General features: G+C 46.7%; 50 protein-coding genes (2 of these 50 running past the window's edge). 39 read left to right on the top strand and 11 right to left on the bottom strand.

Annotation, left to right across the window (positions count from 1 at the left end; all coding sequences use genetic code 11):
• The 3 genes from VSQ32_14470 to VSQ32_14460 form a co-directional block, all read left to right on the top strand.
• Nucleotides 1–715, top strand: the 3' portion of a protein-coding gene (locus tag VSQ32_14470) for a transketolase family protein (GenBank protein MEH2944032.1). Its footprint begins 224 nt before the window's first position; the window shows 715 of its 939 coding nt (coding positions 225–939); the start codon falls outside the window, past its left edge; its stop codon occupies nt 713–715.
• A 70-nt stretch (nt 716–785) separates the two neighbouring features.
• Nucleotides 786–1958 (top strand): phosphoribosyltransferase domain-containing protein, encoded by a 1173-nt coding sequence (locus tag VSQ32_14465; GenBank protein ID MEH2944031.1) that lies wholly within the window; start codon nt 786–788, stop codon nt 1956–1958.
• 1 nt (nt 1959) lies between these two features.
• A complete protein-coding gene (locus VSQ32_14460) occupies nt 1960–3093 on the top strand; it encodes a cysteine protease StiP family protein (protein MEH2944030.1) in 1134 nt (377 codons plus the stop codon).
• A gap of 2 nt (nt 3094–3095) precedes the next feature.
• Here VSQ32_14460 and VSQ32_14455 read toward each other — a convergent pair whose 3' ends face one another.
• Nucleotides 3096–4055, bottom strand: coding sequence for an HpcH/HpaI aldolase/citrate lyase family protein (locus tag VSQ32_14455; GenBank protein ID MEH2944029.1), 960 nt, complete (start codon nt 4053–4055; stop codon nt 3096–3098).
• Nucleotides 4056–4523: 468 nt separating this feature from the next.
• Here VSQ32_14455 and VSQ32_14450 point away from each other — a divergent pair, with 468 nt between their 5' ends.
• Both VSQ32_14450 and VSQ32_14445 read left to right on the top strand, forming a co-directional pair.
• Nucleotides 4524–5006 carry a GNAT family N-acetyltransferase gene (locus VSQ32_14450; protein MEH2944028.1) on the top strand — a complete coding sequence of 161 codons (483 nt, stop codon included), beginning with the start codon at nt 4524–4526 and terminating at the stop codon, nt 5004–5006.
• A gap of 39 nt (nt 5007–5045) precedes the next feature.
• Nucleotides 5046–6518, top strand: coding sequence for a trypsin-like peptidase domain-containing protein (locus VSQ32_14445; protein MEH2944027.1), 1473 nt, complete (start codon nt 5046–5048; stop codon nt 6516–6518).
• 272 nt (nt 6519–6790) lie between these two features.
• Here VSQ32_14445 and VSQ32_14440 read toward each other — a convergent pair whose 3' ends face one another.
• Nucleotides 6791–6880, bottom strand: a complete 90-nt coding sequence (locus VSQ32_14440) for a putative holin-like toxin (protein MEH2944026.1) — start codon at nt 6878–6880, stop codon at nt 6791–6793.
• A 167-nt stretch (nt 6881–7047) separates the two neighbouring features.
• Here VSQ32_14440 and VSQ32_14435 point away from each other — a divergent pair, with 167 nt between their 5' ends.
• The 9 genes from VSQ32_14435 to VSQ32_14395 all read left to right on the top strand — a co-directional run bounded on the left by VSQ32_14435 (nt 7048) and on the right by VSQ32_14395 (nt 17206).
• Nucleotides 7048–7653 carry a rhomboid family intramembrane serine protease gene (locus VSQ32_14435; protein MEH2944025.1) on the top strand — a complete coding sequence of 202 codons (606 nt, stop codon included), beginning with the start codon at nt 7048–7050 and terminating at the stop codon, nt 7651–7653.
• A gap of 28 nt (nt 7654–7681) precedes the next feature.
• Nucleotides 7682–10018, top strand: coding sequence for a YceG family protein (locus VSQ32_14430; protein MEH2944024.1), 2337 nt, complete (start codon nt 7682–7684; stop codon nt 10016–10018).
• 2 nt (nt 10019–10020) lie between these two features.
• Nucleotides 10021–11166 carry a toxic anion resistance protein gene (locus VSQ32_14425; GenBank protein ID MEH2944023.1) on the top strand — a complete coding sequence of 382 codons (1146 nt, stop codon included), beginning with the start codon at nt 10021–10023 and terminating at the stop codon, nt 11164–11166.
• A gap of 24 nt (nt 11167–11190) precedes the next feature.
• Nucleotides 11191–11772, top strand: coding sequence for a TerD family protein (locus tag VSQ32_14420; GenBank protein ID MEH2944022.1), 582 nt, complete (start codon nt 11191–11193; stop codon nt 11770–11772).
• Between the two features lie 35 nt (nt 11773–11807).
• Nucleotides 11808–12398, top strand: a complete 591-nt coding sequence (locus VSQ32_14415) for a TerD family protein (protein MEH2944021.1) — start codon at nt 11808–11810, stop codon at nt 12396–12398.
• A gap of 113 nt (nt 12399–12511) precedes the next feature.
• Nucleotides 12512–12643 (top strand): hypothetical protein, encoded by a 132-nt coding sequence (locus VSQ32_14410; protein ID MEH2944020.1) that lies wholly within the window; start codon nt 12512–12514, stop codon nt 12641–12643.
• Complete coding sequence (locus tag VSQ32_14405) at nt 12640–15294, top strand: calcium-translocating P-type ATPase, PMCA-type (GenBank protein MEH2944019.1); 2655 nt, start codon at nt 12640–12642, stop codon at nt 15292–15294. Before VSQ32_14410 ends, VSQ32_14405 begins: the two co-directional genes overlap by 4 nt.
• A gap of 4 nt (nt 15295–15298) precedes the next feature.
• On the top strand, nt 15299–16093 hold the full coding sequence (locus VSQ32_14400; GenBank protein ID MEH2944018.1) for an HAD hydrolase family protein: 795 nt from the start codon (nt 15299–15301) through the stop codon (nt 16091–16093).
• A 321-nt stretch (nt 16094–16414) separates the two neighbouring features.
• On the top strand, nt 16415–17206 hold the full coding sequence (locus VSQ32_14395) for a GNAT family N-acetyltransferase (protein MEH2944017.1): 792 nt from the start codon (nt 16415–16417) through the stop codon (nt 17204–17206).
• Between the two features lie 73 nt (nt 17207–17279).
• Here VSQ32_14395 and VSQ32_14390 read toward each other — a convergent pair whose 3' ends face one another.
• Nucleotides 17280–18650 carry an NCS2 family permease gene (locus VSQ32_14390; GenBank protein MEH2944016.1) on the bottom strand — a complete coding sequence of 457 codons (1371 nt, stop codon included), beginning with the start codon at nt 18648–18650 and terminating at the stop codon, nt 17280–17282.
• A 181-nt stretch (nt 18651–18831) separates the two neighbouring features.
• On the opposite strand from VSQ32_14390, the gene VSQ32_14385 reads away from it, so the two are divergent.
• From VSQ32_14385 to VSQ32_14360, 6 genes are all read left to right on the top strand, one after another.
• Nucleotides 18832–20010 (top strand): cation diffusion facilitator family transporter, encoded by a 1179-nt coding sequence (locus VSQ32_14385; GenBank protein MEH2944015.1) that lies wholly within the window; start codon nt 18832–18834, stop codon nt 20008–20010.
• Nucleotides 20011–20223: 213 nt separating this feature from the next.
• Nucleotides 20224–20478 (top strand): HPr family phosphocarrier protein, encoded by a 255-nt coding sequence (locus VSQ32_14380; GenBank protein MEH2944014.1) that lies wholly within the window; start codon nt 20224–20226, stop codon nt 20476–20478.
• 22 nt (nt 20479–20500) lie between these two features.
• On the top strand, nt 20501–20935 hold the full coding sequence (locus VSQ32_14375; GenBank protein ID MEH2944013.1) for a DUF6465 family protein: 435 nt from the start codon (nt 20501–20503) through the stop codon (nt 20933–20935).
• A 193-nt stretch (nt 20936–21128) separates the two neighbouring features.
• Nucleotides 21129–22199 carry a response regulator gene (locus VSQ32_14370; GenBank protein ID MEH2944012.1) on the top strand — a complete coding sequence of 357 codons (1071 nt, stop codon included), beginning with the start codon at nt 21129–21131 and terminating at the stop codon, nt 22197–22199.
• A 25-nt stretch (nt 22200–22224) separates the two neighbouring features.
• Nucleotides 22225–22896, top strand: a complete 672-nt coding sequence (locus VSQ32_14365; GenBank protein MEH2944011.1) for a response regulator transcription factor — start codon at nt 22225–22227, stop codon at nt 22894–22896.
• Between the two features lie 56 nt (nt 22897–22952).
• Nucleotides 22953–23933, top strand: a complete 981-nt coding sequence (locus VSQ32_14360) for a sensor histidine kinase (GenBank protein MEH2944010.1) — start codon at nt 22953–22955, stop codon at nt 23931–23933.
• Between the two features lie 11 nt (nt 23934–23944).
• Here VSQ32_14360 and VSQ32_14355 read toward each other — a convergent pair whose 3' ends face one another.
• Complete coding sequence (locus VSQ32_14355; GenBank protein ID MEH2944009.1) at nt 23945–24478, bottom strand: hypothetical protein; 534 nt, start codon at nt 24476–24478, stop codon at nt 23945–23947.
• A 271-nt stretch (nt 24479–24749) separates the two neighbouring features.
• On the opposite strand from VSQ32_14355, the gene VSQ32_14350 reads away from it, so the two are divergent.
• Nucleotides 24750–25517, top strand: coding sequence for an ABC transporter ATP-binding protein (locus VSQ32_14350; protein ID MEH2944008.1), 768 nt, complete (start codon nt 24750–24752; stop codon nt 25515–25517).
• A complete protein-coding gene (locus tag VSQ32_14345; protein ID MEH2944007.1) occupies nt 25510–27534 on the top strand; it encodes an ABC transporter permease in 2025 nt (674 codons plus the stop codon). Before VSQ32_14350 ends, VSQ32_14345 begins: the two co-directional genes overlap by 8 nt.
• Nucleotides 27535–27638: 104 nt before the next feature.
• On the opposite strand, the gene VSQ32_14340 is transcribed toward VSQ32_14345, so the two are convergent.
• From VSQ32_14340 to murC, 4 genes are all read right to left on the bottom strand, one after another.
• Nucleotides 27639–28823: a ribose-phosphate pyrophosphokinase gene (locus VSQ32_14340; protein MEH2944006.1), complete on the bottom strand. Its 1185-nt coding sequence runs from the start codon at nt 28821–28823 to the stop codon at nt 27639–27641.
• Between the two features lie 65 nt (nt 28824–28888).
• On the bottom strand, nt 28889–29890 hold the full coding sequence (locus VSQ32_14335; protein MEH2944005.1) for an ATP-binding protein: 1002 nt from the start codon (nt 29888–29890) through the stop codon (nt 28889–28891).
• Between the two features lie 39 nt (nt 29891–29929).
• A complete protein-coding gene (locus VSQ32_14330; protein ID MEH2944004.1) occupies nt 29930–31042 on the bottom strand; it encodes a DnaD domain protein in 1113 nt (370 codons plus the stop codon).
• 350 nt (nt 31043–31392) lie between these two features.
• Entirely contained in the window at nt 31393–32772 is a 1380-nt protein-coding gene (gene murC / locus VSQ32_14325) for a UDP-N-acetylmuramate--L-alanine ligase (GenBank protein ID MEH2944003.1), read from the bottom strand.
• Between the two features lie 256 nt (nt 32773–33028).
• On the opposite strand from murC, the gene VSQ32_14320 reads away from it, so the two are divergent.
• From VSQ32_14320 to spoVG, 3 genes are read left to right on the top strand one after another with little or no spacing between them, the layout of a single operon-like run.
• Nucleotides 33029–34303 (top strand): glucose-1-phosphate adenylyltransferase, encoded by a 1275-nt coding sequence (locus VSQ32_14320; protein ID MEH2944002.1) that lies wholly within the window; start codon nt 33029–33031, stop codon nt 34301–34303.
• Entirely contained in the window at nt 34300–35415 is a 1116-nt protein-coding gene (glgD, locus tag VSQ32_14315; GenBank protein ID MEH2944001.1) for a glucose-1-phosphate adenylyltransferase subunit GlgD, read from the top strand. The genes VSQ32_14320 and glgD overlap by 4 nt, the downstream gene beginning before the upstream one ends.
• A 39-nt stretch (nt 35416–35454) precedes the next feature.
• Complete coding sequence (gene spoVG / locus VSQ32_14310) at nt 35455–35724, top strand: septation regulator SpoVG (GenBank protein MEH2944000.1); 270 nt, start codon at nt 35455–35457, stop codon at nt 35722–35724.
• 93 nt (nt 35725–35817) lie between these two features.
• On the opposite strand, the gene VSQ32_14305 is transcribed toward spoVG, so the two are convergent.
• The gene (locus tag VSQ32_14305) at nt 35818–36438 is read right to left on the bottom strand and encodes a DUF2284 domain-containing protein (protein ID MEH2943999.1); all 621 of its coding nucleotides are present in this window, start codon (nt 36436–36438) and stop codon (nt 35818–35820) included.
• Between the two features lie 252 nt (nt 36439–36690).
• Between VSQ32_14305 and VSQ32_14300 the strand changes: the two genes are divergently transcribed.
• The 12 genes from VSQ32_14300 to VSQ32_14245 all read left to right on the top strand — a co-directional run bounded on the left by VSQ32_14300 (nt 36691) and on the right by VSQ32_14245 (nt 52742).
• The gene (locus VSQ32_14300; GenBank protein ID MEH2943998.1) at nt 36691–37521 is read left to right on the top strand and encodes an undecaprenyl-diphosphate phosphatase; all 831 of its coding nucleotides are present in this window, start codon (nt 36691–36693) and stop codon (nt 37519–37521) included.
• Between the two features lie 53 nt (nt 37522–37574).
• Complete coding sequence (gene pth / locus VSQ32_14295; GenBank protein ID MEH2943997.1) at nt 37575–38135, top strand: aminoacyl-tRNA hydrolase; 561 nt, start codon at nt 37575–37577, stop codon at nt 38133–38135.
• A 74-nt stretch (nt 38136–38209) separates the two neighbouring features.
• Nucleotides 38210–41761 carry a transcription-repair coupling factor gene (mfd, locus tag VSQ32_14290; protein MEH2943996.1) on the top strand — a complete coding sequence of 1184 codons (3552 nt, stop codon included), beginning with the start codon at nt 38210–38212 and terminating at the stop codon, nt 41759–41761.
• A 684-nt stretch (nt 41762–42445) separates the two neighbouring features.
• Nucleotides 42446–43624 (top strand): peptidyl-prolyl cis-trans isomerase, encoded by a 1179-nt coding sequence (locus tag VSQ32_14285; GenBank protein ID MEH2943995.1) that lies wholly within the window; start codon nt 42446–42448, stop codon nt 43622–43624.
• A gap of 74 nt (nt 43625–43698) precedes the next feature.
• Nucleotides 43699–44754: an FAD:protein FMN transferase gene (locus tag VSQ32_14280; GenBank protein MEH2943994.1), complete on the top strand. Its 1056-nt coding sequence runs from the start codon at nt 43699–43701 to the stop codon at nt 44752–44754.
• Nucleotides 44741–45115: a NusG domain II-containing protein gene (locus VSQ32_14275; GenBank protein ID MEH2943993.1), complete on the top strand. Its 375-nt coding sequence runs from the start codon at nt 44741–44743 to the stop codon at nt 45113–45115. The genes VSQ32_14280 and VSQ32_14275 overlap by 14 nt, the downstream gene beginning before the upstream one ends.
• A 44-nt stretch (nt 45116–45159) precedes the next feature.
• Nucleotides 45160–45654: a Gx transporter family protein gene (locus VSQ32_14270; protein ID MEH2943992.1), complete on the top strand. Its 495-nt coding sequence runs from the start codon at nt 45160–45162 to the stop codon at nt 45652–45654.
• A 77-nt stretch (nt 45655–45731) separates the two neighbouring features.
• Nucleotides 45732–46922: an ATP-binding protein gene (locus VSQ32_14265; protein MEH2943991.1), complete on the top strand. Its 1191-nt coding sequence runs from the start codon at nt 45732–45734 to the stop codon at nt 46920–46922.
• A gap of 1 nt (nt 46923) precedes the next feature.
• A complete protein-coding gene (locus tag VSQ32_14260) occupies nt 46924–47604 on the top strand; it encodes an RloB family protein (protein ID MEH2943990.1) in 681 nt (226 codons plus the stop codon).
• A 172-nt stretch (nt 47605–47776) separates the two neighbouring features.
• Nucleotides 47777–47956, top strand: a complete 180-nt coding sequence (locus VSQ32_14255; GenBank protein ID MEH2943989.1) for a hypothetical protein — start codon at nt 47777–47779, stop codon at nt 47954–47956.
• Nucleotides 47957–48000: 44 nt separating this feature from the next.
• Complete coding sequence (locus VSQ32_14250; protein MEH2943988.1) at nt 48001–48852, top strand: helix-turn-helix transcriptional regulator; 852 nt, start codon at nt 48001–48003, stop codon at nt 48850–48852.
• Between the two features lie 314 nt (nt 48853–49166).
• Nucleotides 49167–52742: a hypothetical protein gene (locus VSQ32_14245; GenBank protein MEH2943987.1), complete on the top strand. Its 3576-nt coding sequence runs from the start codon at nt 49167–49169 to the stop codon at nt 52740–52742.
• Nucleotides 52743–53064: 322 nt separating this feature from the next.
• Here the strand turns inward: VSQ32_14245 and VSQ32_14240 are convergent, their stop codons facing one another.
• Complete coding sequence (locus VSQ32_14240) at nt 53065–53760, bottom strand: hypothetical protein (GenBank protein ID MEH2943986.1); 696 nt, start codon at nt 53758–53760, stop codon at nt 53065–53067.
• A 198-nt stretch (nt 53761–53958) separates the two neighbouring features.
• Here VSQ32_14240 and VSQ32_14235 point away from each other — a divergent pair, with 198 nt between their 5' ends.
• Both VSQ32_14235 and VSQ32_14230 read left to right on the top strand, forming a co-directional pair.
• Nucleotides 53959–55755: an ABC transporter ATP-binding protein gene (locus VSQ32_14235; GenBank protein MEH2943985.1), complete on the top strand. Its 1797-nt coding sequence runs from the start codon at nt 53959–53961 to the stop codon at nt 55753–55755.
• A 38-nt stretch (nt 55756–55793) separates the two neighbouring features.
• Nucleotides 55794–57548 carry an ABC transporter ATP-binding protein gene (locus tag VSQ32_14230; GenBank protein ID MEH2943984.1) on the top strand — a complete coding sequence of 585 codons (1755 nt, stop codon included), beginning with the start codon at nt 55794–55796 and terminating at the stop codon, nt 57546–57548.
• Nucleotides 57549–57572: 24 nt separating this feature from the next.
• Here the strand turns inward: VSQ32_14230 and VSQ32_14225 are convergent, their stop codons facing one another.
• Nucleotides 57573–57671: the final stretch of a DNA polymerase IV gene (locus tag VSQ32_14225; GenBank protein MEH2943983.1), read on the bottom strand. The gene runs 1080 nt beyond the window's last position; the window shows 99 of its 1179 coding nt (coding positions 1081–1179); its start codon lies beyond the right edge, outside the window — the gene reads right to left on this strand; its stop codon occupies nt 57573–57575.

Below are 57671 nucleotides of genomic sequence, written 5' to 3'. Positions count from 1 at the left end.
TTTTGTAAGCTCTTTTGCCATGTTTGCAGCAGGGAGAGCCTTTGAGCAGGTGCGCAATTCCATCGGCTATCCCCATCTGAATGTGAAAATAGGAGCCACCCACGCGGGAATTTCCGTGGGGGAAGACGGTGCAACCCATCAGTGCAACGAGGATATTGCCTTAATGCGTACCATTCCCGGTATGACCATTATCAATCCGGCCGATGATGTGGAAGCCAGAGCAGCTGTAAAGGCAGCCTATGAGATGGAGGGCCCGGTATATCTGAGGTTCGGGCGTCTGGCAGTGCCTGTGATTAACGACCGGGAAGATTATAAATTTGAAATTGGAAAAGGGGTAGTGCTGCGGGAAGGAACAGATGTGACCATTGCGGCAACAGGCCTGTGCGTGGCAGCCTCTCTGGAAGCGGCGGAGAAACTTGCTTCTGAAGGCATTCAGGCGGAAGTCATCAATATTCATACCATCAAGCCTCTGGACGAGGAACTGATTGTCCGTTCTGCGAAAAAAACCGGAAAAGTGATTACCGTAGAGGAACATTCCGTGATTGGCGGCCTGGGAAGCGCAGTCTGCGACTGTCTGTGTGAAAAGGCCCCCACACCTGTATGCAAAATCGGTATCAACGACGTATTCGGAGAGTCCGGACCTGCAGCAAAACTGCTGGAAAAATACGGACTGGACGGTCAGGGAATCTACGAAAAAGTAAAAAAATTTGTGTGACAGATTCAATTGAAATCAGGGCGTCCGGGGAGCTGGCAGATTGTGGTGAGCAGCCGGACGGGAGGAAGTTATGTATACAGCAGAAATTGCTTCTCTGGCAAAACGGGAAAATAATACAAAACGGAATTATCTGGTGATAAATAAATATCAGGGAAAGCATATTCCCGTATCTCCGGGAAAAGCGCTGGACATGTTTTCCGCACTGGCGGAGCTGGTGCGCCGGCGTTACCCGAACGAACGCCTGCTGGTGGTGGGATTTGCGGAGACAGCCACAGCCATCGGGGAAACGCTGGCGGCAGAACTGGATACGTATGGGATACATACCACCAGAGAAAAGGTTCCCCATGGGGAATATCTGTATTTTTCCGAGTCCCACAGCCATGCCACAGAGCAGAAGCTGGTAAAAAATGAACTGGATAAAATTCTGGAGCACACAGACCGGGTGATATTCGCAGAGGACGAGGTGACCACCGGAAATACCATAAGGAAAATTATCAGGCTGCTGCGGGAAACTTATGGGGAACACCTCAGGTTTTCCGCGGCGTCCCTGTTAAACGGTATGGATGAAAATTCCCGAAGTGTTTATCAGGCAGAGGGAATAGATTTGGTTTATCTTGTGAAAGCAGATTACAGCGGCTACCCGGAGCGGGCAGAGTCCTGCAGAGGCGACGGTACTTATTATGACTGCCGCTCCAAAACGGAAGCCGCCGGTTCTGATTCTGTTGATTCTGTCTGTATGACTTCAGGCTCCCAGGGACTTTCTGAGGAGAGCCATGCCGGGAACCTCTGTCATATTACGGAGATTTCCGGTTATATGAATACCAGAAAACTCCATCACGGAAAAACTTACCGGGCAGCCTGTGAAGAGATGTGTGAGCAGATTTTCCGGGAAATTCCCACCGGGGCCGAGGAACATATTCTTGTACTGGGCACCGAGGAATTTATGTATCCAGGTCTTTACCTTGGCCGGAAACTCCAGGAACAGGGGCGTCAGGTAAGATTTCATGCTACTACCCGCAGCCCCATTGCAGTCAGCAGCGCTCCGGAATATCCCCTCCATGAGCGGTATCAGCTTGCCAGTTTCTACGATTCGGAGCGGGTGACATATATTTATGATTTATCTCCCTGCCACCGGGTACTGGTACTCACGGACGCGGCGGTAACGGAAGAAGGGCTGCGCTCTCTGCGGCAGGCGTTGCACCTTGCAGGCAACGACAATATACAGGTAATCAGGTGGTGCTGAAATGAGAAGTTCCTACAGAGAAGACGACGTGATATTTCTGCTGAAAGATATTACCGGAATGGTGAAGCCCCAGCCGGCCCAGGAGCGGGAACGGGAAATCCAGGCGGGGCGCCATTACTGTGAAATGCTGCCCCTGGAATACGTTCCCACTCCGGCTTATATGGAGGCGTACCGGGAAGGCCTTGCGCACTATGCCGGGGCCACCGCCCAGGCAGTGGGAGTTCTGGCGGATAAAATCATGGAGAAAAAAGGCAGCCAGGCGGTGCTGGTTTCCCTGGCGCGGGCAGGCACGCCGGTTGGAATCCTGCTGAAACGTTATATCTTAAGAAAATATCAGGCTGAGGTAAAACATTATTCCATTTCCATTATCCGGGGCAGAGGTATTGACCATAATGCCATGAAGTTTCTGCTGGAAATATATGAGGCAAAGCGTCTCCTGTTTGTGGACGGATGGATTGGAAAAGGGGCCATACTGGGAGAGCTTAAGAAGGAGCTGGCAGCATATCCCGGTGTCTCCGATGAGATTGCGGTGCTGGCAGACCCGGCCGGCGTCACAGACCTGTGCGGCACCCACGAAGATATTCTGATTCCCAGTTCCTGTCTGAACGGTACCGTTTCCGGACTGGTAAGCCGAACTTTTCTGCGGGATGATATTATTGGAGCGCATGATTTTCACGGAGCGGTTTATTATGAAGAAATGGAGCGGGAAGACCTGTCCTATGACTTTATCGAAGCCATAGAGAGGGAATTTGACTGTTATCCTTCGGCCGCAAAAGGGAAGACAGAGAATTTTCCTGAGGACTGGAAGTATTCTGCACCTGTAAGCCGGAAACTGTGCCCCAATGGCAGCACAGAAGGAAAAAGGGCGGAAAATGCCGGACTTCAGGAAGTCAGGGCCATCGGCCGAAAATTTGGCATTTCAGATATAAACCTGATAAAACCGGGAATCGGGGAAACCACCAGAGTACTTCTCCGGCGGATTCCCTGGAAAATATTAATCAGCAGCTGCTGCAGAGAAGACCGTTCCCTGGCCCATATTCTGAAACTTGCCCAGGAAAAGCAGGTTCCGGTGGAATATTATCCCCTGGAACATTATAAAGCCTGCGGAATCATAAAGAAGCTGGCAGATACCTGATGTTATTTCAGGCCGTAGGCTTCTGCCAGCAGAAGGGTCCGCAGAGCCCAGTTGCTGTGGGTTTTGTATTCATTCATACGTTCTTTCACAATGCTGCCGGAAACCAGAGAAGGGGAGTCCGTATCCCAGTCCAGAATGGCTTTCGCGTCATTGTAGTCTTTGAGCCGTACTTTGTAAGCCTCATTTACCAGCGGAATCTGCCGGGGATGAATGACGGTTTTACCGATAAATCCGCACAGCCTGTCGTCATTCAGTTCCTGGATGAGTCCCGTTTCCCAGTTTTTCCCATTGTAATATTCCCAGACAGGGCCGGAAATCACATAGTCCATACCAAACACCGTAACAATATCAGAGAAAATACTGCCAATGGGGCGGATTTTGTGAATGGATTCCGTGCTGTGCCTGCGGAATCCGAACCGATGGCATAAATCATTTCCTCCCACCCGGATATTCAGCACATACTGAGAAACAGAATCCAGTTTGTCCTTTAATTCATACAGAATCCGGTATCTGTTTTGCAAATCAATGAGGTCAGGGCTTTCCAGAATGGGCATCATGTAAAAAGTCTGATTTGTATTTTCATTGATATCGCAGACAGCCCGGATATATGCGTCTGCATTTTCCGGAGAAAATTTCGGTATATTAAATCCTGTGATAAGCGTTCTTAAGTCTCCCAGCCGCTGCAGCAGGCTTTTGATTTGTCCATAATTCCGAACACGGATAAAAAGTTTTGGCATAAAAAACGACTGGCGGGACTGGGCCTGTGCCAGAACTTTTACGGAAGCAATCAGAGTTTCCTCGGCTTCGGCCACCCGGTCGTCCCGTATGGTGTCTTCCAGGCAGAGAGCCAGGGAAAACTGTCTGCCGAATTTCTCATGGGTCAGTGAATGAACAATGGTTTCGTTGTTGGCGGGACAATAGAGCAGCGGGCCAACCTGATAAGGGTTTATGGATTGATTCATATGAAGTTCCTCCTTCAGGAAGATTATAACATACAAAACAATTTTATTCACATACCGATTGAGAAACGGAGGATAATCATGGTATAATATCGACAGATATTATACCGCCCGAATGGGCAAAGGTGCCATACCATATCACGAAGTGATTATGGTATAATATCGACAGATATTATACCGCCCGAATGGGCAAAGGTGCCATACCATATCACGAAGTGATTATGGTATAATATCGACAGATATTATACCGCCCGAATGGGCAAAGGTGCCATACCATATCACGAAGTGATTATGGTATAATATCGACAGATATTATACCGCCCGAATGGGCAAAGGTGCCATACCATATCACGAAGTGATTATGGTATAATATCGACAGATATTATACCGCCCGAATGGGCAAAGGTGCCATACCATATCACGAAGTGATTATGGTATAATTTAGCTATATCAGGGAGGAGGATAACCGATGTGGAGATAAATTCTTTATCAAAAAAGTATTATGTACGCAAACTGGATAAAAATGATGTGGATATGATATATGACATGAGCTGCAAAAACCATATATTTTATCAGTATCACCCGCCTTTTGTTACCAGAGAGAGTATACTGGAAGACATGGCTGCCTTACCGCCGGGAAAGAGCGAGGATGATAAATGTTATGTTGGATATTTTGATAAGGAATCCCTGACGGGAATTATGGATTTGATTCTCGGTTATCCGGAAAAGGAAACTGCTTTTATCGGCCTGTTTATGGTGAATACCCAATATCAGAATAAAGGTGTCGGCTCGGAAATAATCGGTGAAGTTACTGTATACCTGAAATCCCTGGGCTATAAAGAAATCCGGCTGGGCGTTGACAGGGGAAATCCGCAAAGTTATGCTTTCTGGACGAAAAATCATTTTGTTACGATTAACGAAGCGGAATATATTCTTATGGGGTTAAAAATGTAACTGCAAATTTCTGATGGAATTTACAAAAGGTGAACGAAAATGCATACGGAGAATTTCAAAACCAGAAGAAACATGATAAGATTGTCCTCCGTGGAGGAATTTCAGAATGCGAAAGGAAGCTGCAGCCAGAACTGCAGAGATGTTTGTTTTTTACGGATTGTGGGGCTGAATCAGCAGGTACTTCAGGAAATAGCCGCCATGGACAGAATTCTGACAGAACATATGCAGGCGGGAAACGGGTATTATTACAGACGGAGCAGTCTGCCTGGGCTGGCAGCCCCGGAAGATGCGGATTATTATGGAGGCTGTTATGAAGAGTGGAAAAGGAACGAGTGGCAGAAAATTTCCATAAAATCCACGGAACATCATCCGGAGCTGTCTTCTGTTCTGAGTCATGCATGTGAAGAAGCACTGAATTTGCTGCGAAAACACAAATCCGGCCTGAGCATTTCCATGGAGAAAAATTTTGTGGTAAAACTTCTGTACTGGCTGGACCATACCGTGCCGGCAGCTTTGGAGAACTGGAGACCGGGAGATACCAGGAAGGCTGTATTTGAAAATATCTGCAGGCAGCAGGAATATCTGTTTTGCTATCTGCTGACGTTGCTGGGCTTTGATGTGCTGCTCATCCAGAGTTCTCAGGATATTGACGGGGAACTGGAGAAAGAAGGCCTGTCTGTTTCGTGCAGGACAGAGCCCAGGGCAGACCTGTCCCTTCCCGAATATGTACCGGAAACATACAGAATGGTTCGTGTCACGGTAAATACCAGAGTGCCCGAACGAGACAGAAGAACCAGGGAAATGCTGAACTTTGGACAGGAACAGACAGTGACAGGAACCCGGAGAGAACAGACGATGGCAGGAGCCCGGAGAGAACAGGCAGTTTCCCGGCAGCCCGCAGGCGTTTTGCAAAAAGCTCATACAGAACATACACAGCCTGCAGAACTGTCCTATGAAGAACTGGCCATGCTGGCTTCTTCGGTGGTGCAGATTATGATACACAATGACAGAGGCGATGTGATGGGCGGCGGCTCCGGCATTATGATTGGCCGGGACGGGTACATTCTCACCAATAACCATGTGGCCTGCCGGGGAAAGTATTATTCTGTACGCATTGAGGATGACGAACAGGTATACCGGACAGACGAACTGGTGAAATATCATTCCGTACTGGATCTGGCAGTCCTGCGGATTCAGCGGAGGCTGGAGCCCATTCCCCTGTACAATGGAGAGAAAAAACTGGCCAGAGGCCAGAAGGTGGTGGCCATTGGAAGCCCCCTGGGACTGTTTAATTCCGTGTCAGACGGGATTATTTCCGGATTCCGGGTAATCGACGGGGTGGATATGATTCAGTTTACAGCGCCCATTTCTCACGGGAGTTCCGGGGGAGCGGTGCTTAACATGTACGGTGAGGTAATCGGAATCAGTACGGCAGGATTTGATGACGGTCAGAATATCAATCTGGCGGTGGGATATGAATACATACGGAATTTTGTGCAGGGGTTTCTGTAATATTGAGTTCAGCCATAACCTACATTCTGAGCTCATTCATGCGAGCATGATTCGCTCATAATACAGGCTATGGCTGAACTGTTCTGTAATATTTGCAAAATTCATTGAAAAAACGGTAGAAAAAATATATAATAAAAAGCAGACCTGAAATGATACAGATAATATGCTATATTGGGAAGAGAAGGAAAGCCAGAACAGCGGCCTGCCCTGAACAGCTAGAACAGCATGAAACCTTTTATAAGGTTAGCCGTCACTATTCCCAGTAGTGGCGGCTATTTTTTCCCTTGTGGGACTGTGTGGCACAGTCCCACAAGGGCAACAATGAAAATACCGAACTGAATGAGCTCCGTGTATGTAATCATAAGTTCACCCTCCTTTCTTCTTATCCCGATAACAGGATGGAATCTGGAAGGGGTATCCCTCCATTTTGGAAGAGGGTAAGCCGCCGGACGCTTTCTGACTTTCCGTGCATGTATCATAGCATAAAAGTACTTATACTTCAATTGTAATCTGAAAAGGAGACAAATCCATGTCAGAACATAAAAAACTGAGATTGTCTTTTAATTCCCCGGTGATTCTGAGCTTTACCATCATCTGTTTTCTGGCCATGCTCCTGAATGATGTGACCGGGGGAATTACCAACCGCATGTTATTCAGCGTGTACCGCTCCTCTCTGCTGAGTCCCCTGACGTACCTGCGTTTCTTCGGACATGTGCTGGGCCATGCAGGATGGGAGCATTTCTTTGGGAATATCACGCTGATTCTGGTGGTAGGGCCGCTGCTGGAAGAAAAATACGGTTCGGCCAATCTGCTGTTTGTGATGCTGGCCACTGCCCTGACTACCGGACTGGTACATTTCATCTTCTTTCCCCGCGTGGGGCTTCTGGGAGCCAGCGGCGTGGTGTTTGCCCTGATTCTGCTGTCCTCCATCACCTGTGTGGAAGACGGAGCCATTCCCATTACCTTTCTGCTGGTGGCGGTTATCTATATCGGTCAGCAGGTATATCAGGGAATTTTTATACAGGATAATGTGTCAAATCTGACCCATATTCTGGGCGGTATTGTGGGAGCGTCCCTGGGATATGTGATGAATAAAAATAAAATGACAAATTACAGTAAAAGGCAGAGCAGATAAGAGAAGCGGAAAGCGATTGTGAAAATATATGTTTGAACAAAAAGAACTTCAGGATTTACAGGATTATTTTCTGAATCTGGACAGCCGGGGAGCACAGGCAGTATTTTTCTGCCGTATCAGCGGATACAGCAGTGAGATACAGGCGTTTATTCAGAAATACTACGAGGCGGCAAGAATTGCAGGTGTGGTAATTGAGGGGAGAATTCCGAATCCGGCTGAGCGGAATCTGGATTACTATGAGGAAATCATGGGAATGGAATTTCAGATGAGCACGGGGTTTATTTCCGCAAGCCTGAAGAAGTGGCTTCCCAGGATGAGAGATTATCAGAGGAATCAGATGGCTCTGTCCATTTATGATACCCTGGAGGACATGCGCAGGGAAGGCAAGAATGAAAATATGCTGAAAAATGCATATATCAAATTCATGTGCTGGCTTTACTATAAGTTTGAACGCATTGTCAACAGTCTGGGAGAAAACAGCCTTCCCAAAATACTCTATGAGGGAGAAGTCAGCAATTACGAGTTAAAACTGCTGAATATACTGTCCCATGCAGGCTGCGATATTGTGCTCCTGCAGTACCGGGGCGATGAGAACTATCTGAAACTGGATCCGGCTTCCAGATTCTCCCGTGCCTGGCAGGCACAGAACCTGGGGCCCTTTCCGGAGGATTTTTCCCTTCGTTATCTTCGCCGGCAGATGGAACAGGAAAGGAACATGCAGAGGCTTTACGGGCCGCCTCCGCAGGTTCTGCCCTGTACCAATGCCTGGATGGAAGGAGAGATACCGGAGAATATCCGAAAGGATACCGGGAGCCGGGGGAAGGATTCCGGGCTGTTTTACAACTGTTTCTGCCGGATTACCGGAGTTGAGGACAAACTGACGTATCTGAATGAGTGGTATCAGTTCGGACAGGAAGCAAAGAACAGAGGCAGAAACCTTCTGATTCTGGAACATGGGATTCCCGCCCCCACCCCGGAGGAAATCAGCGGGATACGCAGAAACACTTACAGAGATGAGGAGCAGATGCTGCTGGATTTGTCTTTGCATAATATAAAATACGGCAAAGAGCCGGAACTTCAGAAGCTGATGCACCGGGCATTTCTTAATGTGATGCTGGGAAACTCCCGTCAGATGAACGGGGCCGGGAATCAGACCGGACAGGAGGAGAAGAACCGGAACAGTCAGACCGGGCAGGCGGGCCGGAATCTGAATAAACTGACCGGGCAGGCGGTTTATCTTCTGTGCTGGCTTCAGAGATACCAGTCTCAGTTATTTTCCCGCTGGCACATGCCGGAGGTTGGCTGTGTGATTTATCTGGGCGGCTGCAAAACGGAACAGGAAGCCATGTTTCTGAGGTTTCTGGCAGAACTTCCCCTGGATGTATTAATTTTACAACCTGATTTAAGCACAACATGCTACCTGGAGGATTCCTGGCTCTGTGAGGTGCACTATACGGAATCCCTCAAAGTGGAACGGTTTCCTCAGGACAGTTCTCAGGTTCAGATGGGAACTGCCGCCTATCATGCGGAGCGGGAACTGGATACCGTCATGTATCAGGATTCAGGACTTTACCGGAATCAGCAGTATGGCAAGGCAAATGCGGTGACGCTGCAGACCATGTATGAGGAAATTGAGCTGCTGTGGGACCAGGAACTGAAATACAGGCCTAATTTCGGCGTCACAGAAGGGGTGGTCAGTCTCCCGGTCATTTATGCAAAAGTATCCGGAGTGAAAAACGGAACTTCCGCATACTGGAGCAGCATCCGCAGGCTGGCCACAGACAACGCCTTTGTGGTGAAGAAAGCGCCTTATATCAGCCCCACAGATCTGAATCCCATGAAACCTTATGTGACGGAGTTCTTTAAGAACGGGAAACTCCGGAGAGAGAAAATCAAAAATCATCCCCATTATCCTTACGGGTTTCTGCGGGAAGAGATTCAGGAACACATGCTGGACAAGCTGCAGCTTCTGATTGAGCAGAGAATTATAAAAGGAACCTTTGAGAACGGAATGGAGTACACTATTATTTCCACCATTCTCAATCTGAACAAAGAGATACTCCGGCTGATACAGAAATTTGATTTTACCCGGAAAAATCCGAAATTTATATATATCAATACAACGGAGGAAATGATTTCCCTGGAGGATTCCATTCTGGTATCCTTTCTGAACCTGACGGGATTCGATGTGATATTTTTTATTCCCACAGGCTATCAGTGTATCGAGAAGTATTTTAACAGGAAACTCATGGAAGAACACCAGACAGGCGAGTATATGTATGATTTGCAGATACCGGATTTTGGAAGGCTTCCATCTAACCCGCGTCAGTCCTGGCGCGACAGAATATTTAAGAGAGGTAGTTGAATATGGGACTTGATTTTAGTAAACCTGCAGTGCAGCAGCCTGTAACCGTACCGGGCACCAGAAATGAAATTGAAGTGGTGGAGCAGTACGACATTGCGGCGGACCGTCAGCAGATGAATGATACCCTGACCAATTCTGTGGAGGTGGACGCCCTGGTCAGCACCATTGAGGTGCATAATCTGGAGACCATTGTTTCCTTCGGTGCGGAAGCGGCAGAGGAAATTTCCAAGGCTTCCGATGTGGTGTTAAACAGCATGAACATGTCGCAGCTTGATGATTCCAGCGAAATGCTGAATACCCTGGCAAAAGTGATGGACAAATTCGATATTGAAGAGCTGAAGGAGAATCCGGGGCTGTTCGGCAAAATGTTTGGAAATCTGAGAAAGCAGCTGGATAAAATTCTGGCCAAGTATCATACTATGGGAGATGAAGTAGATAAAATCTATGTGCAGTTAAAACAGTATGAATCGGAAATTAAACAGTCCAATCGGAAACTGGAGCAGATGTTTGAGGCCAATGTAAATTATTATCATGATCTGGTAAAATATATTCTGGCGGGCGAGCAGGGCTGCCGGGAGCTGGAGGAATACATTGCCAGCCGGCAGGCAGATTTTGAGGCCACCGGAGACAATTCCATTCAGTTTGAGCTCCAGAGTCTGCAGCAGGCGCTGATGATGTTAGAGCAGAGAACCCAGGACCTGCGGACTGCGGAAAGCGTGGCCATGCAGTCCATTCCCATGATAAGAACCATGGAATTCAGCAATATGAACCTGGTAAGAAAAATTAATTCAGCATTTATTATTACCCTTCCGGTGTTTAAACAGGCGCTGGCACAGGCAATTATGCTGAAGAGACAGAGAATTCAGGCAGACGCCATGTCCGCGCTGGATGAAAAGACCAATGAAATGCTGGTGAAAAACGCCAGAAATACGGTGGAGCAGTCTAAAATGACAGCACAGCTTGCTTCCGGAAGCTCCATCAAAATTGAAACACTGGAAACAACCTGGAAGACCATTGTGAACGGTATTGACGAGACCAGACAGATTCAGGAAAATGCCAGAAAGCAGCGGCAGCAGGATCAGATAAGGCTTGAAGGTATCAAAACGGAGTTCCACAGGATGTATCATATGCCGGACAAGAAAAACTGAACAGAGTAAAGGAGGATTTGTACCATGCCAATTAATTTGACAAAAGGACAGAAAGTTGATTTAACCAAAGGAAATCCCGGATTAAAGAGCATTATGGTAGGACTGGGATGGGATGTGAACGCGTTCGATTCCGGTGCGGATTTTGATCTGGACGCAGCGGCGTTTCTGTTAGGGCCCAACGGAAAATGTCCCAGCGAGAAAGAATTTATTTTCTACAGTAATCTGGAACACTCCAGCGGTTCCGTAAAACATATGGGTGATAACCTGACCGGAGAGGGTGATGGAGACGACGAGGAAATTTTAATTGATTTGTCTCAGGTGCCCATGGGAATCGACAAAATTGCGTTTACCGTAACCATTTATGATTCCGAGACGAGACGCCAGAACTTCGGACAGGTATCCAATTCCTTTATCCGGATTGTGGACGACGCCACGGGTCAGGAACTGATTCGCTATGATTTGGGGGAGGATTTCTCCATTGAGACAGCAGTGGTGGTAGGAGAACTGTACCGCCATGGCGGCGAGTGGAAATTCAATGCCATCGGAAGCGGATTCCAGGGCGGGCTTGCCGCACTGTGCGGCCATTATGGTATTGAAGTTGCATAAAACTGGCGACAGATCCGGGACAAGGAGGAAAACAGATGTCGATTAGTTTACAGAAAGGACAGAAAGTCAGCCTGTCGAAAGAGAATGCAGGACTTTCCAAAATACTGATAGGATTGGGCTGGGATGAGGTGCAGCGCAAAAAGAAGGGACTGTTTGCGCCCAAGCCGCAGGAAATAGACTGCGATGCCTCCGCACTGCTGTTAAGCAACGGAAAACTGGCGGGCAAAGAAGATGTGGTATTCTTCGGCAATCTTCAGCACAAATCCGGTGGGGTGCTCCATATGGGCGATAATCTCACCGGGGCCGGAGACGGGGACGACGAGCAGATTGTGGTGGATTTGTCCCGCGTGCCTCAGCAGTACGACAGAATTGTGATTGTGGTCAACATTTATCAGGCAGTACAGAGAAAACAGCATTTCGGCATGATTCAGAATGCGTTCTGCCGCCTGGTGGACGGAAGAAATAATAAGGAAATGTGCCGGTACAATCTGACTGAGGACTATTCCGGAATGACCGCCATGATTTTCGGGGAAGTTTACCGCCATAACGGCGAGTGGAAATTCAACGCCATCGGACAGGGAACCGGCGATACAGGAATCGGAGAACTGGCCAACCGGTATATGTAAACATGATATGAACCATGCAGTCATGGAGCCTGAGGTAAAAGGGGCCCATGACTGTTTCTTCTCTTGCAGGGGATACTATGTTACTGTGAAGTGTTAAATTATATGGACTTCCTATGAGAGAAAAACAAATATACGCAGCCTGCGGAGCTGAAATTTATTGTCATGCAATCCGCTTGCGCGCGGAGAATGTGCAAACGCATTCTTTTAATGAAAATATTAAAAAAGAAAATGGAGATACAGAATGAAGTTTAAAGGACTTACAGATAAGGAAGTGGAACTTTCCAGAGAGCAGCACGGTTCCAATGAGATTCCGGATTCCGAACCCACCACCTTCTGGGAGGAGTTTAAGGAAACCTTCGGAGACCCCATGATTAAGATACTGCTGGCCATTGCAGCACTTATGATTGTGATGTTTTTCTTTGGATATGCGGAAATTTATGAACCCCTGGGAACGATTGTGGCCGTATTGATTGTGGCTGTAGTGTCAGCCAAAACCGGAGTTGCCAGCGATACCAAATACCGGGAATTAAAAGACAGTACCAAAAAGGACAAGTGTAAAGTACACCGGAACGACATAATTACAGTGATTGACGTGGACGACGTGGTGGTTGGCGACAAGGTACTGCTTCAGTCCGGAGACAAGATTCCCGCAGACGGAATTCTCGTTTCAGGAGCCTTAAGCGTGGACAACTCCGCTCTGAACGGAGAGGCGGAAGAGTGTAAGAAAAAGGAAACTTCTGCAGACACTGCTCTGGCAGAAGATATCACAGGAGATACCTTTGTGGATTCTTATTCCCTGTTCCGGGGCGCTGTGGTGTTTGACGGAGAAGGCGTACTGGATGTGCGCAAAGTGGGCCTGAAAACCATGATGGGCAAGATGGCTGAGGAAATGCAGGAAAGCGAGCCGGATTCCCCGCTGAAGGTAAAGCTGGCCAAACTGGCGAAACAGATTTCCACCTTCGGCTATATCGGCGCCATTGTGATAGCAGTGCTGTATTTTATTTACTTTATCGTATCCGCAGGCGGCGTATCTGAATATTTCGCTTCCGGATTTGAAGTAATTATCAAAGATATTGTCAACGCGGTTTCCCTGGCGGTGGTAATCATTGTCTGTGCCGTACCGGAAGGCCTGCCCCTGATGATTTCTCTGGTGCTTATGCAGAATACCAGCAAAATGCTGGACCATAACGTACTGGTGAGAAAAGCGGAAGGTATTGAGACAGCCGGCTCCCTGAACATTCTGTTCAGCGACAAGACAGGAACCATTACCAAAGGTATGCTGGAAGTGGTGGATTTCTTTACCGCCGACGGAACGTCTATTCCCATTGCGGAGCTGGACAGCCATCAGAATGTGAAAGATTTGCTGAATCTTGCTATCGGAAAAAATACCCAGTCCATGTTTGACGGGGAACACCGGGTTATCGGAGGAAATGCCACCGACCAGGCTCTGATGAAATTTATCGGAGAAGAAACCTTCCGGACACTGGAGGCGGACAAAGAGCGTTCCGTATCCAAATCCCAGGGCTTCAATTCCACCAATAAATTCAGCCAGGCCAGAATTGACAGTGTGGGCAAAACCTTTTACAAAGGAGCTCCGGAACGTCTGCTGGCCTTCGCCGGAAAATATCTGGACGGAAACGGAACACTCCGGGATATGGACAAGGCTGTTCTGGATAAGAAGATTGACGAACTGGCTTCCAAAGCCATGCGTGTGCTGGCATTCGGTTATTCCGAACAGGAGCTGGTGGAAAATAAAATCAATGAAGATATTGTGATTATCGGACTGGTGGGCATCCGGGACGATGTGAGGCCGGAGGCAAGGGAGGCCATCGAGGAAGTGCAGAAAGCCGGAATTCAGGTGGTTATGATAACCGGAGACCGTCTGGAAACTGCTGTTGCCATTGCAAAAGACGCGGGACTGCTGCGCTCAGATTCGGACAGAGCCCTTTCTTCCGCCCAGTTAAATGAAATGTCCGATGAGGAAGTGAAGAAAATTATTCCTCATATCCGGGTCATTGCCAGAGCACTGCCTACGGATAAGTCCAGAATGGTACGCCTCTGCCAGGAAATGAATCTGGTGGTGGGTATGACCGGAGACGGCGTCAACGATTCTCCGGCCCTGAAGCGGGCCGACGTGGGATTTGCCATGGGAAGCGGAACGGAAGCAGCCAAGGAAGCCGGAAAAATTGTAATCCTGGATGATAACTTTAAATCCATCAAGGACGCTATCTGGTATGGCAGAACCATTTACCATAACATCCTGAAATTCTGTAAGTTCCAGCTTGTGATTAACGTGGCGGCCGTGGTAGTCAGCGCCATCGCGCCTTTCTTTGGGGTGGAGGAACCTCTGAAAGTAACTCACCTGCTGTTTGTAAATCTGGTCATGGACGGACTGGGAGCTATTATGCTTGGCAATGAGCCGGCCCTTAAGAAATATATGAGTGAGAAACCCAGAAGGAGAGACGAGAGCATTGTCAGCAAAAAGATGATGGCCCAGATTGTAACCATGGGGGCCTGGCTTGTGATTCTCAGCTTTCTGTATCTGAAGCTGCCTTTCTTCCAGAATCTGTTTGAAACGGAAGAACAGCATCTGACAGGTTATTTTGTGCTGTTTATTGTCAGCGCCCTGTTCAACGGATTTAACGTGAGAGATGAGAAATTTGCCATTTTCCGGGGGCTTAATGAAAATACCGGGTTCCTGAAGGTATTTTTTATCATTATTCTGGTACAGGCTGTCATTGTAAATGCGGCGCTGATACCTTTTGAAGCCTTTACCTGGATTGGAAACATGTTCAGCTGCGTGCCCTTTGGCATTACCGGATGGGTGGCTGTAATCCTTCTGGCAGTTACCATGATTCCTGTGGATCTGGTGCGGAAAGCCATTGTGGAAGGGTAATGAGATGAAAAACTCTCATACATGGCCGGGGAAGGCTGAAACAGTATTTTTTGCAGATTTGGATAACACGCTGATTTATTCTTATAAGCGCGAAATCAATGCTCCCGTAACATGGGTGGAACAGTATCAGGGCAGGGACATTTCCTTTATGACGGAAATGTCCTGGAGCCTGTTGCAGCAGGTGCGCAGACAGGCGCTGTTTGTGCCCGCCACCACCAGAACGGTAGAACAGTATCAGAGAATTACATTTGGAACGCCTCCGCCGGAATATGCACTGGTGTGCAACGGAGGCGTTCTTCTGGTACATGGAAAAAAGGACGAAGACTGGTATGAGGAATCCGGAGCCCTCACTGCAGACTGCCGGAAAGAACTAAAGCTGGCAGAACAGATTCTGGAGCAGGATACCCAGGTAACCTTTGAAATCCGGAATATAGAAGGGCTTTTTGTATTTACCAAAAGCGCCCGGCCGGAAGGAACCATGGCCGGTCTGAAGTCCCGCCTGGATGAAAGCCGGGTGGAAATCTGTTCCCATGGCGTAAAAATCTATGTGATTCCCAGGAGCCTCAGCAAAGGAGAAGCAGTAAAACGTTTCCGGAAGCGGATACAGCCCCGGCAGGCAATCGCAGCAGGAGACAGCAGATTTGACATTTCCATGCTGGAAGAAGCAGACATTGCTCTGGCGGAGAAAAGTCTGGCGGCTGAACAGATTCGTCAGGAGCATATTTTTTATCCGAAAAAGGACGGGTATTTTTCCGATTTTGTACTGGAATATGTGAAAAGTTTCACAGAGCATGGATAATTGATACAGGTAATTGCGAAATTTAATAACTATATTAATTTCATGTACAATTTGGAAAGTTTGAGTGCAGATATTTTCTCATACAAAAGGTGAGAAATGCATTTCAGCACCATGGAAGCGAGACTCAAAGAGGCATGGAAGCCTCTGCTGAACATGATTCTTTGTATTCAGAGGCTCGCTGGAATGCTCGGTGCGTCTGGCATTTCGACCTTTTGTATGATGAAAATATTTAAGAGCAATTGTGGTAATTGTACATGAAATTTTGATAATGGAACAGGTTAGCAATTGCCGGATAATTGATATATATGGAAGGGTATGCAAATGAGTATTTACAAAATAGAAAAAGACCATATGGAGCGCATCAGCCCCTTATTTGCAGGGTGGCAGGAATCTCTCATCTGGTCCTGCCTGCAGGGCTGCATGGGAGAGGCCTGGGCGGATTCCCCGGAACAGCCTGTTTCCGCCAGAATCCTGCTGGCGGATTTCTGCTTTTTTGCAGGCAGACCCAACCGGGAGCTGGTAACAGAGGAAGTGGGAAGTAAAAGCCGGGCATTTCTGATTATGGTGCCGCCGCTGGATGAAACGGGAGAAGGCTGGGCCAGGGAAATTGAGGCAGCTTACGAAGGCCGCTGCAAACAGGTGGAACGGTACGCCATCAAAAAGGAACCGGGAATCTTCGACAGGAAGAGGCTGGAAACAATCGTAAGCAGCCTGAAACCAGGCTATGAAGTGAAACTCATAGATGAGGAAATCTTTGAGCAGACCCGTAAGCTGCCCTGGGCTTTGGACTTTACTTCTCAGTATGCAGATTATGAGGAGTACCGCAGACGGGGGCTGGGCGCGGCAGTGGTGCGGCAGGGGAACCTGGTGGCGGGAGCCTCCTCCTATACGGTGTATCAGGGAGGTATTGAAGTGGAAATCGGAACGGAGCAGTCCCACCGAAGAAAAGGGCTGGCTTCCGTGTGCGGCGCGAAGCTGATTCTGGAATGTCTGGACCGGGGCTGGTATCCCAGCTGGGATGCTCAGAATCTCTGGTCTGTGGGGCTGGCAGAAAAGCTGGGGTATCATTTTGACCAGGCTTATCCGGCCTGGGAGATTTATGGTGCGGAATGAAAAAATGAAAAACCCCCGCGGACAGGCTGCGGGGGTTTGATTTCATATAAAGATTCAGGTGCTAAAAAGGTGCTTATAAGAAGATATACTTCAGAATAAACAGAACCGTCAGCACATACATCAGAATGCTGATTTTCTTTTCTTTGGCCTTTCCGGTCAGCAGGTTGATAACAGTCCAGGAAATCACACCGATGGAAATTCCCTCTGAAATGCTGTAAGCCAGCGGCATTGCAATAATGCACAGGAACGCCGGAATCGCTTCGGCTATATCTTCAAAGTCAATTTTCATGACAGAACCCATCATGTAGAATCCCACAATAATCAGAGCAGGCGCAATGGCAAAAGACGGAATGCTTAAGAACAAGGGGGAGAAAATAACGGATAACAGGAACAGTAATGCCGTGGTCAGTGAGGTCAGCCCGGTACGCCCGCCTGCTGTTACGCCGGAAGCACTTTCCACATAAGTGGTGGTTGTGGAGGTTCCGAACAGAGCGCCCACACAGGTAGCGATAGCGTCAGACAGAAGAGCCGGTTTAATCTGAGGAAGTTTTCCGTCTTCATCCAGCATGTCCGCTTTGGAAGAAACACCGATTAAGGCTCCAAGGGTATCAAACAAATCCACAAACAGGAAAGAAAACATGACGATGAGAAAGTTTCCGATTTCGAGGGTGCTGAAATCTATGGTAAATACAGCGCCGAAAGTTTCCTTAAAAGAAGAAAAGTCAAGACTTACGATACCGGAAGGGATGACAGAATACATGCCTGCGTCAGGAGAGGGCACATAAATACCTGCAAGTTCGCAGAGGATACCGAGCATCCAGGTAATCAGGATACCGAGGAGGATACCGCCTTTTATCTGTTTTACCAGCAAAACAGCGGTAATCAGTACGCCCACCAGAGCAAGGATTGCGCCTACGCCTACGGAGTGAAAAGTTTCTCCCTTAAAGGTCTGATAGGTCACCAGAGTAGCGTCGCTGTGTACAATCAGTTTGGCGTCCTGTAATCCGATAAAAGCGATAAACAGGCCGATACCCACGCCTACAGCGGATTTTAAGGTCATGGGAATAGCGTTGAAAATAGCTTCCCGTACGTTGGTGAGGGATAAAATAATAAAAAGGATACCTTCCACAAATACAGCGAACAGCGCTACCTGCCAGGTATATCCCATACTGACAACAACCGTATAGGCAAAATAGGCATTCAGTCCCATGCCGGGAGCCAGAGCAAAGGGGTAATTGGCAAGCAAAGCCATCAGCAGCGTACCTGCAAAGGACGCCAGAGCTGTTGCAATCAGTACCGCACTGGGATTCATGCCGGCAACAGACAAAATGTTGGGATTCACGGCCAGAATATATGCCATGGTCATGAAAGTGGTAAATCCTGCGATAATTTCAGTTTTTACCGTGGTGTTGTTTTGTTCCAGTTTGAAAAATTTTTCCAACATAGAATTTACTCTCCTTTTCCAAAAATATGAAAGTAATTATAACACGTATTTTACAAAAATACTATGAAAAAATACTTTTCCTTTTGATTTATTTATGATACAATAAGCAAAGTTTTCATATAATAACAGGAAACCATAAAGCAGGATGGCAGACAGATTGGAAAAATTGCAGGGGGCAGACATGGTTACGATACTGATAAATCTGTGCATAAAGAACAAAGATGACGTAAAAAATCCAAAGGTACGCCAGCAGTATGGAATGCTCTGCGGCATGGTGGGAATTTTCCTGAACCTTCTGCTGTTTCTGGGGAAATTTCTGGCAGGTACCCTCAGCCGCTCCATTGCCATTACTGCCGACGCATTTAACAACCTGTCTGACGCCGGTTCTTCCTGTGTGACGCTGGCAGGCTTTAAAATGGCAGGGGCAAAACCGGATGTGGGTCATCCTTTCGGACATGGCAGAATAGAATATATTGCGGGGCTTATTGTGTCCGGCGCCATTATCATTATGGCATTTGAACTGGTTCAGAATTCCATTTCCAGGATTATTCATCCCAAACCGGTGGAATTTCAGGTACTGACAGCAGTAATTTTATTTTTTTCCATTCTGGTAAAATTATATATGGCATATTATAATTACAGAATCGGCAGAAAACTGGATTCTGCGGCCATGCGGGCTACAGCCACGGACAGCCTGAGCGACACCTGTGCCACGACGGTGGTGCTGCTGTCAGCCATTGTGGGAGAAATATGGGATATTCAGATTGACGGATACTGCGGCGTGCTGGTGGGCATTTTTATTTTCTGTGCAGGAGTCAGCGCGGCCAGAGAAACACTGAATCCTCTGCTGGGGCAGGCGCCGGACGAAGCGCTGGTTAGCCAGATTGAGGAGACCGTATTGTCCCATCCGGAAATCTGCGGAATTCACGACCTGCTGGTGCACGATTACGGTCCCGGCCGGCTGATGATCTCCCTTCATGCGGAAGTTCCGGCCGAGGGAAATATTCTGGAACTTCATGACGTGGTGGACAACGCGGAGGGTGAGCTGCGCAGAAATCTGAACTGTGATGCAGTCATTCATATGGATCCGGTCGTTACGGAAGATGTGCATATTCTGGAACTGAAACATACGGTGGAAAAGCTGATTCATGATATGGATGATGTGATTACCATGCATGATTTCCGGGTGGTTACAGGGCCTACCCATACCAACCTGATTTTTGATGTTGTAGTTCCCTATGAATATAAAATCAGTGATGAAGATTTAACAGAACAGATACAGAAAAGAGCCCGCGCTCTGTTGGGAGAGAACCATTATGTGGTAATACAGGTAGATAAAGCATACTGCAAACAGGGATAAAGCTGGTACTTTAGGGAGATAATCAGAATTGTCAAGGAAAAAATTTCTGAAAAATTGTTCAGTTTTTCTCGGATAAAGTATATCAGTTCAGTGGAAATTACCAGTTTTGCAGAAAAGCACTTGAAAAAGAAAAGCCGATGGAGTATATTTATAAAGGTATATAGCACAGGGAAACGGCTGGTATGATAGTATTACATGGGAAAGAGAGATAAGATGAGCGAGAAGAAAATTATTGTATCTAATGTAGCTAAAGAGTACAGCAATCCAATTGCAGAGTTAGTGCAGGTGGCATGCCAGTTTGACAGCGAGATCAGGCTGGAGAACAACGAAGCGCGAATCAATGCAAAAAGTATTATGGGAATCATGGCATTTAATCCGTCAAAAGGAATGACTGTTAATATAGTGGCTGATGGAAGCGATGAAGAGGAAGCTCTGTTGGCAATGGAAAAATTTTTAGTCTGTCAGTAAGAAAATCAGGGAGGAAACCAGGATGGCAATCGAAAAGAAAGAGGCAAAAGTAACTCCGGTAAAGACAACAGCAAAACCGGCAGCGGAAGTAAAAGAAAGTGCTGTTGATGCAGAAGTGAAAGAGGCAAAAAAGACGACAGAAAAAGCAGAAGAGACTCAGAAGACCGCAGAAACCAAAAAAGAGACAGTAAAAAAAGAAGCTCCCGCTAAAAAAACTGTGAAAAAAGCTCCCGCTAAGAAAAGCGAAGCCAAAGCAGAAAAAGTAGAAGAAATTTATCTCCAGTTCCATGGCCAGGAAATTTTTACAAAAGAGATTCTGGAAAGAGCAAAACAGGCTTACGTGTCAGAAGGACACAGAGAATCGTCCATCAAATCTATTCGCTTATATATCAAACCGGAAGAAAATATGGCTTATTATGTAATCAATGAGAAAATTGCAGGCGGTGTAACACTGTAAGTTTTCAGAAAAATTTTATAACAATTTCATTATGTCATGACAGGACATAATGGCCGAAAATCAGAATCCACCTGTTATTTAAGCGCAGGTGGGTTTTTTATCTTACAGGAAACCCCGTGTTACTGTGAAGTGCTAAAGTGTATGAATTTCCTGTAAGATAAAAAGCATTATATACCTTAAAAGGGAGAAGGATATGCAAAGGATAATCGTAGTAGATGATGTGGAAATAAACCGTGAATTGCTGCGCAACATATTAGAGCCGGATTATCTGGTGGAGATGGCGGAGGATGGAGGCCAGGCCCTTTGCAAGCTGCAGAAATACCAGAAAGAGACCGCAGTGGTTCTTCTGGATTTGCAGATGCCGGGGGTGGATGGCTTTGAGGTTCTGGAAGAAATGAGACAGCAGGGATGGATGGGGAAAATCCCGGTGCTGATTATAAGCGGAGAACACAGAGTAGAAGTGGAAAACAGATGTTTTGAGCTGGGGGTGTCAGATTTCATACGCAAGCCTTTTGAGAGTTCTATCGTTTGCAAAAGAATTCAGAACGCCATAGAGCTGTTTGACTGTAAAAATCAACTGGAGCAGAAGGTGGAGGAACAGGCGGAAGCCCTGAGAAAGCAGTCCCGGATTATAGAAGTACAGGAAGAAGAACTGAGAGGTTCCGGCTCTTTTAACCGGCTGATGATGGAATACCGGGCGGCTATTATGGAAGTGGAAACGAAATTGAAAGTGCTGAATGAGGATTTTTCCCAGGCCTATAACAGGAACCCTTTCGAGTCCATTAAGACCAGGCTCAAGTCCCCCAAAAGCATTTATGAGAAACTGGAGCGGAAAAAATTTCCGGTGACGGTGGAAAGTATCCGGGAAAATCTGACGGATGTGGCGGGAGTCCGGGTAATCTGTTCTTTCCCGGATGATATTTACCGTCTGTCAGAGCTGCTGATAAAGCAGGACGATATTTCGCTGGTAAGAGAGAAAGACTATATTAAAAATCCCAAACCCAACGGATATCGAAGCCTGCACCACATTTTGAATGTGCCGATTTTTCTGTCAGAGAAAAAAGTATACATGAAAGTGGAAGTGCAGTTCCGTACAATCGCCATGGATTTCTGGGCCAGCCTGGAGCACAAACTGAAATACAAGAAAGATGTGGACGACACGGATGAGATTGTAAGCCAGTTAAAGAAATGCGCCGATTCCATTGAGCGGCTGGATTACCGGATGCAGGAAATACGCAACAAAATTGACAGTTCCAGAGGATAAAGAAGGCGGGAGGAGAGATGGTATCATGTACAAACTGCTGATTGTGGAAGACGACGAGGTCATTGCCAAAACCATTCAGAAACATATGGAGGGATGGGGCTATGAGGCGGTCTGCGTGGAAGATTTTAAAGATGTGCTGCAGACTTTTGCGGAGCAGAGCCCGCAGCTTGTACTGATGGATATTTCCCTGCCCTTTTACAACGGGTATCACTGGTGTGATGAAATACGGAAGATTTCCAGAGTACCGGTCATATTCATTTCCTCGGCCTCGGACAATATGAACATTGTGATGGCAGTAAATATGGGCGGAGACGATTTTGTAGCCAAACCTTTTGATTTGGACGTGCTGCAGGCAAAGGTGCAGGCCATGCTGCGTCGGACTTATGATTTTGCCGGAGAAAGTCATCTGCTGGAGCACAGGGGTATGATTTTTGACGGCAGCAAAGGGACAGTGCTCTACGAAGGCCTTCAGGTGGAGCTTACCAAAAATGAAATTGGAATTCTGAAGACGCTGCTGGAGCAGAAGGGAAAAATAGTTACAAGAGAAAAACTGATGGAACGTTTGTGGGAGTCTGATAATTTTATTGACGATAATACCCTCACGGTAAATGTGGCCCGGCTGCGGAAAAAGCTGGAGGAGGTCGGTATTGTGGATATGATACGGACCAGGAAGGGAATCGGCTACACGCTGGACTGAAGGGTATTGTTCAGCAGGAAAACAGACTGCAGGAAAGGAAAATAAGGAAAATAACAATGCACGGAATGAAAGGATATATCCGCCGCCACCGACTGGGGATTCTGCTTTATCTGGTGTTTGCTCTGGTGTTTGCCGCAGTGGTATATCTGTACCGGCTGCCCATGGAGCCGGCAGTCTATGCCATCAGTCTGTGTCTGGCTGTGGGCGTTCTGGTTCTGGCTGTGGACTGCAGGCGCTACTGCCGGAAAAAAACGGAACTGGAATGGCAGATGGAAGCGGTGAAAAACGGTACGGAAAAACTGCCCTGCCCGGCAGATGATATTGAGAAGCTCTATCAGGAACTGCTGGAAAATGTTCAGCTTGCACGGATATGTCAGATAGAGGAACTTAAAAAGGAAAAAGGGGAGATTACAGATTATTTTACCCTGTGGAGCCATCAGATTAAAACCCCCATTGCTGCCATGGGACTTCTGCTGCAACAGGAGATTCCCGACCAGGAGCAGTATTACCGGCAGAAACGGGAAATTGAATCAGAGCTGTTTAAGATTGAGCAGTATGTGGAAATGGTGCTGCAGTATCTGCGGTTAAACAGCAGTATTAATGATTTTGTGTTGAAGGAGTATGATCTGGATGATATCATCCGGCAGGCTGTGCGTAAATACGCCCCCATGTTTATCCGGAAAAAGCTCGCCCTCCGCTATGAACCTCTTCAGGTAAAAGTGGTAACGGATGAAAAATGGCTGGTGTTTGTGCTGGAACAGATGCTGAGCAATGCCATTAAATATACTGCTGCCGGAGATATTTTTATTTATCTGGAGAACGGCTGCCTGACTGTAAAAGATACGGGGATTGGAATCCTGCCGGAGGATTTGCCCCGGATTTTTGATAAGGGATACACCGGTTATAACGGCAGAAGCGATAAAAAGGCTTCCGGTATCGGCCTGTATCTGGTGCAGAAGATACTGCATAAACTGGGCCATAAGATTCTGGTGGAATCTGAACCGGGAGCGGGGACAACAGTAAAACTGCTGTTCTGATTCCGGATTTGTCACCGTTCTTTTATGTTATCGGCGATGGTTCCCGGAAATACCGCTTCATATATTTCACGGTATTCCCCAAAGGTAATTCTGTCTCCGCTGGTCAGGAGCAGCATTTTTATGCCGAACAGCTCCAGAGAGCAGGGCATGATTACCATGTTGTTTCTTATATAAAATGCTTTTCTCCGCATACGTTCTTCTCTGTTATCAGATTCTTCTTCCGGATCTTCAATTTCCAGAATCAGTTTTCTGTCCGGATACCGTTTTTTCAGCAAACGAAGGGCTTTCGAGCCCGCATTCTGTCCCCGCATACCGGGAACGATGGCAAAATAGTCCAGCAGCACCATGTCTTTGTGCAGGACGGTAACAGCCAGACCCAGGAATCTGTCGTCTTCTCCCTCCACTGCCAGCAGTTCCACCAGGCCTTCCCGGCTTTTTGCCAGAAGAAGGGGAAAGGGCTTGCGCTCAGGAGCCGGAAAGGCTTCCAGATAAAGGCGTTTCAGATGGTCAAGCTGTGATTCGGATGTGCAGATGGTCAGTTTCATAATGGCTCATTCCTTTCTCTCAGGGGCTGTGTTGTCACCGGGGTGTTCAGGGCATATCATAACACGGGAGCCGGGAGCGGTCAACTGTTTCCGAAAAGGCGATAAGGGATCTTCCCACTGCGTGGGCCCCTCCTTACCGCAAATCTTACCGCAAATCTTACAAAACTGTAAGGAATCCCCCGGAAATGTAAGCCAAAGTTAAGGCAGACAGAAGTCTGTTCCTGTATACTGTCCTTAGAACAGCAAACAGATTATAAGTAAGGAGGACATAATGGCAATACTGGAAGTAAGTAATGTGAAAAAAATATACACCACCAGATTTGGCGGTAATCAGGTGCAGGCATTGAGTGATGTAAGTTTTTCCGTGGAAAAAGGAGAATATGTGGCGATTATGGGAGAATCAGGTTCCGGCAAGACTACCCTGTTAAATATTCTGGCGGCGCTGGATAAGGCGACCTCCGGTCTGGTGTTGCTGAACGGCAAGAATCTTTCCGCCATCCGGGACGCGGAAGTGTCTGCTTTCCGAAGAGAGAACCTGGGGTTTGTATTTCAGGATTTCAATCTGCTGGATAATTTCAATCTGCAGGACAATATTTTTCTGCCTCTGGTTCTTGCGGGGAAAAATTATAACGAAATGCGGGTGCGCCTGATGCCCATTGCGGAAAAATTGAAAATCAATGAGATTTTAAATAAATTTCCCTATGAAGTTTCCGGCGGGCAGAAACAGCGTGCGGCAGTGGCGCGGGCGCTGATTACCAACCCTCAGCTGATTCTGGCGGATGAGCCTACCGGGGCGCTGGATTCCAGAGCGGCTGACAGCCTGCTGGCTCAGTTTCAGGAAATCAATGAAGCAGGGCAGACCATTCTGATGGTGACCCATTCCATCAAAGCAGCAAGCTGTGCCAGACGGGTGCTGTTTATTAAGGACGGTCAGGTGTTCCATCAGCTTTACAAGGGTTCCGGTACCGATGAGGAAATGTATCAGAAGATTTCCGATACTCTTACAGTAATTACGACAGGTGGTGGGAAAAATGAGTAAGTTTTTCTATGGCAGGCTGGCATTCAGTAATTTAAAGAAAAACGGAAGGCTTTATATGCCTTATATTGTTGCGGCTGTCGGCATCGGCGCCATGTATTATATTATGCTGGCAATTACCGGAGACGACGGTATTGACGAGATGATGATGGGCGCCCAGGAACTGAAAATGATACTGGGACTGGGCTGTGTGGTGATTACCATGTTTGCAGTGGTACTGTTGTTTTATACCAACAGTTTTCTTATGAAGCGCAGGAAAAAGGAATTTGGCCTCTTTCACATTCTGGGTATGGAAAAGCGGCATATCGGCAGAATGATGTTCTGGGAAACCTGCATGGTAGCCTTCATCAGTGTGGGAGGCGGTCTGGCAGCAGGAATTTTGCTGTATAAGCTGGTGATGCTGGTGCTCCTTCGGATTACCGGACTGGAAATACCCTTCGGATTTGAGGTTTCCATTTCTGCAGTGATTGGGATGGCAGGCTGTTTTCTGGGTATTTTTGCAGTGACATTGCTGTATAATCTGTTTCAGGTGAGCAGAACCAGACCCATTGAGCTGCTTCACAGCACAAGTCAGGGGGAAGCGGAACCGAAAACACGCTGGTTGATGACCCTGGTTGGACTGGTGGCATTGGGAATTGGATACGGAATTGCCATTGTGGTGGAAAACCCGGTGGATACGCTGGCGTTGTTTTTCCTTGCAGTGATTCTGGTGATTCTGGGAACTTACTGTCTATTTACAGCGGGCAGTGTGGCGGTATTAAAGCTGATGCGCCGGAAAAAAAGCTATTATTACCGGACCAGCCACTTTATTTCCGTATCCGGTATGATTTACCGGATGAAACAGAATGCGGTGGGGCTTGCCAATATCTGTATTCTGAGTACCATGGTGCTGGTCATGATTGCGGGAACACTGTCTCTGTATGCAGGGATAGAGGATGTGGTTCAGCATATGTGTCCCAGAGATATTTCTGTCACTGTATATGGCTGTACGGATGAGGAACAGAAACATACGGTCAGCGGAATGCTGGACCAGGCGGTACAGGAGATGGGCCTTGACATAAAAGAGGAAAAATACTATACGGCCCTGTCTGTGACCATCTGGAAAAATGGGGAGGAAATGAATATCAGGAACAGCGCCCAAAATGCAACGGTTGAAGGTACCCTGAGTGTGGTGGAATTTATAACCCTGGAGGAATATCAGCGTCTGACCGGAAAACAGGAGGAACTGGAAGAAGATGAGATTCTGGTGTTTGTCAGACAGGGAGGAACCGGTGACAGGAATTATAATTTTAACGGCAAAAATTTCCGGATTAAAACGTATCTGGATGAAATAAATCTGGAGGGGCTGGATAATAATGTGATTTACGACACTTATATGGTGATTGTAAAGGACCAGAACGTTATGAATGAAATGTTTGCCCTCCAGCAGGAAGTATACGGAGACCGGGCAAGCACGCCCAATTATTATCTGTATGCGGATCTTGCAGGCACAGAGCAGCAGATTCGGGAATGTGCCGTCAATATCAAAGGGCAGGCAGAGCTGTATAATCAGAGTCAGGGAGAACAGGATGCTCTTGCGGTAAGAGTAGAAAATCAGGTGGATTCCAGACAGAATTTTCTGGTACTCAGCGGCGGATTCCTGTTTCTGGGACTGTTTCTGGGATTTGTATTCCTGATGGCAACAGTGCTGATTATTTATTACAAGCAGATTTCCGAGGGATATGAGGACAAAGACCGATTTGAAATTATGCAGAAGGTGGGTATGAGCCCCAAAGAGGCCAAATCCGCTATCCGCAGCCAGATTCTGAAAGTATTTTTCCTGCCGCTGGTGATGGCGTGTATTCATCTTGCAGTGGCGTTTCCCATGATAAACCGTCTGCTTCTGCTGTTCAGTATGCAGAATGCGGGACTGTTTGCAGTCTGTACCCTGATTGTGACAGGAGTATTCGCGCTGATTTACGGGATTGTGTATACCATGACAGCCAGGTCCTATTACCAGATTGTGTGGGGCAAAAGGTAAGTAACCTTCCTCCTGTCAGTAAGAGCTCTTATCAGAAGAACAGGAACTGATGCGGACATAAAAAGGAGCTGCGCACTAATTACTTAGTGCGGCAGCCCCCTTTTTTATCTGACTTTTTCTCCCGCCTTATACCGTTTCACCAGAGATTCAATTCTCTCGTAGGGATCCAGCAAATCACTGATGGAAGTATCGTGGTTTAAGGTATCAATAATGTAGGCAATGTATTTGCTCATATCGCAGTCGATATAGTAAGGCTTGCTTAATAATTCAGGCGTCTGGTAAGTAAGGTTGGTGGTTACCACTTTATAGATGATACCTTCTTCCACAGCCTTGTCAAATTTCTCCAGCCCGTTGGTGAACAGACCGAAGGTGGCCACAACGAAAATGCGGTTTGCATGGCGTTTTTTCAGTTCTGTGGCAACGTCAATCATGCTGTCGCCGGAGGATATCATATCGTCGATAATCAGCACGTCCTTGCCTGCAACGGAAGAACCAAGGAATTCATGAGCCACAATAGGATTGCGGCCATCCACAATCTTGCTGTAATCCCGGCGTTTGTAGAACATTCCCATATCAAGGCCCAGGACATTTGCCAGATATACCGCACGGTTGGTTCCGCCTTCGTCGGGGCTGATGACCATCATGTGATCGCTGTCAATCTGCAGATCATCCGTTTCCCGGAGAATGCTTTTGATAAACTGATAAGCGGGCTGTACCGTCTCAAAGCCATGAAGCGGGATGGCATTCTGCACGCGGGGGTCGTGGGCGTCAAAGGTGATAATATTGTCCACACCCATGCTGATTAATTCCTGAAGTGCAAGGGCACAGTCCAGAGATTCTCTGCCGGTGCGCCTGTGCTGGCGGCTCTCGTAGAGAAAGGGCATGATGACGGTGATTCTTCTGGCTTTTCCCCCTACAGCGGCGATAATACGTTTCAGATCCTGATAATGGTCGTCGGGAGACATATGGTTCTCATGGCCGCATACGGTGTAGGTAAGGCTGTAATTGGTCACATCTACCATAAGGAACAAATCGTAACCGCGGACAGAGTGTTTGATGGTGCCTTTTGCTTCGCCGGTGCCGAAACGGGGGGCGTGGCACTCCATCAGATAGGTGTCTCTCTGATAACCCCGGAACGCAATGTCATTTTCATGTTCGTGTTCCCGTTCCGCACGGAACCGTACAAGGTAGCGGTTCACCATTTCGCCAAGTTCCCGGCAGCTTTCCAGGGGAATCATGCCCAGAGAGCCGGTAGGGATAGTTTCATAGTTTCGTTCGTTACGCTGCATGGTAAGTCCTCCATAAATATATATTGAAAATGTTTTTGTGTACCTGTGAGCCCGGTTGGGATGGGTTACGTTCCTGTCTGCCGGGTGTGTCCCAGCTTTTTTTGCAGGCGGATGTCATTTCCGAACAGCTTTATCATGGTGTATTTGCTGGAAATTCTGGAAAAAGTACGCTCTGAGTATGTGTCAACAAGCTGACTCAGACTCAGGTTGGTGGAAATAATCGTAGATTTCCGCCGCAGAATGCGCTCATTGAGACACAGGAATAACTGAGACGATGTGAAAGCATTGGAAAGCTCCGTGCCCAGATCATCCAGAATCAGCAAATCGCAGTCAAAAATATTCCGGTAGTCCTCACTGTACTCCGTTTCTCTGCCAAACACATTTTTCTCAAAAATACGGAACAGAGAGGAGGCGGTAAAGTAGATAACCGAATGTCCGGAATCCAGAAGTTCTTTTGCAACACAATTGGACAGAAAAGTCTTGCCGATACCGGTATCTCCATAGAAAAACAGGTTGTGAAACTCCTCGTCAAAATTTCTGATAAAATCCAGACAGAGAGCCACCGCCTGCTTTGCAGTGGCCAGACTGGTCAGTCCGGTAGAGGGGTTTTTCCGTGTATCGGAATAATAATCATAAGTTAAATTCTGAAAATTTTCCAGCTCCAGGATTTGCCGCAGATTAGACTGGGTATAGACCAGGTCTATGGCAGCCTGCCGGAAACAGTGGCATTTTTCCCTGCCGATATATCCGGTGTCTTTACAGTCCGGGCACTGATACGGAGGGTCAAAATAATCAGCGGGATATCCATGGTCTGTCAGTATCTGCTTTTTCTCGGCAGTAAGGCCTGCAATGGTTTCCTTCAGACGGGAAAGAGCCTGGTCATCCCCTTCCATCAGTTTCCGTGCCTGGGCCACAGAAGCAGAAGAAATCGTTTTATCAATTTCTGCCAGCCTTGGATACTGACGGTAGAGCCTGTCCATCCGTTCCATCACAATATGACGGTTTTCCAGTTGTCTGTCTTCATAACGCCGGATTAAAGTATTGTACTGTGTATTGCTTAAAGCCATGGAAGCCTCCTTTTGGGTAATATGTAATGATTAAGGCTTTCACTGTGCACTGTTTAACAGCTCCGCTTCCAGCTGCTCCAGATTATAGGTGCGCTGGGGAAAACTGTTGAACCGGTTTGCGGCGGCTGTCCGTATGGGAGTGGACCTGGCTGCTTTTTCCGCAGTTTTCGAAGCCTGGAAAGAGGCGTCAGCCTTTCGGATGTCAGCGGCAGTACGAATGTTCTGTCTGTGCCAGTTTCTCAGAATACGGTCCGTGTATTCAAAATTAGGCTGATGAATATTCAGAATCGTACGGCTGCAGGCCTCGGTAATCATATCCTGCCCGAATCCCAGCTCTTTACTCCAGGTATCCAGATAAGCGGATTCCGCAGGAATCAGGTTCCGTCCCTGAATACCCAGGGATTTGAGAACTGCATAGTGAAGCTGGCTGTGGGTGTTGATGTTCTGCTTGGCCTGGGTTACGGTTGTAATGCCGGAATCTTTCCAGCTTAAAGCTATTTTCTCCATGTAATGCAGGCTGGAATGGCCGCCGGCAATACAGTACTCCAGAAGATAGACGATTAAATCCGCAGAAAGGCCCAGGCCGTCGTACCAGTAAAGCAACGTCTGGATATCGGTGGAAGTCAGAGGTCTGCCCAGATAACTTTCCGCCACAAACAGAAGCTCCCGGACTTCTTCCTTTTCCTGAAAGGCTGCCATGTGCTCCGCGGTATAAGAAGGCTTTTGGGGCGCGGGGGCAGGACGTGAAGATTCTGCTTTCTGGCCTTCGGAAAAGTATTCTTCCTGTTTCGGATTCTGTATTGCGGAAGTGGCTGCCTTCTTCAGGGGAACTGCGTCGTCTTTGGGGGAGGCAGCGTCAGAGTCCAGGAAATAGATACCGGAAATAGATTTGTCCTCACCGTATTCCAGCCGCAGCAAATTCATTTTTTCCCAGTATTTCAATGCCCGCTGAATATCTTTTTCCGTGTGGTCGAACCTGTCCGCAGTTGCGGAAATGGAAAAACTGCATCCCGGCGCGTTCATGCAGCGGAGCAGATATAAGTATATTTTTACAAATTCTCCGTTGGCGCCGGTCATGTATTCGTCAATGAAGCGGTTGGGAATTTCCGTTGTAGAATGATTGTTGTCTTTGCCTAATGTAATGTTTGCCATAATATCCTCCAGGTAAATTTCCGTTACTGGTCACAGGGCGGACCGTGATGATTTCCTTTCCTGTCATAATCTGAATCTCTTAATGTGGATTAAAGTATAGCACATAAAAATCAAAATGAGAAGCAAAATTTTTCCTGAAAACCCAGTAAAATCAAGGGATTGCGTAAATGTGGAAAGGGTGGATAATGTGGATAAGCGAACCGGGAAATCTTATGGTAACAGAAGAAAATCCGGGAAAGCCGGAAAAATGCGGAAATCTTCTCAACGGGGAAAAATATGTTATGTAAACTTAAAAATCCACATCCAAATTGGAAAAAGTTATCCAGTTTGAATGTGGATAAAGTGGATAACTATTTCCCCAGCAGGTGTTCTCCCACCTGTACAATGTCTCCGGCACCCATAGTTATCAACAAATCACCGTTTATACATTTATTTAATAAAAAGTTTTCAATTTCGTCAAAAGAGGGAAAATAGTAACATTCCTTTCCGAGGTTTTGTAACTTTTCCTGAAGGTTGCGGGAACTGATGCCCAGCGTATCCGTTTCCCGTGCCGCATAAATATCCGCCAGAACCACCACATCCGCCATGGAAAGGGAAGCGGCGAATTCGTCCATAAATGCCCTGGTGCGGGTATAGGTATGGGGCTGGAACACGCATATGATACGGTGGCTGCCGTAATTCTGGGCTGCAGTCAGGGTAGCGGTGATTTCAGCCGGGTGGTGGGCATAGTCGTCGATAATGGTAATGCCGCCAAGGCTTCCCTTGTATTCAAACCGCCGCTCAGGGCCTTCAAAGCCTGCCAGGGCAGACTGGATGTGTTCCAGAGAAATACCCAGTTCCAGAGCCAGGCCGCAGGCTGCCAGAGCGTTGCTTACATTGTGAATGCCGGGTACGCTCAGGGAAACGGGGCCAAGAGCCCTGTTTTTGTACATTAACGTAAAGTCTGCGCATCCCTGAGTATTAAAAACGATATTGTCAGCATAATATGAATCAGAGGGGGCCAGTCCATAAGTGGCAATGCTGCAGGAAAGCCCTTCGGTGAGTTCCGGAATATTTTCAATTTCTCCATTGATTATCAGCGTGCCTTCCGGAGGCACATTTTCCGCAAAGCGCCGGAATGAGCGCCGGATATCATCAATATCCTGGAAGAAATCCAGATGATCTTCTTCTATATTTAATATGAGGGCATATCTGGGGTAAAAGTTCAGAAAACTGTTGGTATATTCACATGCTTCCGTTAAAAATACGTCTGAGCCGCCCACACGGATATTTCCCTGAATGGAATTCAGGATACCGCCCACGGATACGGTGGGGTCTGCGCAGGCTTCCAGGAGAATCTGGGTAATCATGGAAGTGGTGGTGGTTTTGCCGTGGGTGCCGGATACGGCGATGGACTGCTGGTAATTGTCCATAATCTGGCCCAGAAGTTCAGCTCTGGTGAGAGTGGGGAGCTGCCGGTCCACAGCAGCTTTTAATTCCGGATTGTCCGCATGGATGGCCGCAGTATATACCACTGCGTCAATGTCTTCTTTTATATTGGAGGCCCGCTGGCCCGGATAAATTTCCGCGCCCAGCCGTTCCAGTTTCTCTGTCAGTTCGGAAGTTCTGGCGTCGGAGCCGGAAATGCGGAAATTTTCTTTTAACAGGATTTCGGCAAGGCCGCTCATGCTGATGCCCCCGATGCCGATAAAATGAAGATGGATTGGTTTTTTGAAGTTGATTTTGTACATATTATTTTACCTGCCGCTCTCTTTTAATTAATCATTTTTATTTTATACCAATATAAGGCATTTTGCAAATTGAAAATATGGAGGTTTCAGAGGAAAATCATGGAAGTCTCCGGGAGAAAAGGAATGAATATTGTATGAAATGACAAATATATCTATTTTTTGCGAAAAAAATTGTGAAATATGTGTACTAAAAGATTCTTTTGTGATATAATTGGTCTACAGGAAACAAGAAATTAATTGACGAGAGGTGAGAGACATGATTCGTAAAGAAATGATTGCCATGCTCCTGGCTGGAGGACAGGGAAGTCGTCTGGGAGTACTGACTTCTGAAGTCGCAAAACCTGCGGTAGCATTTGGCGGCAAGTACCGAATTATTGATTTTCCGTTGAGTAACTGTGTGAACTCCGGGATAGACACCGTAGGGGTATTGACGCAGTACCAGCCATTGCGGTTAAATGCTCATATAGGGATTGGTATTCCGTGGGATTTGGACCGCAATCATGGCGGAGTCACCGTATTGCCTCCTTATGAAAAGAGCGATAACAGTGAATGGTATACTGGTACTGCCAATGCAATCTATCAGAATTTAAATTATATTGAAAGCTATCATCCGGAATATGTACTGATTCTCTCAGGGGATCACATTTATAAGATGAATTATGAAGTGATGCTTGATTTTCATAAAGAGAATAATGCAGACGTCACGATTGCTGCCATGCCGGTACCATGGGAGGAGGCAAGCCGATTCGGACTGGTAATTACCGATGAGAACAAACAGATTCAGGAGTTTGAAGAGAAACCGGCGAATCCAAGAAGCAATCTGGCCTCAATGGGTATTTATATTTTTACCTGGAGTGTGTTAAAGGAAGCACTGATTACCATGTCGGAACAGAGTAACTGTGATTTCGGCAAGCATATCATTCCTTACTGCAGGGAAAACGGCAGACGACTGTTTGCCTATGAGTATAACGGATACTGGAAGGATGTGGGAACCCTTGGTTCTTACTGGGAGGCCAATATGGAACTGATTGACCTGATTCCGGAATTCAACCTGTATGAGGAATACTGGAAGATTTATACCAAGACTGAGGTGATAGAGCCTCAGTATATTTCACCGGAGGCTGTGACAGAACGTTGTATTATCGGGGAAGGCTGTGAAATCAACGGTCAGATTTACGGCTCGGTGATTGGGCCGGGTGTCATTATCGGTAAGAATTCTGTGGTACGGGATTCCATTATAATGGAAGGAACCGTGATTGGTGACAATGTTACCGTAACCAAATCCATCATTGCGGAAAATGTAAAAATCGGCAATAATGTGGAGCTGGGCATAGGAGATGAGGTTGAAAACAAACTGAACAGCAGCGTGTATGCTTTCGGCCTTGTGACAATTGGAGAGAATTCCGTGATTCCGCCGGATGTTAAGATTGGAAAAAATACGGCGATATCCGGTGAGACAGCGGCAGAAGACTACCCCAATGGCATTCTGGCAAGCGGAGAATCTATCATTAAGGCAGGTGACATAGTATGAAGGCATTAGGGATTATATTAGCAGGTGGAAATAACAGTAAGATGCAGGAGCTTTCCAATAAGAGAGCCATTGCAGCCATGCCGGTAGGCGGAAGTTACCGGTGTATTGATTTTGCCCTCAGTAATATGAGCAATTCCCATATTCAGAAGGTGGCTGTACTTACCCAGTACAATGCCAGAAGTCTGAACGAGCATTTAAGCTCCTCCAAATGGTGGGATTTTGGCCGGAAACAGGGCGGCCTGTATGTATTCAATCCTACGGTCACCTCCGACAATGCATGGTGGTATCGGGGAACCGCAGACGCCATGTACCGGAACCTGGATTTTCTGAAAAGAAGCCATGAGCCCTATGTAATAATTGCAGCCGGAGACTGTGTATACAAAATGGACTACAACAGGATTCTGGAGTATCACATTGAGAAGAAGGCAGACATTACCATTGTATGCAAGGACATGCCGGTGGGAGAAGATGTGAGCCGCTTCGGCGTGGTACGCATGAATGAAGATTCCAGAATTGTGGAATTTGAGGAGAAGCCCATGGTTGCCCAGTCCAATACTATTTCTGCCGGAATTTATGTGATCCGCAGAAGACAGCTGATTGAAATGCTGGAGCGCTGCGCCGAGGAGAACCGTCATGATTTTGTAACAGATATTTTAATCCGCTATAAGAACATGAAGCGTATTTACGGCTATAAGATGGAGGAATACTGGAGCAATATTGCTACGGTGGAATCCTACTACAGGACAAATATGGATTTCCTGAAGCCGGAGGTACGGAGATATTTCCGAAATGAACCCAAGATTTATTCCAAGATTGACGACCTTCCGCCGGCGAAGTACAATGTGGGTTCCGATGTGCGCAACAGTCTGATTTCCAGCGGGTGTATCATCAACAGCAAGGTGGAGAATTCCATCCTGTTTAAGAAAGCCTTTGTAGGAAAGAACTGCGTTATTAAGAATTCGATTATTCTGAATGACGTATATATCGGAGATAATACACATATTGAGAACTGTATTGTAGAGAGCCGGGATACATTGCGCGCCAACACCTATTTCAGCGGCGGCGATGGAATCAAGGTAGTATATGAACATAACGAAAGGTATGTTATTTGACATTTTGTCTGAATGGCATATGAAGGGGGCAGGAGATTTATGCAGATAACAGATGTAAGAATCCGCAAGGTAGAGAAGGAAGGAAAGATGCGGGCGGTAGTTTCCATAACTATTGACGAAGAATTTGTGGTACATGATATTAAAGTGATTGAAGGTGAGAAGGGCCTGTTCATTGCAATGCCCAGCAGGAAAGCAGCAGACGGTGAATATCGGGATATTGCCCATCCTATCAATTCCCAGACCAGAGAGACCATACAGCAGATTATACTTGAAAGGTACCGGACGGAGATGGAAGCTGTCGAAGCATAGACCGAAATTAATTATGAAATGTAAAAATGGAAGCCAGTGCAGAGGAGACTTTGCACTGGCTTATACGTTCGGTATTTTGATTTTGCAGAAACTTTATGATATTACATACATTTGACACGCATCCCGCAAATATTCCAGGGAGAGTTCCTCATTGGTCAGAATGCCGCAGACCACGGAAGTGTACCGGGGCGCACAGGATTTCCGGTACCATAACAGCGGTTTCTGAAAACAGTCCGTTACCATCTGATTCACGTCAATGCCCAGAGCCTCAAAGCTGTATGACATGGAAGCCGGATGTGCGCAGGGGGCTCCTCCCTTGCATTTGCAGGATTTGCAGAGGCGGCAGCTTCCTGTTGATATATAGCTTCCGTGCAGCTCTGCCATTCGGCGGGTGAACCGGTCTGCTCTGGATTTCAGGACGCTGTTTGCGGCTTTCACCTTCAGATAGCTGTTTTTAATATAGGAGAATTCTGCCAGTTCCGTGTGCATAAAGATAACGTACAGATTCTTCCAGTGGCCGGTGAAATCTGCAAAGGAAGGGGCAAAGGGCGGGCATGACCATTTACGGGCATAATTTGGACATCCGTTTTTGCAGAGGGCGTCAAAAGTTGTCTTGTCCTCGTATTCGGCGCATTGGGCCGGCGTACGGAGACAGAGTTCAACGGTGTAGGGGATTGTGGCAGATTTTGTTGCCGCATAATGGGTGAAATTCATAAATCATATCCTCGTGTGCATTCTTTTTGTTTCCATAAAGGTGGTAATCCCGTCAGCCACAGACAAAAGCTCTGTCAGAAATTTGTGACAACGTAGCCGGAATGTCTGCGGCATGGGGTTTTCAATAGTTGCCTTTTTATCATAACATATTTTTATGTTCTGCTTTTAAGAAAAAATTAACCATATTTATTCCTAAATGTTCCAATAATATGATATACTGTATGGAGTCGATTTGAGAAAGGAATAAATGTCATGTTGGAAATTTTAAAAGCAATAGTATACGGAATCGTAGAAGGAATTACGGAATGGCTTCCGGTGAGCAGTACCGGACATATGATTCTGCTGGAAGAAATTATGCCCATGAAGGTGTCCCAGGAGTTCTGGAACATGTTTCTGGTGGTAGTGCAGCTTGGAGCAATTCTGGCTGTGGTTCTGCTGTTCTGGAACCGGATTTTTCCGTTGAAGCGGAACAGGAGAAGACAGATTCGGATAGACTGGAATATTATGAATCTCTGGGGTAAGATTCTGGTGGCATGTATTCCGGCAGGTATTGTGGGAATACTGTTTGATGACTGGCTGGAGGAACATCTGTATAATTTCTGGGTAGTGGCAGTTATGCTGATAGCAGTGGGAATTATTTTTATTGTGGTGGAGAACCGGAACCGGGGCGTAAGGCCTGTGATTCGCACCACCGATGAACTGGACTACCGGGTAGCCCTTCTGATTGGAATGTTTCAGCTTGTGGCGGCGGTATTTCCGGGAACTTCCCGCTCCGGCGCAACAATTATCGGTGCGCTGATGATTGGAGTGTCACGGACTGTGGCGGCAGAATTTACGTTTTATCTCGCCATTCCTGTAATGTTCGGCGCAAGCCTTCTGAAATTATTAAAATTTGGTTTAACTTTTACTTCCATGGAACTGGGAATCCTGCTTACCGGAATGGTTGTGTCTTTTGTCGTGTCCGTTGTGGTCATCCGTTTCCTGATGGGATATATCAAAAAGCATGACTTTAAGGTGTTCGGCTGGTACCGGATTGCGCTGGGCGCGGTGGTACTTCTGTACTTTGGAGTGATTGCACCATGATAGCAGAATGGTTTCAGACGTTACGGAAATCCCAAAGAGAAAAGGAGACGCCCATGTTTATCATCGCAGGCCTGGGAAATCCCACCGGAAAATATGAGAAAACCCGCCACAACGTAGGATTTGACGTCATTGATTTGCTGGCGGAAAAATATAATATAAGAATAAATGAGAAAAAGCACAGGGCTTTGTGCGGAACAGGAATCATGGAGGGGCAGAAGGTGCTGCTGGTGAAGCCTCAGACCTTTATGAACTTAAGCGGCGAGAGTATCGGGGCAATCCTGAATTTTTATAAAATACCGCCGGAGACAAACCTGATTGTGCTCTATGATGATATCAGCCTTCCTCCAGGCAGGCTCAGAATCCGGAAAAAGGGCAGTGCCGGAGGGCACAACGGTATAAAAAATATTATAAGCCATGTTGGAACGCAGGAATTTCTGCGGATTAAAATCGGCGTGGGAGAAAAGCCCCGGGGATGGGATCTGGCGGATTATGTGCTGAGCCGGTTTTCCGGAGAAGAGCGCAGGCAGGTGGAAGAAGCCTTTGGAAAAGCCTGCGACGCGGCGGCGTTGATGGTGCAGGGAGAGACAGACCGGGCCATGAACCAGTTTAACTGAATGCAGAAACAGGCATGTGCGGGAACCTGTATGTATGTGCTCATGTTCCATAAGTATGTGGTATGGAGGCGATTATGAAAAGTTTTACAGAGCCTTTGTCAGAGCTGAAAGAGTATGAAGACTTAAAGGCACAATTGAAGAAAGGAAAAGAGGTGGTGCAGGTTTCCGGGTGCATAGATACCCAGAAGCCTCATTTCATGTACAGTCTGCTCCGGGAGCAGGAAAGCTGCCTGATTGTGACTTTTCAGGAGCAGAAGGCAAAGGAGCTGTATGAGAGTTACCGGTTCTTTGACCGGCAGGTATTGTATTATCCCCCCAGAGATGTGCTGTTTTACCAGTCGGATATCCGGGGCAATCTGCTGACGGGAGAACGTCTGACAGCGGTAAAAGCCATTCTGGAGCAGGAAAAAGTGACGGTAATTACCACCTTTGACGCTCTGATGGATAAAATTGTGCCCCTTGCACATATACGCAGAGCCATTCTGGAATATTCCCTGGGGGAAACTCTGGACATGGAGGAAGTGAAAAAACGTCTGGTGCAGATGGGCTATGAGCGGAATTATCAGGTGGAGGCCGCCGGACAGTTTGCCATGCGGGGCGGAATTCTGGATATTTTTCCTCTGACGGAGGAAAATCCCTGCCGTATTGAACTGTGGGGAGATGAAATTGACTCCATGCGCAGATTTGACGTGGAGAGCCAGCGCTCTATTGAAAATCTGGAGCAGGTGCGCATTTATCCTGCCAGTGAAATGGTGCTGTTTCCGGAACTGGCAGAGAGGGGCCTGAAAGCTCTGGAAAAAGAAAAAAAGGAGCTGTATGAAATATTCCGGAAAGAAATGAAGACAGAGGAAGCCCACCGGCTGAAAACCATGGTGGAGGGTTTTTCGGAAGAAATCAGAGAACTGGGGCAGGGAACGGGAGCGGATAGCTATCTCATGTATTTCATGGAAGAAACCGTATCTTTTCTGGATTATTTCAACTGGGAGCATACGCTGCTGTTTCTGGATGAGCCGGCCCGCCTGGCGGAAAAAGGCAGGGTGGTGGAGCAGGAATTTTCTGAAAGTATGAGCCATCGGCTGGAAAAAGGCTATATTCTGCCGGGACAGATGAAAGCGCTGTATACGGGAAAAGAGATTTTTGCAGGAATACAGCGGAAAAGATGCGTGGCCCTTACCACCCTTGACATGAAAATCAGCGAACTGGAGGCGGCCCATCGGTATACGGTTTCCGTCCGAAGCGTAAATTCCTATAACCGCAGTTTTGAACTGCTGATTAAGGATTTACAGCAGTATCGGAAAAACAAATATCAGGTAATCCTGCTGTCCGGTTCCAGAACCCGTGCGGGCCATCTGGCAGAGGATTTGCAGCAGGAAGGGCTGAACTGTTTTTGCAGTCAGGATTATGACCATCCGGTGCAGCCGGGCGAGGTGATGGTGGCATACGGCAAGCTGAAAAAGGGCTTTGAATATCCGGATATCAAGTTTGTGGTGATTTCTGAAAGCGATATTTTCGGCGGAGAGCAGAAGCGCAGGAAAAAACGCAGGGTATATGAAGGAGAAAAAATCCAGAGCTTTACGGATTTGAGTATCGGAGATTATGTGGTGCACGAGCGTTACGGGGTAGGGGTCTACCGGGGTATTGAAAAGGTGGAAATTCAGAAAACCGCCAAAGATTATGTGAAAATCGAGTACGATAAGGGGAGCACTCTGTATGTGCTGGCCACTCAGCTGGAGGCCATTCAGAAATACGCCGGAGCGGAGGCAAAAAAGCCGAAAATCAACCGTCTGGACGGGCAGGAATGGAGTAAAACCAGAAGCCGGGTGAAAGGGGCTGTGCAGGAGATTGCAAAAGAACTGGTGGAACTGTACGCCGTGCGCCAGCAGTCGGAAGGCTTTGCCTACGGGGAAGACACCGTGTGGCAGAAGGAATTTGAAGAGCTGTTTCCCTTTGAGGAGACCGAGGACCAGGAGCTTGCCATTGAAGCCACCAAGCGGGATATGGAGAGCAGGAAGATTATGGACCGGCTGATTTGCGGAGATGTGGGATACGGAAAGACGGAAATTGCCATACGGGCGGCCTTTAAGGCCATTCAGGACGGAAAACAGGTGGTATACCTGGTGCCCACCACGATTCTGGCCCAGCAGCATTACAATAACTTTGTCCAGCGGATGAAGGATTTTCCGGTGCGGGTGGATCTGATGTGCCGGTTCTGTACAGCCGGGCAGATGAAGAAGACGGTGGAAGACCTGAAGAAAGGTATGGTGGATATTGTAATCGGCACCCACCGGGTACTTTCCAAAGACGTGGTGTTTAAAGATCTGGGTCTCCTGATTATCGACGAAGAACAGCGGTTCGGCGTGGCTCATAAAGAAAAAATCAAGCAGATGAAGAAAAATGTGGATGTGCTCACCCTGACTGCCACGCCTATTCCCCGTACCCTTCATATGAGCCTGATAGGCATCCGGGATATGAGCGTACTGGAGGAGCCTCCCATGGATCGTATGCCCATCCAGACTTACGTGATGGAATACAATGAGGAGATTGTGCGGGAAGCTATCAATCGGGAGCTGGCCAGGGAGGGACAGGTATATTATGTGTTCAACCGGGTAAATCAGATTGTGGAGGTGACTTCCGGAATTGCCCGTCTGGTGCCGGAGGCAAACGTGGCTTTTGCCCACGGCCAGATGAAGGAGCGGGAACTGGAAAATATCATGTATCAGTTTATCAACGGAGAGATTGACGTACTGGTGTCTACCACAATTATTGAAACAGGACTTGATATTTCCAATGTGAATACCATGATTATTCAGGATGCGGACAACATGGGACTGTCTCAGCTTTACCAGCTGCGTGGCCGGGTGGGGCGTTCCAGCCGGACAGCCTATGCCTTTCTCATGTACCGTCAGAACAAAATGCTGAAGGAAGTGGCGGAAAAGCGGCTGTCAGCCATAAAGGAATTCACAGAGCTGGGCAGCGGGTTTAAAATCGCCATGCGGGATCTGGAAATCCGCGGGGCCGGAAACCTGCTGGGAGCCCGGCAGCATGGCCATATGGAAGCAGTGGGGTATGATTTGTACTGCAAAATGCTGAATGAAGCAGTGAAATCCCTGAAAGGGGAGGTGCAGGCAGAACCCTTCGACACCACACTGGAGCTGGATGTGGACGCTTTTATCCCGCCTGCCTATATTCCCAATGAATTTCAGAAGCTGGATATATACAAGCGGATTGCAGTCATTGAAAATCAGGAAGAACGGGAGGAAATGCTGGAAGAACTGATTGACCGGTTCGGAGAGCCTCCCAAATCCGTAGAAAACCTGCTGGCCATCGCACTGCTGAAAGCCAAAGCCCATAGCTGCTATTACACGGAAGTGAAAGAGATGGGAGAAAAAATCAAATTTACATTTTATTTTCAGGCTAAAATCAACCCTGCCAGCATCGCACAGTTTACGGAAAAGTATCATGGGGCCCTGCAGTTTATCCGGGACGCCAAAACGCCCGGTTTTGAATACCTGAAAAATCATAATACCCGGCAGAAAGGCGCCGGCACACTGGAAACGGTGGGATGTATTCTGGAGGATACCTGGGAATTGCTGGTGGAGCATGGGGAATTGCAGCCGGGCGCATGAATCGCCCACGAGAATGGCTATGTCTGAGAGACCAGTTCAGCCCACGCCCCTTTTAACAATCCCCGGACCGCCTGGCAGGCAGGCTATCCGCTGCTGAAGCAGCTCCTGTCTGAGGCTTGAGGGGCGTTCCCCTCATAGCCAGCATTCTGCGTTCATTCATGCAAGCATGAATCGCCCACGAGAATGGCTATGTCTGAGAGACCAGTTCAGCCCACGCCCCTTTTAACAATCCCCAGACCGCCTGGCAGGCAGGCTATCCGCTGCAGAAGCAGCGCCTGTCTGAGGCTTGAGGGGCGTTCCGCTCATAGCCAGCATTCTGTGCTCATTCATGCAAGCATGAATCGCCCACGAGAATGGCTATGTCTGAGAGACCAGTTCAGCCCACGCCCCTTTTAACAATCCCCAGACCGCCTGGCAGGCAGGCTATCCGCTGCTGAAGCAGCTCCTGTCTGAGGCTTGAGGGGCGTTCCCCTCATAGCCAGCATTCTGCGTTCATTCATGCAAGCATGATTCACACAGAATACAGGCTATGGCTGAACTGTTTGAAAATCTTGTGAAAACAGTTGCCAGAGGCGAAAAAAAGAATTATAATATCAGCAGTGTGCCTGAACAGATTCGGATTTCAGGTAAAGTTATGATATCGTACGGGAATCAGTACGGTGAAAGAATACACAGGAGGATGTTATGAAAGGAAAGAAAATCATATCTCTGTTACTGGCGGCGGCAATGGGAATTTCTGTTCTGGCAGGCTGCGGGAACACCATAGACGAAAAGAAAGCAGGTGCAACTCTGGACGGGGAGGAAATCTCCCTTGGATTTATGAATTTTATGGCAAGGTATCAGCAGGCCGTTTACGACGGTCAGTTTTCCGGTATGTTCGGCACGGATATGTGGTCTCAGGATTTATTCGGCGAAGGGACGGACATGGAGACTTCCGTTAAGAAAAATGTGGCGGACAATATTGAGACGCTGTATCTGCTGGAAGACCATATGAAAGATTACAATGTGGAGATTACAGAAGAAGAACTGGCCAAAATGGAAGAAGCAGCCAGACAGTTTCTGGAAGACAACAGTGAGAAAGCCATGAAACAGATGGGAGCTACGCAGGAATATGTAAAGGAAATGCTTCGGCTCAATACCATTCAGACGAAAATGCGGAAAGCCATAGACGCAGAGGTGGATACGGAAGTTTCTGATGAAGAAGCGGCTCAGAAAACCATCAGCTATGTAAAAGTAAATAATAAGTCAACCACAGACGAAGAGGGGAATTCCAGAGATTATACGGAGGAAGAAAAAGAAAATCTGAAAAAAGAGGTGGAAACCTTTGCTGCTTCCGCCGGAGAAGATTTTAAAGCGGCAGCGGAAAAGGCAGGCTATACTGTTTCAGAGAGCTCTTATGGTGCGGACGATGAATCTCTGGAAAAAGTGCTGACAGAAGCTGCGGACAAGCTGAAAGAGGGAGAGCTGACCGGCGTTATCACGGGAGAGGAAGCATTTTATGTGGCCCGCATGGACAGCACCTTTGATGAAGAAGCTACGGAAAAGAAAAAGGACGAGATTGTCACTGAGCGTAAAAATGACCATTACAAAGAGGTATGCGACAAGTATAAAGAAGCCGCAAAATTTGAACTGAATGAGAAAGAATGGGCAAAGGTGAAATTCGACGACCTGTTCACCATGAAGCAGGAAGAACCCCAGGAATCTGAAGAAAACGCGGACAGTGCAGGTTCCGAGGAAAATGCAGATAATACGGAAAATACGGAGAATACGGAGAATACAGGTTCCGAGGAAAATGCAGAGAACCCGGAATCCGGCGGAAATGAGGATGACGCAGCATCCGGTGAAAATACAGAGAATCTGTAAGCAGAGCAGACGGTAAACAGAGGGCTGCCGCATTGAAATCTTTCATGCGGCAGCCTTTGTAAAAGGTGAGGAACATGAAAAAGACATACAGTGCGGGAATTCTTCTGCTGGCTGTTGCATTGCTGGCAGGAATAGTGCTGATACAGGAGCGGAGCAGTGAACTGAAACGGTATGAAACTACTTTTTTTGACAGTTTCGATACGGTGACGGTGATTACCGGGTATGCAGAAAGTCAGGAAGCATTTGAGAAACAGGCCGGACAGTTGCAGGAAAAGCTCCGGTATTATCATGAGCTGTTTGACATCTATCACAGTTACGATGGAATCAACAATGTGAAAACCATCAATGACGCTGCAGGAAAAGAGGCTGTAAAAGTAAATCAGGAATTAATAAATATGCTGAAACTTGGCGTGGATATGTATCAGAAGACAGATGGGAAAATCAACATTGCGTATGGAAGCGTGCTGTCTCTGTGGCATGAATACCGGGAACAGGGACTGGCAGAGCCGGAACATGCCCAATTGCCCCCGGAGAATTTGCGGAACGAGCGTGGACAGCATACGGATATTTCCCGACTGGTGATAAATGAGAAAGATTCTACCGTATTTCTGGAAGACGGAGAAATGTCTCTGGATGTGGGGAGCATTGGAAAAGGTTATGCAGTGCAGCGCCTGGCGGAATATGCAAAAGAAGCTGGAATGGAACATCTGCTGCTCAGCGTGGGCGGCAATGTGTGTGCAGTGGGCAGTAAACCCGACGGGACGCCCTGGCAGGTGGGAATTGAGAATCCTGATTTGGAGAGTGATAAGAGCTATGTGGGAACCCTGGAACTGTCCGGAGCCTCTGTAGTAACCAGCGGAGACTACCAGCGGTTTTATGTGGTAGATGGAAAACGGTACTGTCATATTATTGACCCGGATACGGGAATGCCCCCGGAGCATTTTCCCCTGGTATCCGTACTGGCAGAAGATTCCGGTCTGGCGGACGCCTGGTCTACCGCATTGTTTAATATGGAATTCCAGGAAGGGCTTGCCCTTGTGGAATCGGTGCCGGGGGTGGAAGCACTGTGGATTCTGGAAGACGGAGGGATTCGCTGTTCCGGCGGATTTGGATTTCATGAAGAAAAATGATGTAGTTTTAATTGTGGTAATTCTGGTTCTGGCACTGGCGTCCTTTGGAGGGATTTACCTGTATTCTGCCGGAAATACCGAAGATGGAGAAGCGGTGGTCTATCTGGACGGCGTGGAACAGGGACGTTATCCCCTGAGTCAGGAGCTGTCCCTGGAAATACCTGCAGAAAACGGGAATTACAACCTGCTGGAAGTCAAAGACGGGAAAGCAGATATCACAGAGGCTTCCTGTCCCGATAAAATATGTGTAAATCACCGTCCGGTGAAACACCTGGGGGAAAGCCTGGTGTGCCTGCCCAACAGGGTTGTGGTGGAGATTGAAAACAGCGGGGAGGCGGAGCTGGACGCCGCCACCAGATAGTTTCCCGATTGACTGGTATTTCATCAGACAGAGAGGAGAAAATCATGGCAAAAAAAGCGGCATATATGGGAATGCTCACAGCGCTGGCCTTTGTATTTTCCTATATAGAATTTCTGATTCCTGTCAATGTGGGCATTCCCGGAGTCAAACTGGGACTGGCTAATCTGGTGACCATTGTGGCCCTGTATATTATGGGAATCCGGGAAGCCTGTACCCTGTCCCTGATTCGGATTCTGCTGACGGGCCTTACCTTTGGAAATCCTGCCGGTATGATATACAGCTTTGCGGGAGGTGCGCTCAGCCTGCTGGTGATGACAGGCGCCCGGAAACTGAAACTGTTTTCTGTAACGGGGGTCAGCGTACTGGGGGGAGTGTTTCACAACCTGGGACAGATTCTGGCTGCTGCTGCTGTGGTGGAAAATGCCAGGCTTCTGTATTATCTGCCGGTGCTGGTGCTGTCCGGAACCATTGCCGGAGCGTTGATTGGCCTGCTGGCGGCTGTGTTGGTCAGACGACTGGAAAAACTGAACAGAGAGTGAAATATTGTGGAAAAATCTCAAAATAATTGACATAGATTCCGAAAATAAGTATATTATAAAGAAAAGGAGGTGGAAATATGCTGGTGCAGTTTATGGTAAGAAATGTACTGTCTTTTAAAGAAGAAACCATTTTGGACATGACAGCTATTAATGCCTATAAAGAACATGAATGCAATTTGATTGATAATGGGACAAAAGAAAAATTTCTCAGAGTAGCGGCGATTTACGGTGCCAATGCAAGCGGGAAATCAAATCTTCATCTTGCCATGGTGTATTTTAAAAATATTATTTTTGGCTCCTTCAATAATGTGGAGAATGGAGAGACAGCGATTGACAAGTATTATTTTCCATTTTCTTTTGAAGATGATGAGGAAAATTCAGAATTTCAGATTGTGGTGATTCTGGATGGATTTGAGTATACTTATGGATTTGAATATAATGCGGATTTCATTGCGGCAGAATGGCTGTATCGAAAAAGTCTGAAAACCAACAGGCAGATAACTGTTTTTGAGCGGACAGAAGAAGATGTGGTGTTCGGACCGGTGGTCAGAAAGGAATGCGATGTATACAAAGAACAGATTCCGGCTGACGCGCTGGTGCTTTCTTTTTTTAACAAACTGAAACTCAAAACAGGAATTTTCAGAACGGCGTATATGGGAATTATTAATATCCTGGTGGCTTCTGACAGTCTCTGGGAAGACACGGGAATGCTGAAAAAGCGCCTTCCGGAAATGATTGACAAAGAGAAAGAAAAACTGGTGGAATTTTTAACTGCCATTGACACGGGAATAAAAGATATTGTTTATGAAGAAGAAGGAAAAAACATTAATTTTTATACCACGCACAGAGGAAAGGATGGGGAGGATTACACGCTGAATCTTTTTTCTGAATCGGAAGGAACCATAAGGAGTATCATGATTTTTATATACGCCCGCAGGGTGATTTTGCATAATTATGCGATGTTTGTGGATGAACTCAATATAAAGCTGCATCCTTTGCTGCTGAAATTTATTGTAGATTTATTTTATGAGCAGAATTCCACTGCACAACTGATTTATACCACTCATGATACAACGCTGATGGACCGTAAGTTTTTCCGGAGAGATCAGATCTGGTTTGTCCAGAAGGATGAATACGGATATTCGACGCTGCTGGCATTATCTGATTTTAAGGTCAGATCAGACGCTTCCTTTGAGAAAGATTATCTGGCCGGCGTATATGGCGGGATTCCCCTTCTGAAAGAATTCGAAATGAAAGAGGGGGAATGAAGTGGGGACAGATGATATTTTTAAAAAGCGCAGGGCGGCCAGAAAGCAGAGAAAGCACGAATACAGGAAACCGAAAGCCAATTCTTTTCTGATTGTAACGGAAGGAAAGAGAACGGAGCCCTTATACTTTAAAGGAATGCAGCAACTGATAAAAGAAAAAACAGGCGGAAATATTGAAGTGGTGGAGGCGCCGGTGATTGAGATTCGGGGAGAAGGCTGCGGAACAGGGAAGCTGATAGAAATTACTGACCGGCTTGTAAAAGAAGCCCGGATTATCTATCAGAATGTATGGGTGGTTTTTGATAAAGACGATTTCCGGGATTTTGACCAGGCCATAAGTACAGGAGAAGAAAAAGGATATAAGATTGCATGGAGCAATCAATCCTTTGAATACTGGTTATATCTGCATTTCTGTTACAGTGATTCGGCCCTTCATCGGGATGAATGGCGGGCAAAGCTGGATGAAATTTTCAGGAAATATAAAATCGGAGGAGGAAAATACAGGAAAAATGATACCCATATTTACCAGTTGGTAAAGGATGGTGTGGATACCGCAATAGCAAATGCGGAAAAACAGATGGCCGGGTATGAAAAGAGCGGAAAGAAACCCTCGGAATATGATCCTGGTACAACGGTTTACAAACTGGTGAAAGAACTGAAACGATATCTGGAGGAAGAATAATTTTAACAGGATAATACTGCAGCAGGCAGTCTGTCCCGGAACCGGGAACAGGCAGGCCTGCTGTTTTTCAACCACCCCTTGAGCATACTCAACCACCGCTTGCTGTCCGGATTCCCGCAGTTTTGGTAGTATGGATTCAGCAGCAGAGAAACAGGTCTCAAAGGAGGAAAAGATGAAGAAAATACCGTTAAACAGGAAATTTGGAAAAGGTATGGCAAAAAATTCCATTCATGGTATGATAACAGAAGATACGGGCATTGCTTATTACAATGTGTCAGAACAGGAATCCATCAGAACCATGCGGCATACTGCGGGAGTGGAACTGGAACGGATGAAACAGTTACTGAGATAGCAGGCAATTGCCTGAACTGAGAAAGAGAGAAAAGGAGAAAAATTATGTTTGATACAAGAATAGTCGGAAAGAAAATTGCAGCATTGAGAAAAGAAAAAAATAAAACCCAGATGGAGCTGGCAGACGAAATGGGCGTCAGCTATCAGGCGGTAAGTAACTGGGAGAGAGGCAATTCCATGCCGGATATCTCCAAACTGCCTCAGCTCTCTCTGATTCTGGGAACCAGCGTGGATGAAATTCTGGGCAAATCCAAAGAAACGGAGCTGGTGGAACATGTGATTGCCGGGACGGAACAGACATTTCTGGAAGAACAGGAAACAGAAATGGAAACCATAGCAGAGGTGGCGCCTCTGATGAAACCGGAACAGACGAAAAAACTGGTGGAACATGTGGTGGAATCCAAAGAGGAACAGGGAGAAGACGGTTCCGGAGAAGAAAAAAAGAAAATTTCCATAAAAGAACTGACAGCTCTTGCGCCTTATCTGGAGGAAGATTATCTGGAAGAACTGGTGGAAAAATACGGGATTCAGAGTGATATGCACAGTCTGGCGGCCCTTGCGCCCTTTCTTTCAGAGAAAGCCCTGGATAAAATCGCGCTGGAATCAGAAGGAAGCATGAAAGAACTGGCAGTCCTTGCGCCTTTTCTCTCGGAAGAAACTCTGGATAAAATTGCCCGGAACACAGAGGCGGAGCCCAAAAGCCTGACGCCCCTTGCACCGTTTCTTTCGGAAGAAACTCTGGGAGAGATTGTGCTGGGGGCAATGGAAAAGGGGAACATTGATAACTGCGTGAGTCTCTATCCGTTTCTGAATGATGAAACACTGAAACAGATTGCCTCCCGCCTGATGGAAGAACAGGGTACGAAATCTCTGCATTCCCTCATGCCCTTTTTATAGAAAATTCCATCTGCCGGAAAATAAAACTGAAATAGTCTGAAAATAACAGGAAAAACTTACCAGACGTTTGAAAATAACGGGGGAGTAGAAAGTGTACAAATTACACAAAAAGTCAAAAACATGGAAACAACAATTGACTTTTTATATAAAGGGGACTAAAATAAGAGAAGGTCATTTGTGAAGAAAATGTGAAGTAAGCATGAAAGTTTTATGAATCCCTGCGTCCCCTTGGGATTCAAAGATGGCACCTTCTTTACAGGAACGCTCACAGGTGATAAAAAAACTATTATTTATTTCACGAAAGGAGTTTTTTTATGAGAAAAAGTGGAATGACAGCACGTGTTGCAGCCGTTGTACTGGCGGCCAGCATGGTCATGACAAGTGTGCTTCCTACTTTTGCTGCGGAAAATCTGACAGTGGAAACTGACGATAAAGCTGCAGTGAATGGTGTGTCCAAAGTTATTGGACTCCGGGGAGAAGCGGACTGGGATGTTCTGGCACCCGGCACTGCTTATGAGACGCCTTATAGTTATGTGAACAAAGTCAGTGACAGTGTGTATGTGGCAGGAACCAAAGAGACACTGGAAACCATGAAATTTGGAGACGCACTGTACAAGAACGGGGAAAGTTATTATACCAGTGCTTCAATGGTAAATCCGTCAGTGATCCGTTTATCCGGACCCGCAACTGTTGTAGTGGATGGATTACAGCCGGATCCCACCACGGGACTTTATGTGGTAAACGGGAAATATTATGCTTATGTGAACTCAACAGACCAGGTGCAGAAGGATGCGCAGGGTAATACTACCGGATATACACATCTGGCAAGTTATGTAAGTGATGATAATGAAGTTAATGTCCTGGGAACCGTACCGGGAGAGTTTGAAGACGACTATTATTATGCAGGCGATATGCGGACAGCGGTAGACGCAGCTTTTGGCAGAAAGCTGGATGCTGCCCGGACCGGATATGACTGCTATGCAGGAACTGACGGAAAGCTGTATAGAACTATTACCGATGTCAGAACTGCAACTAATCCGGAAACAGGAAAATATGTTGTAAAGAGCGTATATGCATATAAGAACAATGAGATTGCGCTGGATAAGAAATATCAGCAGATTTCATGGAATCCGGTTACCAATAAGACAGAAGTGGACAGCAATGGCAAACTGTTACATGTTGGGTATCAGATTAAGATGAATGATGTGGATGTTGTTTCCGGCAACGTTGCATCCAACAACGGTAGTCTGCAGACAATCTACGGAGGTACCACATATACAACTCCAATTGGCTATACTGCAGCAGAGAAGAATAAGTTTGAAGTAAGAGCTGTATACTACACAGAGACTGAAAATTATGTGGCTGACGTAGACTATGAACAGCAGCCGTATGAGAAAGATGCAGGAACAACTTACGAAATCGTTAAGACAGGTGCATGGTCAGAGCCCTTTACCTATGCATGGTCCATGCCTTCCGTACCGGCAGTGGCAAATCTGCAGTTCACTCAGAAGAGTGTTGGCAAGGGAGAACTTTCCTGGAATGCAGCAAAAGAGGCACATGGATATAAAATTGAATATGTAAGTTCCAATACTCTGGTTGACCCGGCTGCTTATGGAGAGTTATTTGATGGTGCTAATTCCACCAGAGTAGGTGCGAATACTACACATTATGATGTTACCAATGTTGCCAACAGCGCAACAGATGATGAATATACATATTACAGAGTATGTGCATATGTGGAAACAGATGATTCAAGACTGTATGGTACATATTCCAATGTTGTTGCAGTAGGTCTTGACAAGAGACAGAATACTCCTGAAATCAAAAACCTGCAGATTGAGCAGAAGATGGATGGTTCATTCGATTTGACATGGGATGAAATCGACAAAGATGCAACAGTAGTAATTTTTGCTTCTCAGGATAAGAAGATGTTCGATACACCGGAATATACCTATAAGTATCTGAATGCAACCGGTAAAGATGCGGCAGGAAATACATACAGCCTGACAGATGTATTCGGACTTCAGGATAAACTTGCAATTATCAATAAAAAGGTAGATACTTACAGAGGAACAGGTATTGACCGGGTTTCCAGCACACAGTTAAAACTGGAAGTCGGCAAGAAATATTACTTCGTAGTGGCAACTGTTGACAGTATTAATCATGGTACTGACCGTTCCGCAGCAGGCAAATATATTGCCAATGTGGCAAAGGTTCCGGGCGCAGTAAATAATGTAAGTTTTGGTTTCTACAATGACATTGTAACTTCCAAAACAGTTTCCGCAACACCTGCAATCAATATTACACAGCCTTCTACAAAATCCGGCAAAACTACTGTTACCATGTATTTCAACAAGACGGAAAACGTAACAGGATACCAGATTTACCGTAAGAACAGCAAAGGTAAATTCAAAAAGATTGCAACCATTAACTCTGCACAGTATGCAGACAAAGAGCTGAAAGAAAACACCATTTACGATTATCAGGTAAGAGGATATTATTATAATCCGGATACCAAAAAGACCGCATACAGCGATTATGTATACTTCTCAGCAGAGACAGGCAATGACAAATTTATTGAATTAAATGTAAACAAACAGAGCAAGAATTCTGTAAAACTGAAATGGACCAAGGTTTCAGGCGTAACTCAGTATGAGATTTACAGAAGCTATATGACAGGTACAAGCACTAACTATACACAGAAAAATAACTCCGGTTATGGATATGGCGATGGCGCTTATGCACTGTCCAATGCAAAATGGGAGAAAATTAAGACCATTACCAATGCAAAGACCACATCCTTTACCGATAAGAAGCTGAAAAAGGGAACATCCTATACCTACAGAATCGTTGCTACTTATGCTTCCGGAGCAGCTACCAGACAGATTTGGGCTTCTGACAGTGTAATCATGAAGGCAACCGCACCTCAGAATGTAAAACTGACACTGAGCAAGAACAATGTAAAAGTAACATGGGATAAAGATACCTTTGCTTCCAAGTATCAGATTCGTTATAAGAAATACGATGCGGAAAACAGAGCAGAGAAATTAACCTGGACCGTAAAATCCACCAAGAAGAATTACTACACCATTAAGAACATTGCAAAAGGCGGAAAGATTGACGTTCAGGTACGCGCATACGGCGATAAGAAATGGTCAACTTATACAGTCACCTATACCAAAGCAAACGGTGAACTTGCGGCGGCTAAAAATGTAACTGCAAAAGAAGTTACGGAAACACTGGCAGACGGAAAGACCAAGACTACAGCAGTTAAGGTTACCTGGAAGAAAGTTTCCGGCGCTGCATATTACAAAGTATTCCGTTCCACCAGCCCGGTTGCAGACTACAATGCAGATAACAAGACATATTACAGACCGGATGATGATAACTTTACACTGATTTCCAAAGAGAGCAATGCTGATGAGACTTATGACAATGTATTCTACAAAGATTACAAGAATGTATCCGGCAGTGTTGTGGGAACGAAAGCAACAGACCGCGCACGTCTGCAGACAGGTGTAACCTATTACTACTATGTAGCTGCATACAGTGAGAATGGTACAAGAATCTCCAAAGGATTCAATAAACCTGCAAGCATCTGTTACAAAGCTACTCCGGTTATCAGCAAAGTTACCATTAAAAAGGGTAAAGTAACCCTTAAGGTTGCTAAAGTAACTGGTGCAAAACAGTATGAAATCTATCGTTCTACCAAGAAGAACAAAGGTTACGAAAAGATTGGAGTGACCAAGAAGAATAAGACAACATATACTGATACCAAGGTTAAGAAAGGTAAGACATATTACTACAAGGTAGTAGCTGTTGGTACCAACGGACTGAAGGGTGATTTCGTATCCGCAGCATCCGCAGCAAAGAAAGTAAAAGCAAAATAAACCAGATTGTTTATCCGGGAGGCCAGTGGTCTCCCGGTTTTTTGTCTTATAGGAATACATTGCCACGCTAACGCGTGAAAGCGTCTTCTTATAAGATAATTATGTCCGTTTTGTTCTGTTTAGCTCATGAATACACAAAAACCCCCTCAGAGCTTTTCAGGGGACAGCGCTCTGAGGGGGATATGCTAATTTATACTCTCCAATCATAATAACAACCGGGAGAGGTAAAATATGACATTTTTGGAAGAGTTTTGTTAAATGTTTCCGAATAGTGCCGAAATACAGGTTCTGACTATAGTTCAATAAAGTGGGAGTTTTCTGGCTATATGGGAAGCTGCCGGTGTTCCAGTTCGGAAATTCTCTTTTTTAATCTTGCATTTTCGTCTGCATATCTTGCATTTTCATCCGCATATCTGCTAATTTCTTTTTCCAGCTCATCAATACGGAAACGGTATTTATCATTGGGAAGTTCCAGTGCGCCGGGAAGTAAAGGTTTCATGTGTTTAACAGCTCCTTTCGTAATCCTGTGGAAATCGGAACAGATGTGTTCATGCAACTGGTTTGACAGTTCCAGAAGCTGAGAGGCATCATCCAGGGTAAGATTCCCCAGTTGGAAATTCATCTCTATGCTTCTGATTATATCATTCTGAATTTCTTCCTGCAACCGGAAGAATGCTTCCGGAGAAAAATTTGAATTTTCATTTTCTGACAGATTCTGTGCATCCAGGAAATTGTGGAGTCTGAGCACCTGAAAGGGAATCAGAACAGCCATGTTTTGCTGATTCAGTTGTGTGACGTCGTGGGCCAGGCAGGAATAGTTGCGGATTCGGTAGTCAAAGGTCCCCTGACTGCCAAAAGAAATATGGAGAATACTTTCCTCCGGAAGAGGTTCCTGATGGTTCAGATAAATGATAACAGGTTCCGGGAAGTTCAGACAGTCAGGTGTTTCCTGAGCAGACATGGCATAATAGAAACCGTATTCAAAGACACGTAAAAAAATCTGGTTATCCTGTGTCATCTGAGCTTCCAGATGAAAGGTATGAGAATTGCCAATTGTGAGAAAAATATCTGCAAGCCTGCTTTTTAAATCGGGTCGTATGAGTTCAAAAAGTATAAGATAAAGATATGGGATTGTCAATTACATTTATTGGTATTATAATAGAAAAGCAAAAAAACTGGAAACAGGAACTGAAAAAGAGATAAAAGAGGAATCCCCATGAAGAAATTACTGATATATCTGAAAGATTATAAAAAAGAAAGTATTCTGGCCCCCCTGTTTAAAATGCTGGAGGCCTCCTTTGAACTGATTGTGCCGCTGGTGGTAACCGCTATCATTGATGTGGGAATTGCGGAGCGGGACAGCAGTTATATTTTAAAGATGTGTCTGGTGATGGTAGCCCTGGGCCTGATTGGGCTGCTGTGCTCCGTAACAGCCCAGTATTTTGCCGCAAAAGCAGCGGCAGGATTCGGCGCCAGGGTGCGTCACAGCCTGTTTTCTCATATTCAGACATTTTCTTTTTCCGAAATTGACCAGGTGGGAACAGCAACGCTGATTACCCGGATGACCAGTGACATCAATCAGGTACAGTCCGGAGTCAATATGGTGCTGCGTCTCTTTCTGCGTTCGCCTTTTATTGTGTTTGGCGCCATGGTTATGGCCTTTACCATTGATGTGAAGGCGGCGCTGATTTTTGTGGTGACCATTCCCCTGCTGTCTCTGGTGGTATTTGGCGTAATGGCGGTCAGCATTCCTCTGTACCGGAAGGTGCAGGAGCGTCTGGACAGAGTTCTCGGTATTACCCGTGAAAATCTTACGGGCGCAAGGGTAATCCGGGCATTTCATAAAGAAGAGGAAGAAAAGAGCAGGTTTGAGGAAGGGCTGGAGAATCTTACTGCCATGCAGAATCATGTGGGCAGAATCAGTGCTTTTCTGAACCCCGTCACCTATGTTATCATCAACGGTGCAACGATTTTTCTGCTGTATACGGGAGCATTGCAGGTGGATGCAGGAACCCTTACCCAGGGAGAAGTGGTGGCGCTGGTCAACTATATGTCTCAGATTCTGGTGGAGCTGATTAAGCTGGCCAACCTGATTGTGACCATCACAAAGGCTGTAGCCTGTGGCAACCGTGTGGAATCCGTTCTGGAAATTCAGAGCACCATGCCGGTATCCGGGCAGGAGCTTTCTTCCCGGAGGGAAAAAACGGATGGCCAGTCATTTTCAGAATCCGGAAAGGAAAGGAATTCCGGGAAGCAGGGAAATCCGCCGGCAGTACAGTTTTCCCATGTGGGACTGACTTATGAAAAGGCCGGGGCAGAAAGCCTGTCTGATATTGATTTTTCCGTAAATCAGGGAGAAACCGTAGGCATTATCGGCGGTACCGGTTCCGGCAAAACATCCCTGGTACATCTGATTCCCCGGTTTTATGACGCCACCAGGGGAGAAGTATTAATTAATGGAAGAAATGTGAAAGAATATTCTCTGGAGGAGCTGCGCCAGAAGGTGGGAATTGTTATGCAAAAGGCGGTGCTGTTCAAAGGAACGATTCGGGAGAATCTCTGCTGGGGCAAAGAGGATGCCACAGAGGAAGAACTGGCGGAGGCATTGGGCATTGCCCAGGCAAAAGAAGTGGTAGAGGGAAAGGACGGAAGGCTGGACGCCCTGGTGGAACAGGGCGGGAAGAACTTTTCCGGCGGACAGCGGCAGCGGCTTACCATTGCGCGGGCGCTGGTAAGGAAACCGGAAATCCTGATTCTGGACGACAGTGCCTCGGCTCTGGATTATGCCACGGACGCCAGACTGCGGAAATCCATCCGGGAAATGGAAGGAAATCCCACGGTTTTTCTCGTGTCTCAGCGCACGTCCTCCATTCAACATGCGGATAAAATTATTGTACTGGAAGACGGAGAAATTGCCGGTATGGGAACCCATGAAAATCTGCTGGAAACCTGCAGCGTTTACCGGGAAATTTATGAGTCTCAGTATAAAAAGCAGCAGGAAGCCGCCGGATGAATACATGGACGGAACATGGGAAAGGAATCTGATGTATCATGGAAAAAATCAAAAAAAGACAGCAGACAGAGACTTTGAAAAAAGTCCTGAACTACATTGAACATTATAAAATTTTTCTGGTATTGTCACTGCTTTTTGCAGTGGGCACCGTGGCCTCCACCCTGTATATTCCGGTGCTCACCGGGCAGGTCATCGACCATATTCTGGGGCCGGAGCAGGTGGAATTTCCCATTATTTTCAGGCTTCTGGGGAAAATGGGAATCATCACAGGCCTGACAGCGCTGGCCCAGTGGCTGATGAATGTGTGCAACAATAAGATTACTTACGAAGTGATTCAGGATATCCGGCGGGAAGCCTTTGCCAAAATCGAAATCCTGCCCCTGAAATTTATTGACGGTCATTCCCACGGAGAGCTGGTCAGCCGGGTAATTGCGGATGTGGACCAGTTTGCGGACGGACTGCTGATGGGATTTTCCCAGTTGTTTACAGGAGTGGTTACCATTCTGGGTACGCTGCTGTTTATGCTGAGTATCAATGTGAAGATTACGCTGGTGGTGGTGCTGATTACACCGGTTTCCCTGTTTGTGGCCAGCTTTATTGCAAAACGTACTTTTTCCATGTTTATGCTGCAGTCCTCCACCCGCGGAGAACAGACGGCATTAATTAATGAAATGATAGAAAACCAGAAGGTGGTGCAGGCATTTTCCAGAGAGGAAAAGGTACTGGAAACCTTTGACGAGATTAACGGAAGGCTGGAGAAGGCTTCTCTGCAGGCTACATTTTTTTCTTCTCTGACCAATCCCACCACCCGGTTTGTCAACAGCCTGGTGTATACGGGAGTTGGACTGGTGGGCGCGTTTTCTGCCATGAAAGGTATGCTGACCGTAGGCCAGCTTTCCTGCTTTCTCAGCTATGCCAACCAGTATACCAGGCCTTTTAATGAGATTTCCGGCGTGGTGACGGAGCTGCAGAATGCCCTTGCCTGTGCAGAGCGGATTTTCAGTCTGATTGAAGAAGAAGCCCAGATACCGGAGCCGGAACATGTGAAAGTTTTAACAGATGTAAAGGGAACCGTGGATCTGGAACATGTGTATTTCTCCTATACACCGGAGAAAAAGCTGATAGAAGATTTCAATCTGAATATAAAGCCGGGGCAGCGGGTGGCCATTGTGGGGCCTACCGGGTGCGGAAAAACCACCATGATCAATTTGCTGATGCGTTTTTATGACGTGGACAGCGGGAGCATTCAGGTGGAACATCAGGATATCCGGGAAGTTACCAGAAAGAGTCTGCGGGAAAGCTACGGGATGGTATTGCAGGAAACCTGGCTGAAAGCGGGAACTATCCGGGAAAACCTGATTATGGGCAGGCCAGACGCCACGGAGGAAGAAATCAGGGAGGCGGCAAAAGCGGCTCATGCCCACAGCTTTATCAAACGACTTCCCCAGGGCTATGACACGGTAATCGGCGAGGAGGGAGGAAGCCTGTCTGCCGGACAGAAACAGCTTCTTTGTATTGCCAGAGTAATGCTCTGCCTGCCGCCCATGCTGATTCTGGACGAAGCCACATCCTCCATTGATACCAGAACAGAAATGAAGATTCAGAATGCTTTTGCGAAAATGATGCAGGGACGGACCAGTTTTATCGTAGCCCATCGCCTGTCCACCATTCAGGAGGCGGATATTATTCTGGTAATGAAAGACGGACATATTCTGGAGCAGGGCAGCCATGAGGAACTTCTGAAGAAAGAGGGATTTTATTCCGAACTTTATAACAGCCAGTTTGCCGTATAGTATGAAGCAGGAAAATCCTCCGGTTTAAAAACCTTTTTTAATGATATCTTTTCCGAATTTTGCCTGCAGTTCTTCCATGGCTTTTTCAGCCCGAAGCTCTTTCTGAGTTTTGGGCAAATCGAA

This window comes from Lachnospiraceae bacterium JLR.KK002 (assembly GCA_036941025.1).
Classification (GTDB): domain Bacteria; phylum Bacillota; class Clostridia; order Lachnospirales; family Lachnospiraceae; genus Petralouisia.
Note: the sequence above shows the minus strand (reverse complement) of the source record. Positions and strands in the feature narration are given on the sequence as shown.

Coding starts and splice junctions, on each gene's coding strand:
- VSQ32_14390 (MEH2944016.1), bottom strand. CDS start 18,650: ATGTTGGAAAAATTTTTCAAACTGGAACAAAACAACACCACGGTAAAA.
- VSQ32_14355 (MEH2944009.1), bottom strand. CDS start 24,478: ATGAAACTGACCATCTGCACATCCGAATCACAGCTTGACCATCTGAAA.
- spoVG (MEH2944000.1), top strand. CDS start 35,455: ATGCAGATAACAGATGTAAGAATCCGCAAGGTAGAGAAGGAAGGAAAG.
- VSQ32_14445 (MEH2944027.1), top strand. CDS start 5,046: ATGCATACGGAGAATTTCAAAACCAGAAGAAACATGATAAGATTGTCC.
- VSQ32_14320 (MEH2944002.1), top strand. CDS start 33,029: ATGATTCGTAAAGAAATGATTGCCATGCTCCTGGCTGGAGGACAGGGA.
- mfd (MEH2943996.1), top strand. CDS start 38,210: ATGAAAAGTTTTACAGAGCCTTTGTCAGAGCTGAAAGAGTATGAAGAC.
- VSQ32_14455 (MEH2944029.1), bottom strand. CDS start 4,055: ATGAATCAATCCATAAACCCTTATCAGGTTGGCCCGCTGCTCTATTGT.
- VSQ32_14405 (MEH2944019.1), top strand. CDS start 12,640: ATGAAGTTTAAAGGACTTACAGATAAGGAAGTGGAACTTTCCAGAGAG.
- VSQ32_14245 (MEH2943987.1), top strand. CDS start 49,167: ATGAGAAAAAGTGGAATGACAGCACGTGTTGCAGCCGTTGTACTGGCG.
- VSQ32_14280 (MEH2943994.1), top strand. CDS start 43,699: ATGAAAAAGACATACAGTGCGGGAATTCTTCTGCTGGCTGTTGCATTG.
- VSQ32_14420 (MEH2944022.1), top strand. CDS start 11,191: ATGCCAATTAATTTGACAAAAGGACAGAAAGTTGATTTAACCAAAGGA.
- VSQ32_14385 (MEH2944015.1), top strand. CDS start 18,832: ATGGTTACGATACTGATAAATCTGTGCATAAAGAACAAAGATGACGTA.
- VSQ32_14345 (MEH2944007.1), top strand. CDS start 25,510: ATGAGTAAGTTTTTCTATGGCAGGCTGGCATTCAGTAATTTAAAGAAA.
- VSQ32_14230 (MEH2943984.1), top strand. CDS start 55,794: ATGGAAAAAATCAAAAAAAGACAGCAGACAGAGACTTTGAAAAAAGTC.
- VSQ32_14300 (MEH2943998.1), top strand. CDS start 36,691: ATGTTGGAAATTTTAAAAGCAATAGTATACGGAATCGTAGAAGGAATT.
- VSQ32_14240 (MEH2943986.1), bottom strand. CDS start 53,760: ATGACACAGGATAACCAGATTTTTTTACGTGTCTTTGAATACGGTTTC.
- VSQ32_14250 (MEH2943988.1), top strand. CDS start 48,001: ATGTTTGATACAAGAATAGTCGGAAAGAAAATTGCAGCATTGAGAAAA.
- VSQ32_14265 (MEH2943991.1), top strand. CDS start 45,732: ATGCTGGTGCAGTTTATGGTAAGAAATGTACTGTCTTTTAAAGAAGAA.
- VSQ32_14360 (MEH2944010.1), top strand. CDS start 22,953: ATGCACGGAATGAAAGGATATATCCGCCGCCACCGACTGGGGATTCTG.
- VSQ32_14330 (MEH2944004.1), bottom strand. CDS start 31,042: ATGGCAAACATTACATTAGGCAAAGACAACAATCATTCTACAACGGAA.
- VSQ32_14460 (MEH2944030.1), top strand. CDS start 1,960: ATGAGAAGTTCCTACAGAGAAGACGACGTGATATTTCTGCTGAAAGAT.
- VSQ32_14440 (MEH2944026.1), bottom strand. CDS start 6,880: ATGATTACATACACGGAGCTCATTCAGTTCGGTATTTTCATTGTTGCC.
- VSQ32_14395 (MEH2944017.1), top strand. CDS start 16,415: ATGAGTATTTACAAAATAGAAAAAGACCATATGGAGCGCATCAGCCCC.
- VSQ32_14285 (MEH2943995.1), top strand. CDS start 42,446: ATGAAAGGAAAGAAAATCATATCTCTGTTACTGGCGGCGGCAATGGGA.
- VSQ32_14430 (MEH2944024.1), top strand. CDS start 7,682: ATGTTTGAACAAAAAGAACTTCAGGATTTACAGGATTATTTTCTGAAT.
- VSQ32_14365 (MEH2944011.1), top strand. CDS start 22,225: ATGTACAAACTGCTGATTGTGGAAGACGACGAGGTCATTGCCAAAACC.
- VSQ32_14370 (MEH2944012.1), top strand. CDS start 21,129: ATGCAAAGGATAATCGTAGTAGATGATGTGGAAATAAACCGTGAATTG.
- VSQ32_14380 (MEH2944014.1), top strand. CDS start 20,224: ATGAGCGAGAAGAAAATTATTGTATCTAATGTAGCTAAAGAGTACAGC.
- VSQ32_14305 (MEH2943999.1), bottom strand. CDS start 36,438: ATGAATTTCACCCATTATGCGGCAACAAAATCTGCCACAATCCCCTAC.
- VSQ32_14350 (MEH2944008.1), top strand. CDS start 24,750: ATGGCAATACTGGAAGTAAGTAATGTGAAAAAAATATACACCACCAGA.
- VSQ32_14410 (MEH2944020.1), top strand. CDS start 12,512: ATGAGAGAAAAACAAATATACGCAGCCTGCGGAGCTGAAATTTATTGT.
- VSQ32_14335 (MEH2944005.1), bottom strand. CDS start 29,890: ATGGCTTTAAGCAATACACAGTACAATACTTTAATCCGGCGTTATGAA.
- VSQ32_14270 (MEH2943992.1), top strand. CDS start 45,160: ATGGCAAAAAAAGCGGCATATATGGGAATGCTCACAGCGCTGGCCTTT.
- VSQ32_14465 (MEH2944031.1), top strand. CDS start 786: ATGTATACAGCAGAAATTGCTTCTCTGGCAAAACGGGAAAATAATACA.
- pth (MEH2943997.1), top strand. CDS start 37,575: ATGTTTATCATCGCAGGCCTGGGAAATCCCACCGGAAAATATGAGAAA.
- VSQ32_14435 (MEH2944025.1), top strand. CDS start 7,048: ATGTCAGAACATAAAAAACTGAGATTGTCTTTTAATTCCCCGGTGATT.
- murC (MEH2944003.1), bottom strand. CDS start 32,772: ATGTACAAAATCAACTTCAAAAAACCAATCCATCTTCATTTTATCGGC.
- VSQ32_14235 (MEH2943985.1), top strand. CDS start 53,959: ATGAAGAAATTACTGATATATCTGAAAGATTATAAAAAAGAAAGTATT.
- VSQ32_14415 (MEH2944021.1), top strand. CDS start 11,808: ATGTCGATTAGTTTACAGAAAGGACAGAAAGTCAGCCTGTCGAAAGAG.
- VSQ32_14400 (MEH2944018.1), top strand. CDS start 15,299: ATGAAAAACTCTCATACATGGCCGGGGAAGGCTGAAACAGTATTTTTT.
- VSQ32_14255 (MEH2943989.1), top strand. CDS start 47,777: ATGAAGAAAATACCGTTAAACAGGAAATTTGGAAAAGGTATGGCAAAA.
- VSQ32_14375 (MEH2944013.1), top strand. CDS start 20,501: ATGGCAATCGAAAAGAAAGAGGCAAAAGTAACTCCGGTAAAGACAACA.
- VSQ32_14425 (MEH2944023.1), top strand. CDS start 10,021: ATGGGACTTGATTTTAGTAAACCTGCAGTGCAGCAGCCTGTAACCGTA.
- VSQ32_14275 (MEH2943993.1), top strand. CDS start 44,741: ATGAAGAAAAATGATGTAGTTTTAATTGTGGTAATTCTGGTTCTGGCA.
- VSQ32_14340 (MEH2944006.1), bottom strand. CDS start 28,823: ATGCAGCGTAACGAACGAAACTATGAAACTATCCCTACCGGCTCTCTG.
- glgD (MEH2944001.1), top strand. CDS start 34,300: ATGAAGGCATTAGGGATTATATTAGCAGGTGGAAATAACAGTAAGATG.